The organism is Lysinibacillus sp. GbtcB16 (assembly GCF_019091145.1).
GTDB lineage: Bacteria > Bacillota > Bacilli > Bacillales_A > Planococcaceae > Lysinibacillus > Lysinibacillus fusiformis.
The window spans coordinates 57,672-111,770 of record NZ_JAGXJV010000009.1 but is presented as its reverse complement, the minus strand read 5'-3'; the positions used below and the strand labels follow the sequence as shown (position 1 = coordinate 111,770).

The 54,099-nt window shown below is 37.8% G+C and carries 43 protein-coding genes, 1 tRNA gene and 1 rRNA gene (1 of these 45 cut by a window edge); 26 read left to right on the top strand and 19 right to left on the bottom strand.

Features of this window, described 5'->3' with window-relative positions; translation table 11 throughout:
- Positions 1–75, top strand: a 5S ribosomal RNA gene (rrf, locus tag KVT27_RS27565); the annotation flags it as partial.
- Between the two features lie 44 nt (positions 76–119).
- On the opposite strand, the gene KVT27_RS20505 is transcribed toward rrf, so the two are convergent.
- The 5 genes from KVT27_RS20505 to KVT27_RS20485 all read right to left on the bottom strand — a co-directional run bounded on the left by KVT27_RS20505 (position 120) and on the right by KVT27_RS20485 (position 5,511).
- Positions 120–1,571 carry an alanine/glycine:cation symporter family protein gene (locus tag KVT27_RS20505; RefSeq protein ID WP_036121001.1) on the bottom strand — a complete coding sequence of 484 codons (1,452 nt, stop codon included), beginning with the start codon at positions 1,569–1,571 and terminating at the stop codon, positions 120–122.
- Between the two features lie 275 nt (positions 1,572–1,846).
- Positions 1,847–3,067: an NAD(P)/FAD-dependent oxidoreductase gene (locus KVT27_RS20500; protein ID WP_217581845.1), complete on the bottom strand. Its 1,221-nt coding sequence runs from the start codon at positions 3,065–3,067 to the stop codon at positions 1,847–1,849.
- The gene (locus KVT27_RS20495) at positions 3,057–3,398 is read right to left on the bottom strand and encodes a (2Fe-2S)-binding protein (protein ID WP_036120995.1); all 342 of its coding nucleotides are present in this window, start codon (positions 3,396–3,398) and stop codon (positions 3,057–3,059) included. Before KVT27_RS20495 ends, KVT27_RS20500 begins: the two co-directional genes overlap by 11 nt.
- Positions 3,398–3,664 (bottom strand): (2Fe-2S)-binding protein, encoded by a 267-nt coding sequence (locus KVT27_RS20490; protein ID WP_036120992.1) that lies wholly within the window; start codon positions 3,662–3,664, stop codon positions 3,398–3,400. The genes KVT27_RS20495 and KVT27_RS20490 overlap by 1 nt, the downstream gene beginning before the upstream one ends.
- A 140-nt stretch (positions 3,665–3,804) precedes the next feature.
- Entirely contained in the window at positions 3,805–5,511 is a 1,707-nt protein-coding gene (locus KVT27_RS20485) for a sigma-54 interaction domain-containing protein (RefSeq protein WP_254636213.1), read from the bottom strand.
- 152 nt (positions 5,512–5,663) lie between these two features.
- On the opposite strand from KVT27_RS20485, the gene KVT27_RS20480 reads away from it, so the two are divergent.
- From KVT27_RS20480 to KVT27_RS20460, 5 genes are read left to right on the top strand one after another with little or no spacing between them, the layout of a single operon-like run.
- Positions 5,664–6,845, top strand: coding sequence for an NAD(P)/FAD-dependent oxidoreductase (locus KVT27_RS20480; RefSeq protein WP_217581844.1), 1,182 nt, complete (start codon positions 5,664–5,666; stop codon positions 6,843–6,845).
- Positions 6,842–7,861: a proline racemase family protein gene (locus KVT27_RS20475; protein ID WP_036145826.1), complete on the top strand. Its 1,020-nt coding sequence runs from the start codon at positions 6,842–6,844 to the stop codon at positions 7,859–7,861. The genes KVT27_RS20480 and KVT27_RS20475 overlap by 4 nt, the downstream gene beginning before the upstream one ends.
- A gap of 12 nt (positions 7,862–7,873) precedes the next feature.
- A complete protein-coding gene (locus tag KVT27_RS20470; protein ID WP_217581843.1) occupies positions 7,874–8,746 on the top strand; it encodes a proline racemase family protein in 873 nt (290 codons plus the stop codon).
- Between the two features lie 26 nt (positions 8,747–8,772).
- Positions 8,773–9,675 carry a 4-hydroxy-tetrahydrodipicolinate synthase gene (gene dapA, locus KVT27_RS20465; protein ID WP_217581842.1) on the top strand — a complete coding sequence of 301 codons (903 nt, stop codon included), beginning with the start codon at positions 8,773–8,775 and terminating at the stop codon, positions 9,673–9,675.
- Between the two features lie 18 nt (positions 9,676–9,693).
- Positions 9,694–11,175, top strand: coding sequence for an aldehyde dehydrogenase family protein (locus KVT27_RS20460; protein ID WP_150906825.1), 1,482 nt, complete (start codon positions 9,694–9,696; stop codon positions 11,173–11,175).
- Between the two features lie 61 nt (positions 11,176–11,236).
- On the opposite strand, the gene rpoN is transcribed toward KVT27_RS20460, so the two are convergent.
- Both rpoN and KVT27_RS20450 read right to left on the bottom strand, forming a co-directional pair.
- The gene (gene rpoN, locus KVT27_RS20455; RefSeq protein WP_217581841.1) at positions 11,237–12,523 is read right to left on the bottom strand and encodes an RNA polymerase factor sigma-54; all 1,287 of its coding nucleotides are present in this window, start codon (positions 12,521–12,523) and stop codon (positions 11,237–11,239) included.
- 180 nt (positions 12,524–12,703) lie between these two features.
- Positions 12,704–13,768, bottom strand: a complete 1,065-nt coding sequence (locus tag KVT27_RS20450) for a M24 family metallopeptidase (RefSeq protein ID WP_036145814.1) — start codon at positions 13,766–13,768, stop codon at positions 12,704–12,706.
- A 135-nt stretch (positions 13,769–13,903) separates the two neighbouring features.
- Here KVT27_RS20450 and KVT27_RS20445 point away from each other — a divergent pair, with 135 nt between their 5' ends.
- The gene (locus KVT27_RS20445; RefSeq protein WP_217581840.1) at positions 13,904–15,586 is read left to right on the top strand and encodes a peptide ABC transporter substrate-binding protein; all 1,683 of its coding nucleotides are present in this window, start codon (positions 13,904–13,906) and stop codon (positions 15,584–15,586) included.
- Positions 15,587–15,627: 41 nt separating this feature from the next.
- On the opposite strand, the gene KVT27_RS20440 is transcribed toward KVT27_RS20445, so the two are convergent.
- The 4 genes from KVT27_RS20440 to opp3b are packed head-to-tail and all read right to left on the bottom strand — an operon-like array spanning position 15,628 to position 19,951.
- Entirely contained in the window at positions 15,628–15,993 is a 366-nt protein-coding gene (locus tag KVT27_RS20440; protein WP_254636212.1) for a DUF3899 domain-containing protein, read from the bottom strand.
- Positions 15,990–17,981: an ABC transporter ATP-binding protein gene (locus KVT27_RS27195; RefSeq protein WP_217581839.1), complete on the bottom strand. Its 1,992-nt coding sequence runs from the start codon at positions 17,979–17,981 to the stop codon at positions 15,990–15,992. The genes KVT27_RS20440 and KVT27_RS27195 overlap by 4 nt, the downstream gene beginning before the upstream one ends.
- A gap of 12 nt (positions 17,982–17,993) precedes the next feature.
- Positions 17,994–19,025, bottom strand: coding sequence for an oligopeptide ABC transporter permease (gene opp3C / locus KVT27_RS20430; protein WP_217581838.1), 1,032 nt, complete (start codon positions 19,023–19,025; stop codon positions 17,994–17,996).
- Positions 19,022–19,951 (bottom strand): oligopeptide ABC transporter permease, encoded by a 930-nt coding sequence (gene opp3b / locus KVT27_RS20425; protein ID WP_036145808.1) that lies wholly within the window; start codon positions 19,949–19,951, stop codon positions 19,022–19,024. Before opp3b ends, opp3C begins: the two co-directional genes overlap by 4 nt.
- A gap of 150 nt (positions 19,952–20,101) precedes the next feature.
- On the opposite strand from opp3b, the gene KVT27_RS20420 reads away from it, so the two are divergent.
- From KVT27_RS20420 to tsaD, 6 genes are all read left to right on the top strand, one after another.
- A tRNA-Asp gene (locus KVT27_RS20420) sits at positions 20,102–20,177 on the top strand.
- 470 nt (positions 20,178–20,647) lie between these two features.
- Entirely contained in the window at positions 20,648–20,986 is a 339-nt protein-coding gene (locus tag KVT27_RS20415; protein WP_036120956.1) for a hypothetical protein, read from the top strand.
- A 331-nt stretch (positions 20,987–21,317) separates the two neighbouring features.
- Positions 21,318–21,767: a tRNA (adenosine(37)-N6)-threonylcarbamoyltransferase complex ATPase subunit type 1 TsaE gene (tsaE, locus tag KVT27_RS20410; RefSeq protein ID WP_036127398.1), complete on the top strand. Its 450-nt coding sequence runs from the start codon at positions 21,318–21,320 to the stop codon at positions 21,765–21,767.
- The gene (gene tsaB / locus KVT27_RS20405) at positions 21,764–22,471 is read left to right on the top strand and encodes a tRNA (adenosine(37)-N6)-threonylcarbamoyltransferase complex dimerization subunit type 1 TsaB (RefSeq protein ID WP_208705076.1); all 708 of its coding nucleotides are present in this window, start codon (positions 21,764–21,766) and stop codon (positions 22,469–22,471) included. Before tsaE ends, tsaB begins: the two co-directional genes overlap by 4 nt.
- The gene (gene rimI / locus KVT27_RS20400) at positions 22,464–22,916 is read left to right on the top strand and encodes a ribosomal protein S18-alanine N-acetyltransferase (RefSeq protein WP_036120951.1); all 453 of its coding nucleotides are present in this window, start codon (positions 22,464–22,466) and stop codon (positions 22,914–22,916) included. The genes tsaB and rimI overlap by 8 nt, the downstream gene beginning before the upstream one ends.
- Positions 22,916–23,932 (top strand): tRNA (adenosine(37)-N6)-threonylcarbamoyltransferase complex transferase subunit TsaD, encoded by a 1,017-nt coding sequence (gene tsaD / locus KVT27_RS20395; RefSeq protein WP_217581837.1) that lies wholly within the window; start codon positions 22,916–22,918, stop codon positions 23,930–23,932. Before rimI ends, tsaD begins: the two co-directional genes overlap by 1 nt.
- Before the next feature lie 437 nt (positions 23,933–24,369).
- On the opposite strand, the gene KVT27_RS20390 is transcribed toward tsaD, so the two are convergent.
- Complete coding sequence (locus KVT27_RS20390; protein WP_208705078.1) at positions 24,370–26,313, bottom strand: ABC-F family ATP-binding cassette domain-containing protein; 1,944 nt, start codon at positions 26,311–26,313, stop codon at positions 24,370–24,372.
- 244 nt (positions 26,314–26,557) lie between these two features.
- On the opposite strand from KVT27_RS20390, the gene KVT27_RS20385 reads away from it, so the two are divergent.
- The 3 genes from KVT27_RS20385 to tatC all read left to right on the top strand — a co-directional run bounded on the left by KVT27_RS20385 (position 26,558) and on the right by tatC (position 28,382).
- Positions 26,558–27,193, top strand: coding sequence for a redox-sensing transcriptional repressor Rex (locus KVT27_RS20385; RefSeq protein WP_012291935.1), 636 nt, complete (start codon positions 26,558–26,560; stop codon positions 27,191–27,193).
- Positions 27,194–27,358: 165 nt separating this feature from the next.
- Entirely contained in the window at positions 27,359–27,544 is a 186-nt protein-coding gene (locus KVT27_RS20380; protein ID WP_008176991.1) for a twin-arginine translocase TatA/TatE family subunit, read from the top strand.
- Positions 27,545–27,560: 16 nt separating this feature from the next.
- On the top strand, positions 27,561–28,382 hold the full coding sequence (gene tatC / locus KVT27_RS20375; protein ID WP_217581836.1) for a twin-arginine translocase subunit TatC: 822 nt from the start codon (positions 27,561–27,563) through the stop codon (positions 28,380–28,382).
- Positions 28,383–28,460: 78 nt separating this feature from the next.
- Here the strand turns inward: tatC and KVT27_RS20370 are convergent, their stop codons facing one another.
- Positions 28,461–29,225 carry a CPBP family intramembrane glutamic endopeptidase gene (locus KVT27_RS20370; protein WP_036120942.1) on the bottom strand — a complete coding sequence of 255 codons (765 nt, stop codon included), beginning with the start codon at positions 29,223–29,225 and terminating at the stop codon, positions 28,461–28,463.
- A gap of 168 nt (positions 29,226–29,393) precedes the next feature.
- Between KVT27_RS20370 and groES the strand changes: the two genes are divergently transcribed.
- The 6 genes from groES (at position 29,394) to KVT27_RS20340 (ending at position 35,376) form a co-directional block, all read left to right on the top strand.
- Complete coding sequence (gene groES, locus KVT27_RS20365; protein WP_008176986.1) at positions 29,394–29,678, top strand: co-chaperone GroES; 285 nt, start codon at positions 29,394–29,396, stop codon at positions 29,676–29,678.
- Between the two features lie 128 nt (positions 29,679–29,806).
- The gene (gene groL, locus KVT27_RS20360) at positions 29,807–31,441 is read left to right on the top strand and encodes a chaperonin GroEL (RefSeq protein ID WP_008176984.1); all 1,635 of its coding nucleotides are present in this window, start codon (positions 29,807–29,809) and stop codon (positions 31,439–31,441) included.
- Positions 31,442–31,755: 314 nt separating this feature from the next.
- Positions 31,756–32,292, top strand: coding sequence for a DUF6241 domain-containing protein (locus tag KVT27_RS20355; RefSeq protein ID WP_036120938.1), 537 nt, complete (start codon positions 31,756–31,758; stop codon positions 32,290–32,292).
- Positions 32,293–32,506: 214 nt separating this feature from the next.
- Positions 32,507–33,586 carry a FecCD family ABC transporter permease gene (locus KVT27_RS20350; protein ID WP_036120937.1) on the top strand — a complete coding sequence of 360 codons (1,080 nt, stop codon included), beginning with the start codon at positions 32,507–32,509 and terminating at the stop codon, positions 33,584–33,586.
- Between the two features lie 4 nt (positions 33,587–33,590).
- Entirely contained in the window at positions 33,591–34,352 is a 762-nt protein-coding gene (locus KVT27_RS20345) for an ABC transporter ATP-binding protein (protein WP_008176974.1), read from the top strand.
- A gap of 13 nt (positions 34,353–34,365) precedes the next feature.
- Positions 34,366–35,376: an ABC transporter substrate-binding protein gene (locus KVT27_RS20340; protein WP_036120933.1), complete on the top strand. Its 1,011-nt coding sequence runs from the start codon at positions 34,366–34,368 to the stop codon at positions 35,374–35,376.
- Between the two features lie 99 nt (positions 35,377–35,475).
- Here the strand turns inward: KVT27_RS20340 and KVT27_RS20335 are convergent, their stop codons facing one another.
- From KVT27_RS20335 to KVT27_RS20320, 4 genes are all read right to left on the bottom strand, one after another.
- Positions 35,476–36,132, bottom strand: coding sequence for a 4'-phosphopantetheinyl transferase family protein (locus tag KVT27_RS20335; protein ID WP_217581835.1), 657 nt, complete (start codon positions 36,130–36,132; stop codon positions 35,476–35,478).
- Entirely contained in the window at positions 36,129–39,296 is a 3,168-nt protein-coding gene (locus KVT27_RS20330) for a non-ribosomal peptide synthetase family protein (RefSeq protein WP_217581834.1), read from the bottom strand. The genes KVT27_RS20335 and KVT27_RS20330 overlap by 4 nt, the downstream gene beginning before the upstream one ends.
- Positions 39,297–39,427: 131 nt before the next feature.
- Positions 39,428–41,176, bottom strand: coding sequence for a methyl-accepting chemotaxis protein (locus KVT27_RS20325; RefSeq protein WP_036120923.1), 1,749 nt, complete (start codon positions 41,174–41,176; stop codon positions 39,428–39,430).
- 560 nt (positions 41,177–41,736) lie between these two features.
- Positions 41,737–42,279, bottom strand: coding sequence for a hypothetical protein (locus KVT27_RS20320; protein ID WP_244294778.1), 543 nt, complete (start codon positions 42,277–42,279; stop codon positions 41,737–41,739).
- Between the two features lie 119 nt (positions 42,280–42,398).
- Here KVT27_RS20320 and KVT27_RS20315 point away from each other — a divergent pair, with 119 nt between their 5' ends.
- Entirely contained in the window at positions 42,399–43,736 is a 1,338-nt protein-coding gene (locus KVT27_RS20315) for an AAA family ATPase (RefSeq protein WP_036120919.1), read from the top strand.
- Positions 43,729–44,460, top strand: a complete 732-nt coding sequence (locus KVT27_RS20310; protein ID WP_036120916.1) for a hypothetical protein — start codon at positions 43,729–43,731, stop codon at positions 44,458–44,460. Before KVT27_RS20315 ends, KVT27_RS20310 begins: the two co-directional genes overlap by 8 nt.
- Before the next feature lie 47 nt (positions 44,461–44,507).
- Here KVT27_RS20310 and KVT27_RS20305 read toward each other — a convergent pair whose 3' ends face one another.
- Both KVT27_RS20305 and KVT27_RS20300 read right to left on the bottom strand, forming a co-directional pair.
- Positions 44,508–49,592 (bottom strand): DUF4132 domain-containing protein, encoded by a 5,085-nt coding sequence (locus tag KVT27_RS20305; protein WP_217581833.1) that lies wholly within the window; start codon positions 49,590–49,592, stop codon positions 44,508–44,510.
- Between the two features lie 13 nt (positions 49,593–49,605).
- Positions 49,606–50,025 (bottom strand): hypothetical protein, encoded by a 420-nt coding sequence (locus KVT27_RS20300; RefSeq protein WP_150906790.1) that lies wholly within the window; start codon positions 50,023–50,025, stop codon positions 49,606–49,608.
- A gap of 653 nt (positions 50,026–50,678) precedes the next feature.
- Here KVT27_RS20300 and KVT27_RS20295 point away from each other — a divergent pair.
- Positions 50,679–51,851: a glycosyl hydrolase family 18 protein gene (locus tag KVT27_RS20295; RefSeq protein ID WP_411814943.1), complete on the top strand. Its 1,173-nt coding sequence runs from the start codon at positions 50,679–50,681 to the stop codon at positions 51,849–51,851.
- Positions 51,852–51,977: 126 nt separating this feature from the next.
- A protein-coding gene (locus KVT27_RS20290; protein ID WP_217581832.1) for a YcdB/YcdC domain-containing protein crosses the window boundary here: on the top strand, positions 51,978–54,099 show its 5' portion. 92 nt of this gene lie beyond the right edge of the window; only the first 2,122 of its 2,214 coding nucleotides appear in the window; its start codon is at positions 51,978–51,980; its stop codon lies beyond the right edge, outside the window.

Below are 54,099 nucleotides of genomic sequence, written 5' to 3'. Positions count from 1 at the left end.
GAACACGGAAGTTAAGCTCTTTAGCGCCGATGGTAGTTGGGGGCTTCCCCCTGTGAGAGTAGGACGTCGCTAGGCAATAAAAACAGTCAGCTGTGTGCTGACTGTTTTTTTATTTCTATTCATTTCTTTTTATGCTTATTGCTATATTCTATCCAGAACTCAGCATTTTTAATACCAGCTTCTCTTGGATCAAAAATAGGATCGAGGCCAGCCTTTTTTTGTCGATCATAATCTTGTAAAACTCGAATCGCTGGTTTCGTTAATAATACAATAGCAATAAAGTTCAAATAACTCATACTCCCAAATCCAATGTCTCCAAGACCCCACATAAGACTGACAGATTGAACACTTCCAACATAAACAACTAGTAAGAAGATTACTTTTAATACTAATTTTAAAAACGGGAAGCGAAGCTTTTTATCTAAATATACAATAGTTGTCTCTGCAATATAATAATATGCCATTAAAGTAGTGAATGCGAAGAGGAAAATTGCTATAGCTACGAATCCACTTCCAAAATCATTAAATACTGTAGATACTGCTGCTTGTGTATAAGCAGTACCTGCTACAACGCCTGGTATATTTTCAACTAACGGTGTCGTTGTTCCAGGAGGAGTAACATTATACATACCTGTTATGAGAATCATTAAAGCTGTAGCCGTACAGACAATAATTGTATCAATATAGATGGAAAACCCTTGGACTAAACCTTGTTTAGCTGGATGAGATACTTCAGCAGCAGCAGAACTAAATGTTGCTTCTCCTGCTCCAGCTACGTTTGAAAATACCGAGCGTCTTACACCCCAGGCGATGGCAGTCCCCACTATACCTCCAAAAATTGCATTTGTACCAAAGGCACTTGTCAGTATAAGTTTAACCATATCTGGAATTTCACTTACATTCGCTCCTAATATAATGAGTGTTAAAATTACATAGGCAAGTGCCATAATTGGCACAACTTTATCTGCAACACGTGCTATGCGTTTTACACCGCCGAATATGATTAATCCCAAAAGAATAACGATTAGGGCACCTGTGATAAAGGGTGGAATATGAAAAGCCGTATTAAATGAAGTGGCAATTGTGTTCGCCTGGATTCCCGGTACTAGAACACCATATGAAAGACAGATAACAAACGCAACAAATATAGCAAAACCCTTTAGTCTTAAACCCTTTTCGATATAGTATGGAGAACCACCACGATACTGATCATCAGCCTTTTCTTTATATAATTGGGCAAGTGTTGATTCAATAAATGCACTTGCACCCCCTAGAAATGCCATAACACCCATCCAAAATACTGCGCCTGGTCCACCAGCAGCAATTGCCGTAGCCACTCCTGCGATATTGCCAACACCAACTCGCCCAGACAATGCCATACAAAACGCTTGGAATGATGAGATTCCTTCTTTTGACTCTTTACGTTCACGTAATAATCGAATCATCTCAGGGATATAACGAAATTGAACAGCTTTTGTTAGGACGGTAAAGTAAAGACCTACCCCTAATGCTAAGTATACAAGTGCATTTCCCCAAATATAATCGACCAATGTATTAACGATTGTCTCCATAGATGTTTCCCCCTTTTTTCTTAAATCAAAATCCTAATTATCACTCTAAAATTTGTGTACTATACATCACCAGCAATCATCTCCTCACGCGAATTATGCCTGCCATATGAATGAGTTGTGTATAAGGCTTTTGTTTAGACATATGTTTAAATGGCGGAAGCCTCCCTTCATGATTTTAAAGCTCACCCTATGTATTGCATGTTTTATGCCATAAAGCAAAAAAGCCTTTTACTCATGAAGATGAGAAAAAGACTTTTACACTTTCATATAGTTTTTTAATGAATAGTAAGAGACCCAACAGTTTCATTCCAAATTTGTTTCATCTGCTGACGACCAGCTAAAATTTCTGGATGAAATTGAATATGTGCAGTGGCTCTTGTTTTTTCAACAGCTTGGATGGCAAGCTTAATATCATGATTGGATGCTCCTCCATTGAGGCGTTGAGCAATTGTAAGTGCTGCAACTTCCCCCTGCGCTAATGCTACCTTGGCTCCTTCAATTCCTGTAATATTTCCAGCTACATACAATCCCTCTAAATTAGTTTCCATTTGTTCATTATGCAAAGGAATGAACCCACCTAATTGTTCGATATAATGAAATGGACAACCTGCTACAGAAGCAAGCTCTGCTAGAGGGTAAAGGCCACCGGCGATACAAATAAAATCAGCTTTGATACGTTGTTCGCTACCTTTCACAATAGAGCCGTCTGTATTCACAGTTGCTAAAACGACCCCTTCGACCTGATCTTTACCTACGATTTCAATAACCGCTTTACGCAACATAATAGGTATACCCCACATTTTTACACCATTTTTAGGATAAAAGGTAATACCGAGTTTTTTCATAAAGTCATTTTTTATGAATTTGCTACCCATCTTAACAAAAGGGGAGGGAGCCATATGAGCTACATGCAATAATGAGTTCATAACTTCTAAGGGATTGCTATTCCCTTCTGTTAACAAGTTAGCAGGGGGTAATGTAATAGCGGCTACCTGAACCCCTGCTAATTGTAATTCCATGGCAATAGCTGAAGAAAGCACATTAACTCCGACAATGACGCCACGTTTACCTGGCTTCACACGATGCACATTTGTCATAACTTGTGCTGCTCCAACAGACATTACCCCTGGTAGCGTCCAACCTGGAATTGGGAAAGGCGATTCGGCAGCTCCAGTAGCTAGTAGCAGATGTTGGGTGCGAAATACACCTTTGGTTGTATGGATGATCCACATTTCATCTATTTTTTCTAAGTCGGATACACTGGTTTGTAATAAAAACTCAACATGGACTGCTTTAGCACGTGCTACTAAACGTTCAGATTCTACAATGCCATTCCACCATGTTCCTGGCTTTTCTTCATATAATTGTCCCAGTAATCGACCTCCTGCATATAAATATTCATCGATAACAAGGACTGCAATATTTTTTTCCGCTAATGTAATGGCCGCCGCAAGCCCAGCAGGACCAGCCCCAATAATAACTACTTTATTGTTCATGATTCTTCCTCCAGTCTCTTACTGTCGTAGGAAGTGTCTGTCCACTTTTTACAACCATCCCATCTGAGAGAGGGGTTAAGCATGCTCGTTCGCCCTCTAAGCCATTTACAGTGACACGGCATTCAAAACAATGTCCAATATTACAATAAATACCTCGAGGCTGCCCAGTTTCTTCGTGCAAACGTAAAGTCCGTATTCCTTGTGCTAGCAAGGCAGCCGCTAGAGACTCACCTTGGTAACCTTCAAACTCATGATCGTCAAAAGTAAAGGTCACTTTTTCTCTTTGTATTATGTTCCCTAAAATGGGGTGATTTAATATACGTTCTGTCATCAGTTAACCTCCCCTAAGTCGGAGAATCGTACTGGTCGAATAGGGGCTTGATGTTTTAATGAAACTTCATCATTTTTACGAGGATGATGAAGATTGGCAATTGTATCTACCATAGTACGGCATGTACGACCGCCACAATAGCCCATACCTGCACGCGTTCGTAATTTCAGTTCTCGTGCAGAGCACTTATATTTTGATGCGCTTTCAACTAATTCATCGTAACTAATTTCTTCACAACGGCATACAATTATAGATTTATTTTGCATAGTTCCACCTCTACTATAAAAAATACTTAACATAGTACATAATGCAAAAATTATGCCAAAGAAAAGAAAATAGCTACGAAAAGTAAATCTAGGTGGATGCGATAGATGTGTATAGAAATATTGACATCTATTCAAAGAAATTAGACATCTATGTTTAATTTGTTTAATCGGTTGTATAAAGTGGCACGAGTAATACCTAAAATTTTAGCGCATGTTTTTTTATTACCATTTACTTTAGCAAGCTGGTCTAATATTATTTCTCGTTCATAATGCTCAAGCTGATGGTGGAGCCCTGTCCCTAGAGGAAACTCCCTCTTAACGTCCAATGTTTCATCTTTTGGCATCACCGCTAAAATATCAGTAGGGAGATCTTCCATATGAATGGCACCCTCATCAGAAAAAACAACGAGTCGCTCGATAACATTCGATAACTCACGTACATTGCCTGGCCAGTGGTATTTTAAAAGAACATTTGCTATTTCAGTTGGGATACCTTGAATAGGTCGATTATATTTAATCGACTTTTCATATAAGAAGTAATTGCTTATTTCTAATATATCTGATGCCCGTTCTCTAAGAGGGGGGACTGTGAAATTCACTACATTCAGTCGATAATATAAATCTTCTCTAAATTTGCCTTCTGCCACTAATTGCTTCAAATCTCTATTAGTAGCTGCTACTAAATTAAATTCGACGTCCATTTCCTTTGTACCGCCAACTGTATAAAAAGTTTTTTCCTGAAGCAGTCGTAAAATCTTGACTTGCATGTCTAGCGGCATCTCACCAATTTCATCTAAAAATAAAGTACCCCCACGTGCAAGCTCCACTTTACCTTTTTTTCCCTTTTGATGGGCGCCAGAAAAAGCTCCTTTTTCATAGCCAAAAATCTCACTTTCAAACAGACCGCTTGGAATGGCCCCGCAATTGATAGCAACAAAGGGTGCCTCAGACTTTTCTCGAATAGCGTGAACTGCACGTGCAAACAGTTCTTTACCAACGCCACTCTCTCCGTAAATTAAAATATTTGCCTCGGTTTCTGCGACCTTTTTTACTTTTTCTAATACTTCTTTAAGCTTTGGACTATTACCACGAATAAGGGTGAATGGGTCAAAGGCTAGGCCATTCGTATTCATCTGTTTCTCTAAATTTAACAATTTCTCAGAGGTAATATGAAGCTCTTCGTTTAATTTTTTGACATGGGTAATATCTGTTTCAGCAACCACCGCTCCAATTGTCTTATCCTGCAGCATAACAGGATTAGAGTTAATCATGACGACGAGATCCTCCCGCGGAAAATGCTGCTGTTGATAGACAGATTTTCTATGCTGTAAAGTATGTAAAATTTCTAGTTGATCTTCTTTGAAAAAGTGAGTGATTGGCTTACCGATAATATTTTCTCCGGATACTGAAAAAATGCTTTCAGCTCCTTTCGTCCAATAAATAACATTTTGTTCAGCATCTATGACCGTACATGATTCATTAATAGTATTTAATATGGCTTGTAAATAAGCATTTCCGCATTCTAATTCATAGGCAAGGTCGTATGCTAAGGACTCTCTCCATAAATATCCTAAATATTGCTTTTCATCATTACAAACTAGTAAAAATTCGTAGTCCTTCATATATTCAATGGCGATTTTAAGCGGGCAATTCGACTGGATGGTAAGACAGGCAACATAGTGAACATCATTTTTCCTTTTACCGCGAATTGCTCCATAGGGTTTATTATTTTCTATCACAAAATATTGTTTGCTGACATCGTTTATTTTGGACACAATGTCGTCAGTAGTTGTAATAGCAAAGTTACGTTTTACTATTTTATTCATTATTAAATGATATGGATGCAAGATAAGCCCCCCTCATTGTTCATTTGTCCAATTATTTTGAATAATATAAATAATTTTGACATATAGTGCCTAGTTTATCAAACAAATTCGAGTTTGATAGATTGGCATGTTTTTTGCATCATACAGTCATGAATAGAAAGGAGGAGGGAGATATGAAGAAATCCCATCATGATATCGTAATTATTGGCGGTGGCATTATTGGTGGAGCAATAGCTTATTATTGCGCAAAGGCTGACTTAGATATCACAATACTTGAAAAAAACGAACTTGCGAGTGGGACTTCTTCTCGTTGTGATGGCAATATTTTAGCTATTGATAAAGATCCTGGCTTCGACAGTCAAATGTCTTTAGTCAGTCAAAGATTGGTTCATGAACTAAATAGAGAATTAGATATGAGCTTTGAATACCGAAATCCGGGCAGCATCCTTGTTTGTGAAAGTGAGCTAGAGATGGAGGCTGCACAACAATGGGTTAATCGCCAACAAGAGGCGGGGTTAGATTTTACGATGTTAGATCGTGAGGATTTGCGGAACGAATCAAAATACTTCGCAGATGACTTATACGGTGGATTGGAATGTAAAACTGATTCAACAGTGAACCCATACATGCTGACATTTTCTATGTTTCATTCAGCTGAACAGTTAGGGGCAAAGATAAAAAAACAAACAGAGGTCAAGCGTATTAAAAAACAGCCAGATCATACATTTTTACTTGAAACGAATGACGGATGGATAATCGCCAATAAAGTCATTAATGCATGCGGAATTTGGGCACCATTTATTGGACAAATGCTTGGTATTGATATTCCCATTAAACCTCGCAAAGGTCATATACTGGTCGCATCACGTCAGCAACCAGTTGGGCTAAGAAAAGTTATGGAATTTGGTTATTTAATTTCAAAGTTTGGTGGAGAGCGTAAGGTGGATGCGGATATTGAAAAATATGGAGTAGCCTTAGTGTTTGAACCGACAGAGGCACAGAATTTTTTAATAGGGAGTAGTCGTGAATTTGTAGGCTTTGACACGAGGGTGAATCATGATGTGGCAAAAATGATTGCTAGACGTGCAGTGCGTTTCTATCCAAAAATTGCTGATATGTCGATTATTCGTACATATGCAGGATTAAGACCATGGACAGAAGATCACTTACCTATTATTTGTGAAGTAGAAGAAATACCTGGCTTCTATATTGCAGCGGGTCATGAAGGAGATGGCATTAGCTTAGCTGCAGTTACCGGAAAGCTTATCCAAGAATTACTCCAGCACAAAGATACATGTATTCCTACTGAACCGGTTCATCTTAGTCGTTTTCAGAAAGGAGTCCTTCATAAATGAATTTTCAAAAGCTATTTACGACGATTGATACTCATACGGGTGGAAATCCAACACGTTCATTAATAAGTGGTATGCCCAAGCTTGAAGGCAAAACTATGTCAGAAAAAATGTTATTTATGCAAGAAAACTATGACTGGATTCGAAAATTTCTTATGAATGAGCCACGAGGACATAGCGTAATGTCAGGCGTTATCATTACAGATCCTTGCCACCCCGAAGCCGATATTGGCGTGATTTATATAGAAACAGGTGGTTATTTACCAATGTGTGGACATGACACAATAGGGGTTTGTACAGCACTAATTGAAGCAAATTTAATAGAGGTCATTACACCCTATACAAACATAAAATTGGACACACCTGCAGGTTTAATTGATGTACAAATTAAAGTGGATGATGGAGTAGCGAAGGAAGTGACCTTTAAAAACGTACCATCCTTTTTATTAAAAACGATTGAAATCAATGATGCTGAGCTAGGTGTAGTGGAATGTGAAATAGCGTATGGAGGGAACTTTTACGGCATTATTGATGCTAGAAAAATCAATCTAGACTTAGCTGTAGACAACTCGACGAAGATTATTAACACGGCTATTCGCCTCCGCAATACTGTAAATGCTAAGGAGGATATTGTCCATCCTGAATTCTCATTTATCCGTGGGCTTACACATATTGAGTTTTATACAGATCCAGTTAACCCATCTGCAGATTTAAAAAATACAGTTGTTGTTCCGCCAGGAGGAATTGACCGTTCTCCTTGTGGCACTGGTACATCTGCCAAAATTGCTACACTCTACTCAAAAAATAAGCTCGATCTCCATGAGTCCTTCGTTTATGAAAGTATTGTGGGGACAATGTTTAAAGCACGTGTATTAGAAGAAGTAACAATTAGTGGTTTAACAGCTGTTATTCCGGAGGTAACAGGATCAGCATGGGTAATGGGGATGCATCGTTTCTTTTACAATGATCAGGACCCACTAAAAGAGGGCTATTTGATGATTCCGCCAATGGATCACTAAGGGAGGATAAACATGAATTTTCATAAGTCTTTTCAAACGATAGATACACAAGTAGTGGGAGAAGCCTTTCGCATCATAGTGCAATCCCCAATCATGCTTATGCATGAAGATATTTTGGAAGCGGATCATCAGTTAAATACACAATTTGAAGATACAAAACAACAGCTTTTGAATGAGCCACGAGGACACCGTGGAATGAATGGCTGCCTTGTTTTACCATCCGCTATTGCTTCTTATCGCTTATTATTTTTCCAGCATGCAGCTTCTACAAATTTTAAGTATGAGGCACTTGTAGCCACGATGACAGCATTGATTGAGCAAGGAACAATAGAACTCTCAAAAAATAATACTTACTCTATTGAAACAGTCAAAGGCGTCTATGAAGCCCACGTCAAACTTTCTGAAAAGAGAGATGCCGTATTATCCGTTCATTTAATAGTGAAGCCAGCACATTTAGAAGGTGAGCAAATCATTATTGATAATGAACGACGCTACATGGTGGTCGAAAAGCCACGGCAAATTAAAGCCATTGTTTTAGAAGAATTAGCAGAAATCAGTACGTGGGGATTACTAGAAAGGGAGAAATATAGTAAGGCAGATGGGGTCATTATGTATGAACAGTTACATGGCTCTGTCAGGTCTGTTACCTTTGAACGAGATGGCTATATATTACGTTCACCCGGTGTAGACAGTACACTGGCGTTAATAGCAGTTTTAGGGGAAGAAGCTGTCAAAAAAAATGACAGTATTTTTGGTAGCAGCATTGGAATTATACAAAAGCATGAAGCTGGCTACGAAATTGCATTAACAGGTTATATCACAGGAATCCATCAATTTGTAGTGGATCGTGAAGATCCTTTGCAGCGTGGATTTATCATTGTGTAATAAAAGAAGATAGAGGAGGAATAAAGATGAAAAAACTAGAAGGTGTATTTCCTGTATTAGTAACGCCGATGAAAAATCAAACGGATATTGATTGGGATGGTTTCCGTCAAAATATTGAACATTTTATTGAAGCAGGGGTAACAGGTATTGCTATTAACGGTAGTACAGGTGAATTTGTAAGTTTAACGAAAGAAGAACGGTTTAAAGCAGTAGAAGTAGCTGTAGATCAAATTAAAGGGCGAATTACATTGATTGTTGGTACAGCAGCTGAAACAACTGCAGAGGCAATTATCTATACACAGCAAGCAGAACAGGCGGGAGCAGATGCAGCATTATTAATTAATTCCTATTACGCACATCCAAAAGAAGATGAAATATATGTTCATTTTAAATCAGTAGCCGAATCTGTAAGCTTCCCTATTATGATCTATAATAATCCGTTTACTTCGGGGGTAGATATTGGCTTAGAAACGATTTTAAAAGTAGGTAGAGATGTTCCCAATATTACACATATTAAAGAATCAAGCGGCAATATTGGAAAAGCGCGTGATATCGTACGTCAAGGCCGAGATGATATAAAAGTATTTTGTGGCTCGGAGGATTTAGCTATCGAATCATTTTTTGTTGGGGCTGTTGGGTGGATTTCTGTTTCTGGAAATATTGTGCCAGAGCTTGTGACAAAATTATATAGTCAAGTAAAAGAAGGGAACTTAGAGGCAGCTTGGGCAATTTATGATCGCTTATTACCTTTATGTGCATTTTTAGAGGGATCGGGTAAATATGTTCAAATTACTAAACGTGCAATGGAACTAAAAGGATGGGCAGGAGGGCCTTGTCGTCTACCAAGACTCCCACTAACAGAGGAAGAAGATGCCCAGCTTAAAGCAATTATGACTAATTTAGACGTACTGGCAATTGAACATTATTAATGCAAAGGAGGATGAATGATGGAGGCAGTGTTGACATTAAAACCACAAGTAAAGGAATTTCTACAGTCCACGATCGGCTTGTATATCAATGGTGAATATGTGCGAGCTCAATCAGGTAAAGCATTGAATGTTTTAAATCCTGCTAATGAAGAGGTCATTGCGGTAGTAAGCGAAGCACAAGCAGAAGATATTGATCTTGCAGTAGAAGCTGCTCGAAAAGCATTTGATGGTGAATGGTCAACGATGGAGGCAGCTGAACGCTCACGAATTATTTATAAATTGGCAGATTTACTAGAAGAACATCGTGAAGAGCTAGCACAGCTTGAATCATTAGACAATGGAAAACCATATAAAACTGCTCTTGCAGATGATGTGGATGGCACAGTTCAACATTTTCGTTATTATGCGGGCTGGGCAACAAAAATTACAGGCCAGACTGTACAAGTGTCGAAAGATTATTTGAATTACATTGTACATGAGCCCGTTGGAGTTGTAGGTCAAATTATTCCTTGGAATTTTCCTCTTGCAATGGCGGCATGGAAGCTTGGTTCAGCGTTAGCTGTAGGATGTACGGTTGTCATCAAACCAGCGGCTGAAACGCCATTGTCATTATTATATGTGGGGCAATTAATGAAACAAGCTGGTTTTCCAGACGGTGTAGTAAATATTGTACCAGGTACTGGAGAAGCGGGCGAAGCGATTGTTACTCATAAAGGTGTAGCAAAAGTAGCCTTCACAGGATCAACAAAGACAGGAATACACGTGATGAAAAAGGCTGCTGATGATGTGAAAAGTATCACATTAGAGCTTGGGGGGAAATCTCCTGCTATTGTGTTACCAGATGCAGATGTCGAGGAAGCAATAGAAGGAACATTTGCTGGGACGATGTACAATCATGGCCAAAACTGTAGCGCATGTACACGGGTATTTGTGCATAGTAGTCTATACAATCAATTTATTGAACGACTCGCAGAAAAGGCTAAAGCATTGAAGGTAGGGCCAGGCTTAGACCCAGAAACAGATATGGGTCCATTAGTGTCACAAAAGCAATTAAACACTGTTCTTCATTTTATCGAAAAGGGAAAAGAGGAGGGTGCTCGCTTAGTAGCTGGTGGAGATCGAGCACTGCCAAAGGGATATTTTGTCCAACCAACTATCTTTGCTGATGTTCAGGACACGATGACAATTGCCCAAGAAGAGATTTTCGGACCTGTTATGTCCATTCTATCGTTTGATACAGTAGATGAAGTAATTGCACGCGCTAATAATAGTAAGTATGGACTTGCTGCAAGCATTTGGACTGAAAATGTGAAAAAGGCACATTATATTGCTAGTAAACTACAAGCAGGGACAGTATGGATTAATGATTTTGGGTTAGAATGGGAAACGATGCCATTTGGAGGTTACAAACAGTCAGGGATTGGTCGTGAAATGGGCGGTGAATATGGATTGTCCAATTACACTGAGGTGAAAAGTGTATTTGTTAATATGAAGCAATAATAAGCGAGTTTGCATGAAAGAAGGAAAAGGAGCTATCTTCAATAGGTAGCTCCTTTTCTCGTTATTGAAAGGGTATTATTTTACGCCGTGCAGAGGACGGGATACTCATGTCCTCGCGGTATTTGGCAATGGTACGTCGAGATATTTCAATGCCTAAAGCAGCGTTAAAATATTCAGCTATTTTTTGATCGGAGGAGGGCTTAGCCTTATTTTCTGACTTGATATAGTCTGACAGCAAAGACTTCACCTTTATTTGTGATACACTCTGACCATTGGCTGTCGACAATTTAGAGCTGAATAATTCCTTTAATTCAAAGGTGCCAAAAGCAGTTTGTACATATTTATTTGTTGTAATACGACTTACCGTCGATTCATGAACTTCTATTTGGTCAGCAATTTCACGCAACGTAAGTGGTTGCATGGCGTCGAAGCCATTCAGAAAGAAATTTTTTTGCTTTTCAATAAGGGCCTTCATAATATTGATCATTGTATTTCGACGTTGTTCAATGCTGTTCACTAGCCAGTGGTAGTCAGCTAAGTGTTTTTTAAAATAACTCTTTTCTGAGGAATGAGCTTTTATATAAGGAAAGTAGTCAGCGTGAATACTAATCTTTGGTAAATAATAGTCGTTCAATGAAAAGGTGATCCCACCGTCAACAATATCAACAATAATATCTGGTATCGTCGTATGTACCAATTCCTGATAAAATAATGAGCTTAGTTTTGGCTGTAATGATTGTATAAAAAGATAGATCATTTGTAAGTCATTTAGTGTTATATCCAGCTCTTTTAATATTTTCTTCCAATTATTATGAGCAAGCTCTTCTAGATAATTAGAAATAATAGTATCGGCATGAGCAGGGCTGTTAGGACAATAAATAGTTTGTAATAGTAAACATTCCTTTAAATTACGTGCACCCATTCCTAAAGGACCAATCGTTTGTAATAAATGAACGCCCTTTTCTATTTCTAGGTCATTATAAGAAGTTTGTATAGGTTGCTCATAATAACCATTGTCATCTAAATGATAAATAATATGTTTTAAGAGCTGAATGTCTTTTTCATTATCAAATGTTAGCCTGACCTGCTGGAACAGCTCATCACGAATATTTTTTTCACATTTTGTAGAAAGATGCCAATTGTTATAGTGTCCGCTACTCATTTTTGGAATCTGTAGATGCTCTTTAAGTGCTGGTTCACTTAGCTCGATTAACGGATTAACGAGCTCTTGTTCACGTATATATTGTTCTAATTCCTGAGTTGAGTATTGGAGTAGCTCGATTGCCTGACGAAGTTGGGTAGACATAACGATTTGTAATTCTTGTGTTTGTTTAATAGAAAGTTGCATACTTAAACCTCGATTCTCTATCAATCTATCTAACTAACTTAGAAAAATATAGTGACAAGAAACTTTGACATGTGCAACGAAATGAATCATTAGCTTTCAATAATAAGCTTAAAATGTTGAAATAAATGGTTTTAAAAAGTGTAAAAAAAAGTAAACATCTATAGGGTAAGTGTAAAGAAATTATAAAATAATGAGTTCTTTTGGCGAGTGTGTGATTATTTCAACACCGTCTTTTGTAATGATGACATCATCCTCTATACGAACACCACCAACTTGTGGAACATAAATGCCTGGCTCAACTGTAAGCACCATATTCTCCTCTAAAACGTCTTCACAAACTGTCGACATGAAAATATTTTCGTGAATATCTAGACCGATGCCATGACCTGCTCCATGTCCGTAATTTTCTCCATAGCCTTTAGTTGTAATATAGTCACGTGTATAGCTATCTGCCTGTCGACCAGTAATACCAGCCTTCATATTAGAAAGGGCGTGTTGCAAGGAGTCATAAACAATTTGATATATTTCTTTTAATTGTTCAGGGGGCTCGCCGACAGCAATAGTTCTTGTCATGTCAGAACGATAGCCTTCATAATAAGCGCCAAAATCAAGTGTAAGCATATCACCTTGCTCAATAATTTTCGAAGATGCCACGCCATGTGGTAGAGCAGAGCGATGACCAGAAGCGACAATCATATCAAATGCAGCGCCAGTAGCACCATTTTTACGCATATGGGATTCTAGCTCATTGGCAATTTCGATTTCTGTAACACCAGGTTTAATGAATGTCAAAATATGCTTAAAGGCTTCATCTGAAATCCAAGCTGCTTTCTTCATAATTTCAATTTCCTCTGGTGTCTTAATCATACGTAAATCCTCCACAATAGTAGATAAAGGCTTTAATGTTGCTGTTAATTTATTAGCCATTAATTGATACGTGTAGTAAGTGACGTGATGTTGTTCAAAGCCAACAGTTTGAATGGATTCCTGTTCTAAAATTTCTTGAATCGTTTCATATAAACGGCTGCGATCAATTTCATGAACCTCAAATGTTTTACTTTGCTCTGTTGCTTGCTGTGTATAGCGGAAGTCCACCAATAAAAGTGCTCGTGTGTTAGTTACTACAACCGTTCCTGCACTTCCTGTAAATCCTGTTAAATAACGTCGGTTTTGAGCATTTGTAATAATAATTGCGCTTGTACCTTGTGCTTGTAAAGCATTTCGTAATTGTTCTAGTTTTGACATGTTGTCATTCCCCCTTTAATGAAAGTATAATGCAAAATCTGTGCCAATTTTAAAAAAATTAGAATCGGCATGGAAATTGCATAGATTTTTATAGTGCGATTTCTTTCGTGCAATAAAATTAAAGGGGTTTTGAGGATGGCTAAAAAAACAAAATGGCTCTTCGTATTGTTAGCATTAATGCTCGTTGTATTGGTCGGTTGTTACGGCAAAGATAACACCACTTCTGGAAATACTACAAATAATAATGAAACAGACCATGCATCTTCTGATGGGGACGACACTATTGCCTCACAGGAACTTCATTTAGTGGCAACAGGAGATTTAACGACGATGAGTTCTTTAGGGAGTGTAGATGCACTTGCTGTGACGGCAATGAACTCAGTATTTGAGGGATTATATCGTATAGGTCCTGAAAATACACCCATCCCAGGTATGGCAGAGTCACATGAAGTTTCTGAGGATGGTACAGTATATACATTTAAAATACGTAAAGATGCTGTGTGGAGTAATGGGACTCCAGTGACAGCACATGATTTTGAGTATGCATGGAAAAGAGCTATAAATCCCGAAACTCAAGCAATCTATTCATACTTAATGCTAGATATAAAAAATGCTGCCAATGTGCAAACAGAAGAAGATCCCCTTTATGGGAAGGTGGAGGAAATCGGTATTAAAGCAATAAATGATGAAACGTTAGAAGTGCAGCTAAATGCGCCGATCCCATACTTTATTAGCTTAACAACGTATGCACCGTTCTTCCCATTAAATAAAGAATTTACAGAGTCCCAAGGCGATCAATATGCACTAGAAGCGGAAAATATGATCTATAATGGACCATTCATGATGGAGTCTTGGCAACATGGTCAAGGATGGACGTTCGTCAAAAATGAAAGTTATTGGGATAAAGACACGGTAAAGCTCACTAAAATCACGCAGAAAATAGTGAAAGATACGGCAACGGCTGTCAACCTCTATGAAGCTGGTGAAATAGACACTGCCGAGTTATCTAGTGAATATGTTGCTCAATATAAAGACAGTCCAGAGTATTCAACGTTTTTAAAGCCAAATACGTATTTTATTCGTATGAATCATGAAAATAAATATTTATCTAATCTAAACATTCGTAAGGCCATTGATATGGCATGGGACAAACAAGGATTCGCTGATGTGATATTACAGGATGGTTCCATTCCTGCTTACTATTTAGTACCTCAGGGATTATCAACAGATGACAAGGGGAATGATTTCCGTGATGGCAACGGCGATATGAATAAAACAAATATCGAGCTAGCGAAGGAAGCGTGGGCTACTGGCTTAAAGGAGCTTGGTGTAGACCAAGTAAAGCTGGAGTTTTTAACATATGACCGTGCAGAATCTAAAAAAGCCGCTGAATTTATTAAAAACCAATTGGAGACGAATTTAGAAGGCTTAGAACTAACAATTAATATGCAGCCAAATAAGCAAAAGCTTGCATTAGAAGGGGCTGTTGATTTTGATTTAGACTATGGTGGCTGGGGCCCTGACTATCAAGACCCTATGACTTATATTGAATTATTTGAGTCAACGGCTTATTATAATCAATCTAACTATAAAAATGAAAAAGTTGATACACTTATTAAACAAGCAAAAACTACCTCTAATGTTACCGAGCGTTGGGAACTTATGCAGCAAGCCGAAAAATTAATGATGGAAGATGTAGCATTTGCCCCAACATTCCAAAAAGGGTTAAGTCGTTTGACAAAACCATATGTGAAAAACTTATATGAGCATCCATTCTCAGCTGACATAAGCTATAAATGGGTAGAAATTGTAAAATAAAAAGTGCTGTCCTCTTTTCTCGAGAGGACAGCATTTTTCATTTATAGATAGAAAACTATAGATAAAATGGCTGTTACTGAGCAGCCAAGTATACCTGCTAGTAGTAGCGGATAAGTGAAGGTATAGGTCGGAGCATGAACATATTCTAAATCTCCATCTAATTCCAAGGCATAGACACCATTTTTAGTAACACGTGCAAAAAAACGTTTGAAACTATAGGCGATGCCATTAAAAAGCCCACCTTGTACAACAACCAATGAAGCACCTACAATTGTAGAAGTAAGTGAAGTGAGGAAAACATTGTCAATTATCGTTAAAAAAGTGATTGGTTGGTGGAGGAGCCAGGTATAGCTGAGGGAAACTATGATTATACCGCTAGCAAGTAAGAGGAAGGTCTTTAATTTCAAAGTAATATACCTCCTTCTTGTGCTGAACGGTATTGGACAAGCTCCTCCTCTGTCAGCATAACAAAGTGACCAGGCCGTATCTCAACAAAGCTTTCACCTTCAATATTTCGGTTAGCTTGATAGGTAGCTTCATTAAAAATAATGCGTTTGCGGTCTCGCTCTAGCTTAGGATCTGGTAATGGGATGGCCGATAATAATGATTTTGTATAAGGGTGTACGGGGTGATCATAGAGTTCTTGACTGTCCGCTAGCTCAACGATTTTCCCTCGATACATCACACCAATACGATCACTAATATACTTCACCATTGACAAATCATGTGCAATAAAAAGATAGGTCAACCCACGTTCTTGCTGTAACTTTTTTAGCAGATTCACTATTTGTGCCTGAATGGAAACGTCCAATGCAGAGATAGGCTCGTCTGCAATGATGAGTTCAGGCTCTACAGCTAGAGCACGTGCAATACCAATACGCTGACGCTGGCCACCACTAAGTTCGTGTGGATAACGGTTTGCATACTCCTTTGTTAATCCGACTATGTTTAATAGCTCATATATTTTTGACTTCCATTCACTTTTAGGTACTTCATGGATAGCCAATCCTTCTGCAATAATATCCATTATCTTCATACGTGGATTGAGAGAAGAATAGGGATCTTGAAAAATCATTTGCACCTTGCTATTGAAGGCAAGCTTGTCTTTTTTTGTTTGATGGTCATTGATATTACGGCCATCAACGTGAATGTCACCACTGGTAATCGCATGGAGTCCAATAATGGAACGTCCCGTTGTCGATTTACCACATCCGGATTCTCCTACAAGACCAAAAATTTCTCCTTTATAAATATCGAAAGTAATGCCATCTACCGCTTTATTAACCATGTTTTTACTTAAAGAAAAGTGCTGCTTAACCTCTTTTAATGATAAATAGGGATGTTCTTTATCAAAGATAGCTGGTGCCTGACGCTTCTCTTGCTGTACTTGAGCAAGCTGTTGGTGAACCGGTACTATTTTCGGTGCGTGTTCATGCAATAACCAAGTGGCAGCGAAATGAGTGTCGCTGACCTGAAACATAGGTGGTTCCTCTATAAAGTCAATTTTCAAGGCATGTTTATTACGAGCTGCAAAGGCGTCACCAGTAGGGGGGTGGAGCAGGTTTGGTGGCGATCCAGGAATGGCATATAATGAGTTTGTATGAATATCTGGATTAGGCATGGCTGCGAGTAGCCCTTGTGTATAAGGGTGCTGACATTGATAAAATATTTCATCAACTAAGCCAATTTCAATGATTTTTCCAGCATACATCACGGCAACACGATCTGCCATTTTAGCGACAACACCTAAATCGTGGGTAATAAAGATAATGGATAAATTCATTTTTTGTTGTAGATTTTTTAATAATTCTAAAATCTGTGCTTGGATCGAAACATCTAGTGCTGTGGTAGGCTCATCAGCAATGATGATACGTGGCTCACAAGCAAGAGCCATGGCAATGACTATTCGCTGGCGCATACCTCCAGAAAATTGATGTGGGTATTGTTTATATCGTTTATCAGCTTCTTTAATACCGACAAGTTGCAATAGTTCTATAACACGGTTAGTTATGTGTCGGCCACGTAAAGTCGTATGTTTTTTTATACTTTCTGCAATTTGGTGACCAATCGTCATCGTAGGGTTTAAGGCAGTCATGGGATCCTGGAAAATCATAGCGATTTCAGCTCCGCGTATTGCTCGAATTTCTTGTTCACTGGAAGATAGAATATCATGTCCATCATAAAAAATATGTCCGCTTTTTATCATGGTGGACTCGGTTGGATTGAGGCGAAGAAGGCTTTTCGACGTAACTGATTTTCCAGAGCCAGACTCGCCTACAATGGCTAAGGTTTCACCTTCAAATAAATCAAATGATATATTACGTACGGCTTGTACCTCACCATTATACGTGTTGAAGGAAACACTTAAATTTTTTACCTCTATTATTTTTTTCATTTAGAGCACCTCCTATTTACGAGTTTTTGGATCGAATGCATCACGCAGTCCATCACCGAGTAAATTAAAGCTAATCATAATTAAACTAATGACAATAGATGAGACAATCATGCCATGTGGATAAATTCTTAATAGTTTATATGAATCATTAACAATTGTCCCCAAAGAAGCGGTTGGAGGTTGTAGCCCTAGTCCAATAAAGCTTAATAAAGCCTCTGTGAAAATAGCACCTGGGATAGTAAATGTGGTCGCAACGATAATTGGTCCAAGCGTATTGGGAATTAAATGCTTCCATATGAGACGCTGGTTACTAGCACCGAGTGTTCGTGAAGCAAGTACATATTCATACGTTTTTAACTTCAGAATTTGTGCGCGAACAATTCGAGCCATACTAATCCATCCTACGATCACCATTGCAATCGTAATTGAAATAATGCCAGGCTTTAAAATAAGGATCAGAAGAATGTTCACAATTAGTCCGGGGATACCCACTAACACTTCAATAATGCGTTGCATGATAGTATCTGTTCGACCACCATAAAATGCTGAAACAGCCCCATAAGCAACGCCTATAATGAGATCGATGGTTGCTGCTAAAAAAGCTATATAAAGAGAAATTCTTGTTCCTTCCCATACACGTGTCCAAAGATCTCGCCCTAATTCATCTGTACCGAACCAAAAATATTCTTCAATACCTTTCGCTTCATATTGGTCTATGCCGCGGCTATCGACACCATTCAAGCCTAAGAAAGAAATATTCTCAAGGACAGGAATTTTTGGCGGTAAATTGGTACGCGTAATATTTTGTTCGTCATAGCCGTGGCTATTCATAAAAGGTCCGAAAATGGCAAGTAATAGAACAATGATAATAGTACATAGCCCAACGATAGCTGCTTTATTTTTTCGCAAACCACGCCAAGCATCCTGCCAAAATGATTGCTCAGGACGATAGGTGAAATCATCTGTAATATCAGTTTGCGTTGCATATTCAAATAACTCCTTTGGATGACTCTTCGTTGTACCATCTGTCAGTTTTATGGTCATGCCTTATCGCCTCCCGTCACACGAATGCGGGGATCAATCAAACCGTATAAAATATCGATGATTAAAATGACGGTTACAAATAATACCGCATAAAAAATAGTTGTCCCCATAATGAGCTGATAATCATTCGTAATAATTGAATTAACAAATTGCTCACCTAAACCTGGAATACTGAATATCTTTTCAATAACAAGTGAACCAGTAATAGTGTTCACGGTTAACGGACCAATAATAGTCACGATTGGGATCATGGCATTTCGAATCCCATGCTTTGTAATAATAATAGGCTTTGATAATCCTTTTGCTTTTGAGGTTAAAATGTATTCTTGACTAAGGACTTCTAGCATTTCAATGCGCGTGAAACGAGCAATTGTAGCAATTACTCCTACTGCTAAAGCAATTGTTGGTAAAATGGAGTACTCAAAGCCATTCCAAAAGGCAATGGGTAACCAGCCCAATTTAACGCCAACCCAATACTGTAAAAAACCTGCAAAAACAAATGATGGAATGGATATGCCTAGTACGGCTAGTATTGTAGCGCCATAGTCAATAATCGTGTTGTGTCTTAGAGCAGCTATAATGCCTAAAAAAAGACCAATAATTGTACCTACTAGAATGGCTTGAAAGCCCAAAATAGCTGATGCACCAATACGTTCCTGAATAATCTTAGTCACTGGTCGATTATCAAAGACAAAAGAAACACCTAAATCTCCTTGTACAAGATTCGTTAAATAAATACCAAATTGCACAGGGACCGGCTTGTCTAATCCATATTTTTTGTAAAGCAGCTCTTTTTGCGTCTCTGGAAGGCGTTCATCATTAAATGGTGAACCAGGCAAAGCCTTCATTAATAAAAATGACAGCAGGATAATAATAAAAAGTGTAATGATCATATAGCCAATTCGTGTAAATATGTACCGAACCATGGCACCAGCCTCCTACTAAATAGTGTGTTGAAACTATTAATTTATTTGCAAGATTGATGCCAATTGTTAGAAAAATAAGAGAAGAAAAAATATGAAAATATATATTGCATACCTTTTTCTTATATGATATATTTATAAATGTCTTAAAGAGGTCCCGTGGTGTAGCGGTTAACATGCCTGCCTGTCACGCAGGAGATCGCCGGTTCGATCCCGGTCGGGACCGCCATTTAAAATTGATATGTTCGCTCTTATGTACTGTTACAGTCATAAGAGCTTTTTTGTATTGAATGAGAATTTTCTTGCCGACTAGCTGTCAACCATAAAATTTATTCAAGCATTTATTTCAATTGTGAAAGTGTCACTTTATGAAGACCTAGTTCACAGGGTATAAACATAGAGGTGAAAAGCTTTACATTTGGTGAAGGGTTTATGACCTACCTCCTATTGATTTTAATAAAATAACATCTATTGCCCTAAATGGCCCCACTACTGTCACTCAAAATACGCCCTATCCCAATGAAATCACTTGTATTATTGAAATGAAACTAATGAATTGTATATATTTAACATTATCTAAAGATAGTAAAAATTACCGATAAATGATGACGGTTTTATAAGGTAAAATGAGATATGTTTCTAAAATTAAAACGATGGGTAAAAATTAGAAGTAATTGGATTGGCTACGGAGGTGTTTATATGGGCAAAGACCATTTCTTAAACCATTTTTATGTACCTTTGCTTATTGGTTCCATGATTATGATGGTAGGCTGTGGAGATCCTATTATAGAGATTGAAGAAGCAAATACGTATCACTGGCAAAAAAATATGAACGAAGTAGAATTTGAGAAATTAAAAAATGATATGTCATATATTGAGGTAGTAGAGACAGCAGGTGGCGCAGGTAAAAAGGTGAAAAATAATGAATACCGTTGGAATGATGAAACTTTGTTGACTCAGGCTTATATAGTGAAATTTAAGGATGATAAATTAATTGCTAAAGAGATCATAGCTGTAAAAGGCCATTCCAATCGATAATTGTAAAATGTCTTTGTAAAAGAAGGCATCTCAACATGTAGACAAAAGCCATCGGGAAAATTCACTCTCGATGGTTTTTGTTCTCTTATCACATTCACTGGAAAGCATTCGCGTAGTGGAAATCAGCAGCTTTACTTTTTTCATTGTACAGTCTGACACGTCTTCATCAGAGAAGTCGTGTTTTTGTTTTCATCGTGTCACCTCACTGCTGTTATTAAAAGAGCTTTTTAACGAGCGCAATCAAAGCAAGTATAATGGTATTGGATGCTTTGAACATTTTGGCTAGTTTAGGTAAACTAGAGGTAATGTAGTGATGAGAGGAAAAAAGAATATGTATGAATTAATCATGAATTCAATTGATGATACAGAACGTTTTGCCTGCAAACTTGCGAATAAACTAGAAGCTCAAGATACGATTACATTAGAAGGTGATCTAGGCGCGGGCAAGACGACATTTACGAAAGCCTTGGCGAAGGGGCTGGGGGTCAAACGAACAGTCAACAGTCCTACATTTACGATTATTAAGCAGTATGAGGGAAGAGTACCGTTTAATCATTTAGATGTATATAGGTTAGCAGAAAGTGATGAAGACCTTGGTTGGGATGAGCTGTTTTATGGAGATGCGGTATCAGTGGTCGAATGGGCGCATTTAATTGAACAGGATTTGCCACAGGATCGTCTAGCGATCGAGATTTACCGAATCGGAGAAAATGAACGACGCTTTGTGTTAATACCTCGTGGAGAACGCTATGAGGCACTATGTGAGGAGCTAATGAAATGATTTGGTTAGGAATAGAAACAGCAAATACACCACTTTCCATTGCAGTTGTAAAGGACGGCAAAGTAGTGGCCGAGATGGTACAAAATGTAAAATTAACGCATTCTGCAGGTGCGATGCCAGCGATTGAAGAAATCTTGGCACGAATAGATGTAAGGCCGAATGACTTGGATGCGATCGCAGTATCTGAAGGACCAGGTTCTTATACGGGTGTCCGTATAGGTGTGACATTAGCAAAGACATTAGCATGGACATTACAGAAACCCTTAGTCGGCGTATCTAGTTTAAAAACATTAGCTGCCAACGCTGCCCTTTATAATGGATTAATTTGTCCAATTTTTGATGCTAGAAGAGGCAATGTCTATACGGCAGTTTATCAAGGTGAGACATTAGAAGCACTTGTGGAGGATCATCATGCACATATTGATGATTTATTAGTGCGTTTAAAGGCATTAGAGCAACCTATTCTATTTGTAGGAACAGATGTTGATATATTTTGGGAGAATATTGTGCAAATACTTGGTGAACATGCAGTACGTGCACCATTTAGTATTGACTTGCCACGCGCAACGGAAGTCATTCATCTAGCGACGAAAATGGAGTTGCCAAGTGTCGAAGCTACCCATCACTTCGTTCCACAATATAAACGGATTGCCGAGGCTGAGGCGAACTGGCTGAAAGAACAGAAGGAGAAGAAACATGAGTAGGAATGTAACTTATCGAAAAATGGTTTCTGACGATGTGCCAGCAGTTTATGAAATAGAATTGGCTTCATTTCCAGTACCATGGACGTTAGATTCCTTTTACTACGAAGTGCATGAAAATCAGTATGCGCATTATGTGCTGGCTATAGATGAAGAGGGTAGTATTATTGGTTTTTGTGGAATGTGGATGGTCATAGATGCAGCTCAAATAACAAATGTAGCTGTGATTGAGCAGGCTCGTGGCAGAGGGATAGGCGAAGGATTAATGCGTGAGGCGATGCATATAGCGCGTTTACATGGAATGGAAGTCATGACGCTTGAGGTACGTGTAACAAATGTAGTTGCACAAAATCTCTATCGCAAGCTTCTTTACCAAGATGGTGGTATACGGAAAGGCTATTATACTGATAACGGGGAGGATGCCCTTGTCATGTGGGTGAATTTATAATGAATAATGGATTGATATTAGCAATAGAATCGAGCTGTGATGAGACAGCTGCCGCAATTATTCGAAATGGTCATGAAATTGTTTCGAATGTTGTTGCTTCACAAATAGAAAGCCATAAGCGATTTGGTGGCGTAGTTCCTGAAATCGCTTCACGTCATCATGTTGAACAAATTACAGTGGTTATTGAGGAAGCATTAGCACAAGCGAATATAAAGCCAGCCGATTTAGATGCTGTTGCCGTTACGGAGGGTCCAGGTTTAGTCGGTGCGTTGCTAATTGGCATAAACGCGGCTAAGGCGTTTGCATTTGCCAACAATTTACCGATTATCGGTGTGCATCATATTGCAGGTCATATTTATGCCAATGCTCTAGTCCAGCCAATGGAATTTCCATTATTGGCACTTGTTGTATCAGGTGGGCATACGGAGCTTGTTTATATGAAGGAACATGGCTCCTTTGAGGTTATCGGTGAAACAAGAGATGATGCAGCCGGTGAGGCATATGATAAAGTGGCACGAGTTTTAAATTTATCCTATCCAGGTGGCCCACGCATTGATCAGCTTGCTCATGAGGGCGAAGAGGCTGTTCCATTTCCAAGAGTGTGGTTAGAGGAAGGATCTTATGATTTTAGTTTTAGTGGCTTAAAATCAGCGGTCATTAATTATAAACATAATATGGATCAACGCGGCGAAGCAATTTCTCCAGCCGCTGTAGCAAAGGGCTTTCAGGAAAGTGTTGTCGAAGTACTAACAGCGAAAACATTGCGTGCCGCTCGCGAATATCAGGTGAAGCAGGTCATTGCAGCTGGTGGTGTAGCAGCCAATAAAGGCTTACGTGCTTCATTAGAGACAGTGTTCGCTGAGGAAGGGATTGCGTTTTTTGTACCACCACTCAAATTGTGTACAGATAATGCTGCAATGATTGGAGCAGTAGCGATGCCAATGTATGAAGCAGGAATCCGAGGAAACTTAATGATGAACGGTCGTCCAGGAATGGAGTTAAAATCCTGGGTGTAGTAGTAAATGAAGGAGGTATCTTATTGAAGATATCTCTTTTTTTATTGTCGAAAATTTGTTGATAAAAAATGAATGTAGCGAAGAGAAACATCCACTGAAACACTTTAATTGACAAATTTTTCAGAAAATTATCCACAGGTAGTAGAGCGAACTGAATACCGAACACGCGTACTTATGCACAAATTGTTGATAACTTGTGCATAACTTGTGATTATTCAATATATAGTAGCATGTTTTACATGGGATGGTGTGGATAAAATAAATTTTAATTGTGGACAGTGTGGAAAACTCTGTTGATATGTTGGTATTACTAGATTTATGGTGTGAATAAAACTGTGGGCATTTTTTGTCGAAAAATAGCACTTGACCAATATATATGAAAAATGAAGGAGAGTAAAGAAAAAAGCCATGCGACAATGCACACGGCTTAAATCAAATTACATATTTATATTTTCTAATTCTTCATTTAACGCTAGCCACTCTAATTCTAAAAGCTCATGCTGTTCCTTTTCAGTAGCCAATTCGTCTTGCAGTTGGGTAATTTTTTCATGATCTGTAAAAATTGCAGGGTCACAGAGAGCTTCCTCTAATCTATCAATGGAGGCTGTCGTTTCTTGCATCTTGCCTTCTAATTCTTCGATAGTACGTCTTATTTGTCGTTCACGCTTTTTTGCCTCTTTATCAATTCTAGAGGTAGAGGACTTATCAGGTAGGTCCTGCTGTAGTTGCGGTTGGGAAGTACTTTTCATTTGTGCTAGCTCCAACAGCTCCTGTTTTTTCTCTACATAATAATCATAGTCCCCTAAATATTCAAACGACCCAGTTCCAGACAACTCCACTACCTTCGTAGCGATACGATTAATGAAGTAGCGGTCATGGGAGACGAATAGAAGCGTTCCAGGGTAATCGATCAACGCATTTTCCAGTACCTCTTTACTATCTAAATCTAGATGGTTTGTAGGCTCATCGAGAATTAAAAAATTGGCCTTTTGCATCATTAATTTTGAAAGTGCCAGTCGTGCTTTCTCACCGCCTGATAAAGAAGAGACGGTTTTATCCACATCCTCTCCACTAAATAGGAAACGTCCTAATACGGTGCGAATATCTTTTTCATTCATCAGCGGCCATTCATCCCATAGCTCTTTTAAGACACTTTTATTGCTTGAAAGCTTTGCTTGCTCTTGATCATAATAGCCAATTTGTACATTCGTACCATAACGGATATCACCTGCTAGAGGTGTTAAATCTTTCACAATCGTTTTTAATAATGTCGATTTACCAACTCCGTTTGGTCCAACAAGAGCAATCCGATCCTCGCGAAAAGTACGTAGCTTAATCCCACTAGATATGCGCTGATCGTTATAGCCGATTGTTAAATCATCAACGGATAACACATCATTTCCACTTTGACGTTCAATCGTAAAACCAAAACTAGCGGATTTCTCATCACCATCCGGCGATTCCATCCACTCTGTTCGTTCAAGCATCTTCCGTCGACTTTGTGCCATTTTTGTTGTAGAGGCACGTGCAATATTCTTTTGGATAAAATCCTCTAGCTTGGCCTTTTCGTCTTGCTGACGCTCAAAAAGTTTGACATCACGTTCATAGTTTTTAGCTTTTTCATCTAAATAAGCACTGTAGTTGCCTGTAAATTTTGTGACACGATGACGTGAAACTTCGTAGACAATGGAAACAACTTGGTCTAAGAAGTAGCGGTCATGTGAAACAATTAAAATAGCGCCCTCATAGCTCTTTAAATAAGATTCTAACCAAGATAATGTTTCAATATCTAAATGGTTCGTAGGCTCATCGAGAATCAGTAGGTCTGGTTTACTCAATAAAAGCTTAGCTAGTGCTAAGCGTGTGCGTTGTCCACCAGATAGTGAGCTAATAGGTTTATCATAGTCTTCCGGATAGAATTGCATACCGTGAAGCACTGCGCGTATGTCCGATTCATATTGATAGCCGCCAGCATCCTTAAATGTATGCTGTAGTTGATCGTATTCCGACATAACTTTGGCATACAGAGTAGGATTTTCATAAACAGTAGGATCTGCCATTTGCTGTTCGAGCGAGCGGAGTGTTTGTTCTTGAGCTAAAAGGGGTTCGAAAATGGTCATCATTTCATCCCAAATAGTTAACGTAGAATTTAATCCGGCATGTTGCTCTAAATAGCCAACCTGGATGCCCTTTGGAATAATGATATCCCCCGAGTCATAGGACATTTGACCAGCAATTATTTTTAATAAAGTAGATTTACCTGCACCGTTGCGCCCTACTAAGGCAACGCGATCACGGTGTTGAACTTCTAATTTCACACCACTTAAAATTTCATCTGCAAGAAAGGATTTAGTTAGTTGATTGACCTGTAAAACAATCATTCTTGACACCTCAATTCTACCTTAGTGTAATGGATGAACGATTTGCATGCAATGTCGGTGCTTTACTTATTCCAAGCAGTCATGTAAGATTGAAACGATTTCTTTTTAGTTAGCTGCGTACAAAGCGCCATTAACTAAAGAGAAATACGCTAGTGGATTGAAAAATGTTGTATATAGTTAAGGATATATGTATTAAAATTAGTACAGTAAAATAGATTGAGTTTCATTATAAGGAGGAGAAAGTTTGAAACAAGAATTAAAAATTCCACAAGCCACTACAAAAAGACTTCCTCTTTACTATCGATTTATTCAAAACTTTGCACAAGAAGGTATGGAACGTATTTCGTCGAAGGAACTGAGTGAAGCGATGAAAATAGATTCTGCAACCATTCGCCGTGACTTTTCTTATTTTGGTGCTCTTGGAAAGAAAGGCTATGGCTACGATGTACAGCATCTATTACAATTTTTTAGCCAGACGCTTGATCAACATGAAACAACAAAAGTAGCGTTAATTGGCGTGGGGAATTTAGGCAGTGCATTATTAAAATATAATTTTCAAAAAAACCACAACACTCATATTGTTGTAGCATTTGATTCGAAAGCGCCGAAGGATGGCAAAATGATTAGTAACATTCCTGTTTTTCATCCTGATTTGCTGGAAGAAAAGTATGCAGAATATGGGGCTGAGCTAGCTATTTTGACAGTATCACCGCGCTCTGCACAAAAAATGGCAGATCGGTTAGCGGCTATGAATGCAAAGGGAATTTTAAACTTTACGCCCGAGCGCTTAACGGTGCCAGATAGTATGCAGCTCTTAACCATTGATTTATCGGTAGAATTGCAAGCGCTTATTTATTTAATTCGGAATCAGGAAGTGTGAAATTTTTACATATTTTATAGTGGAGTTCACTGTTTCTGTCAAATAGTAATTTTAAATAAAACAAGGTAAAATCAGTGAGAGTGACGAAAAACTTTCACATATAATTAGTTAGCAAAATGGCGAAATATGCGTTAAAATGATGGATATAAAGAGGAGGTGGCTGTAATGGGCGGTATTGGTCCTATGAGCCTCATTATTATCGGAGTTGTCGCGTTACTAATTTTTGGTCCTAAAAAGTTACCAGAGCTTGGTAAAGCATTTGGTTCAACACTACGTGAATTCAAAAATGCTACTAAAGGTTTAGCCGACGAAGATGATGATGACAAGAAAAAGAAAGAACTAGATAAGTAAGTTAGGATGTTGAGGAATGAATCCAAAAGATCTAACTGTCATTGAGCATATAGAAGAATTAAGAAAACGGCTGTTCATTGTTGCCGTTTTCTTTGTTCTCGCTATGGCTGGCGCCTTTTTTGTCGCAAAGCCACTTGTTAAATACCTTCAAACCACAGGAGCAAAATATAATATTGAGCTCCATGCATTTGACGTAGTAACACCACTAGCAATTTATATTCAAGTTGTTTTTTTAATTGCATTTATTCTTTCATCGCCAGTATTAATGTATCAATTGTGGTCGTTTATTAGTCCAGGATTAAGGGAAGTAGAGCGAAGAGCAACCTTAAGCTATATACCATATTCATTTTTATTGTTTATCGCAGGGTTATCTTTTTCATACTTTTTATTATTCCCGTATGTCATCAAATTCATGATGAATTTATCAAATGATTTAGATATTAAGCAAACAATTGGAATACATGAGTATTTTACATTTTTATTTAAACTCACAATACCATTCGGTTTTCTATTCCAATTACCTATTGTAGTATTGTTCTTTTCACGGATAGGAATATTGAGTCCAGATCTACTAATTCGTATTCGTAAATATTCATACTTTGGTTTATTTGTATGTGCTGCTCTCATTGCACCGCCTGAATTGGCGTCTCACTTAATGGTATCAGTGCCGCTATTTATCCTGTATGAAATTAGTATTATGATATCTCGAGTAGGTTATAGGAAATATTTAAAATCAGAGGAAATTCGATTAAAAGAAGAGCAAGAAGCGGAGCAAAAGCGCCAGATTGAAGAGGCACTTGAGCAGCAACGACGACAAATAGAAGAATTGAATAAATAGTAATAGATAAAGCTCGGTACCTACATAAAGGCACCGAGCTTTTGTATTTTTGACAACTTTATAGAGCTTTACAAAAATTTATTGCATTTTTTCTAGTTCTTGAAGAAACTTTTGCAATGGCTCTGCATAGAATTGTACAAGTGTCACAAATCCATTCAGCATGACGTGTGCAATAATGGAAGTCCAAATACGTTTTGTTTTGTGATATAAAAAGGCGAAGATCAAACCACAAATTGTATAAAGTAAAATATGAGAGAAGTCGAAGTGGATAATCGCAAAGAATATAGCACTTACTATTGCCGCCACCCAGAAGTTTGTTGTTTGGACAAGTGATCCAAAAATAACTCTACGGAAGACGAACTCTTCTAAAATGGGACCAAATACAACGATCGCTAATATGGCGATAGGTGCTCCTTTAGCTATAGCGACAATATCAGCGGTATTTTGGGAACCTCCTTCAATACCAAAAACAGCCATTTCAATAGCTGCTCCAATCATTTGACCAAAAAATACAAGGAAGAAACCAAGAATACCCCAAACAATTGTGAGTGGTATTGTCTCTTTTTTTCCTTGATAGACGTTCCAAAAGGCTTTATCACGGGATGTTAAGATTAAACTTAAAATGAGCGCCACGGCAAAGCTAAGCGCAATATACCATCCTTGAGTTATCGGTGCTGCTTGCTCAGAAGCTAGGCCAGTCATCTTCATAACGAGCTTGTGAAACGGTAAGAGCAACCATCTGCTTGAGATGTGCATGAGGATATAAATCAGTAAAACATATAGAGCTGTTTTTTTATGTTTTGTTACTTTTGGAGAATTAGTCACAGTCAAAATCCTTTCCATTCATAGGCTTCCTTTCTATTGTAGATGAATATGGAAAGAAAACAAAATTTTTCGAAGTTCTGACTTGCAAAAAAAAGTGTGATTGATTATCATAATAATTGTGTTAGCACTCGATGTTATAGAGTGCTAATAAATTCAACAATTATTATTATTAGGAGGTTGTTTCACTTGTTAAGACCACTAGGAGATCGTATTGTAATTGAACTAATCGAGGTAGAAGAAAAATCTGCATTCGGCATTGTACTACCTGACTCTGCAAAAGAAAAACCACAAGAAGGTAAAGTTGTAGCAGTTGGGACAGGTCGTGTTTTAGAGAACGGACAACGTGTAGAGCTTGACGTTAAAGTTGACGACCACATTATTTTCTCTAAATACGCTGGCACAGAAGTTAAATTTGAAGGTAATGAATACCTAATTTTACGCGAAAGCGATATTCTTGCAATTATTGAATAATATTTGATACACCTTAAATTAAGGTGAAAGCTTATTGTTTCTTGATCGAAAAGTGACAATAAGATGAAATTGATATAAATATATTGAAGAAGCTTAACGAATATTCCATTTCAGGAGGGTAAATTCTCATGGCAAAAGATATTAAATTCTCAGAAGACGCTCGTTCATTAATGTTACAAGGTGTAGATAAATTAGCAAATGCGGTAAAAATAACATTAGGTCCAAAAGGGCGTAATGTAGTATTAGAAAAAAAATTCGGTTCACCACTGATTACAAATGATGGTGTGACAATCGCAAAAGAAATCGAGCTGGAAAATCCATACGAAAACATGGGAGCAAAATTAGTAGCTGAGGTTGCTTCTAAGACAAACGAAATCGCTGGTGATGGTACAACTACTGCAACCGTTCTAGCACAAGCAATTATTCGTGAAGGCTTGAAAAACGTGACAGCTGGCGCAAACCCAGTAGGTATCCGTAAAGGTATTGATAAAGCTGTTGCTGCGGCATTAACGGAATTACACTCAATTTCTCGACCTGTAAGCAATAAAGATGAAATCGCACAAGTTGCTGCTATTTCGGCTGCTGATGATGAAGTTGGACAACTTATTGCTGAAGCGATGGAGCGTGTAGGTAATGATGGTGTTATTACAATTGAAGAATCTAAAGGCTTCACAACAGAGCTTGATGTAGTAGAAGGTATGCAATTTGACCGTGGCTATGCGTCACACTATATGGTAACAGATACAGATAAAATGGAAGCAGTTCTAGATAACCCATATATCTTAATTACAGATAAAAAAATTACAAATATCCAAGAAGTATTACCGTTATTAGAACAAGTGGTACAACAAGGTCGTCCACTTTTAATGATTGCTGAAGACGTTGAAGGAGAAGCACTTGCAACACTTGTAGTGAATAAGCTTCGTGGTACATTCAATGCTGTAGCAGTAAAAGCACCAGGTTTTGGTGATCGTCGTAAAGCAATGCTAGAAGATATCGCTATCTTAACTGGTGGACAAGTGATTACAGAGGAATTAGGCTTAGACTTAAAATCAGCTGATATTTCTTCACTTGGTCGTGCTGCAAAAGTAGTTGTGACAAAAGACAATACTACAATTGTTGAAGGTGTAGGCGGTGCAGATGCAATCGAAGCACGTATTGGCCAAATCCGAGCACAACTTGCTGAAACAACTTCAGAATTCGATAAAGAAAAACTTCAAGAACGTCTTGCGAAATTAGCAGGTGGTGTAGCAGTTATTAAAGTAGGGGCTGCAACAGAAACAGAGCTTAAAGAGCGTAAACTTCGTATTGAAGATGCTTTAAACTCAACACGTGCAGCTGTTGAAGAAGGTATCGTATCAGGTGGTGGTACTGCACTTCTTAACGTATATGCAGCAGTTGAAAAAGTGGCTGAATCTGAAGCAGGCGATGTAGCAACAGGAGTGAAGATTGTTCTTCGTGCTTTAGAAGAGCCAGTTCGCCAAATTGCTAACAACGCTGGTCTTGAAGGCTCTATCATCGTGGATCGCCTAAAACGTGAAGAAATTGGCATTGGTTTCAATGCAGCAACAGGCGAATGGGTAAACATGATGGAAGCAGGTGTAGTAGACCCAGCGAAAGTAACTCGTTCAGCTCTACAAAACGCTGCCTCTGTAGCTGCACTGTTCTTAACAACAGAAGCAGTAGTTGCAGACATTCCAGAACCAGCTGGTGCAGGTATGCCAGATATGAGCGGAATGGGCGGCATGCCAGGAATGATGTAAGGGATTATTCACTTCCATCTTGTGAAATAATTACTGGTCATGTAAATAATTAATTTCAATCACAATAACCACTTCTCGGTAAACACGAGGAGTGGTTTTTTTGTTGCTTAACTTTGCCTAACCAAACTTTTTAGATGATAGGTTGCACCGAAAACCAAGTAATAATTGTTGAGGATATTACTTATAATCATAGGTGCTCTCTGTTTTAGAGAGGTTGAACCCTATTATAAATTTCTGTTATTATTATCCTAACCTACATAATATAAACTAATAAATAATTACATAATGATAAAAAATTACTGAGGGGTCATAACATGAAGAGAACAACAAAATCGGTGATCAGTATCATTGTCATTTTCATCATTTTCGGTGGAGCATTTGGTTATCTTAAATTCAATGAACATATGGGGAAGCCTGTCCCAGAAAAGGAAAAAGCAATTGTTGAAAATGATGGACTAATTCTTGAAAATAAACCTGTTACAAAAGAAGAATTGCTTTATCCTGACAATTTAATAGAACACAAAGTAAACGAAGCCATTCACAACATGTCCCACCAAAAAGTTGAAGCTAGTGTAAAATGGGGTCACACCGAAATCACACAAGAAAAAGTGGATCGATTGTTGGCGGTATGCAAAATGAACGATTATAAATATAAAGAACTTTACATTTCAATATTGGAAAGATGGTCGAAGGGTGATTTTTCTCATGCTGTAGAAGATCATAACGCAATTTGGGAGATGCAAGGTGGCGAAGAATCAAGAAATGCGGGAAGAGCGACTCGTCTATTGAGACCCGAAGAGGAGCAAGCTTATATAGAACACAATTTAAAAGCGGATTTATATGATAAATAACATTCAGCAATGAGTGTTATTTTTTTATTTGTCGGCCATTTACCAGTCTGCAGTTAAAAAAAGGAGAGCTGGTTTTTTGTGTTGTTAAATAAAAAAATCTAATAAAAAAAATTTTCCTGTTGTTTTTCCTTAGATTATCCCTTACAATACGAAATGTAAAATGATAATGATAATCGTTATCATTTGAGATAAATTGGATAATAGAGGTGACATTTTGGATAATCAGGAAGCTAACAGAATAGGGATGGGCAATATATATTATGTCATAATCTTACTATTAATCGGCTCCATTATAATATCTGCCGTTTTTTCTGTATCAATTGGTCAGGTCAGTATACCCTTCAAGCAATCAATGGATATCTTGTTGCATGCTGTATCTAATGGAAAGTTTGGCACACTCGATAGTGTGGATAGTGAGTCCTATTTGAATATTATTTTACAGGTCAGAATGCCGCGTGTTATTTTTGCACTGCTTATCGGTATTGGACTTGCTTTATGTGGGGCTGTGATGCAAGCAGTTGTACAAAATCCTCTTGCTGATCCATACATACTTGGTATTTCTTCAGGGGCATCATTGGGGGCAACCTTTGCCATTTTAGTTGGCTTCGGCAGCAGTGCATTGCTGGCACAATTTGGGGTTGCCTTTGGTGCATTTGCAGGAGCCATGCTTACTTCTATGGCCGTGCTAATTTTATCTAGTATTGGTGGTAAAGCAACATCGGTAAAGCTCGTTTTATCTGGTGTTGTGATAGGTGCATTATGTAGCTCATTTTCAAGTCTTATTATCTTTTTTGCCAATAATGCTGAGGGTATAAAAACCGTTACTTTTTGGTCTATGGGAAGTTTAGCCTCTGCAAGCTGGGATAAAACGCCGATTTTAGCAATCGTCATCGTATTAGGAGCTGCATTATTTCTTTTTCAACATCGAGTGCTGAATACGATGCTACTTGGAGATGAATCTGCTATCACATTAGGTATCAATTTAAGTGTTTACCGTAAATTGTATATGATTCTCACATCGCTAATAACAGGAACGATGGTTGCTTATGCAGGTATGATTGGTTTTGTCGGCTTAATTATTCCACATATTACGAGAGGGATTTTTGGAGCGGATCATAAACGATTAATGCTAGGAACGTTACTCTTAGGAGGACTTTTCATGATATGGGCAGATATTTTGTCTCGAACATTAATCGAGAATGTTGAACTACCGATTGGCATCATTACTTCTGTCATTGGATCACCATTATTTATCTATATGATTGTAAAAAAAGGTTACAACTTCGGAGGGTAGAACAATGGAATTAGTAGCGAAGGAAATAGAAGTAAAGATAGGAAAGAAGGAAATTGTAAAAAATATCTCCATTCATGTAAACAAGCAGCAATTTGTGGGCTTAATCGGACCAAATGGATGCGGAAAGTCAACTTTACTGAAAAGTATTTATAAAAGCTTAGTGCCACAAAAAGGGATGGTTTTTTTAGATGATTTAGACGTTTTGAAAAGCCCAGAAAAGAAAATCTCACAGCATTTAGGGGTGGTAGGGCAATTCAATGAAATGCATTTTGATTTAACCGTTCAGCAAATGGTGATGTTAGGCAGAACACCTCATAAAAAAATGTTAGAATCTGATAACCAAAAGGATTTTGATATTGTCGAAGAGGCATTAGCACGCACGAATTTACAAGCTTACAAGGGACGTAGTTTCCTTTCATTATCTGGTGGCGAAAAGCAACGGGTTATATTAGCGAGAACAATCGCCCAGCAGCCTAAATTTATGATCTTAGATGAACCAACGAACCATTTAGATATTCGTTATCAAATTGAAATACTATCCTGTGTAAGAAGCTTAAATATTGGCGTGTTAGCAGCACTTCATGATTTAGAGATGGCTGCACATTACTGTGATTATCTTTATGCAGTAAAAGATGGTGAGGTTTATGCGCATGGTACGCCCGAGGAAGTTTTAACGCCCGAAATAATAGAAGCTTTATATCATATCAAGTGTCAAACGTTTACTAATCCAGTGACGAATGGATTAGGATTTGCATATGGACTATAGGAGGAGCAACAACATGAAGAAAAAATTATTACTAGGAATTGGTTTGGCCGCTTTATTAACGTTAACAGCTTGCGGTAATACTAGCAAAAATACTTCAGAAGAAGCACAAACAAAAGAGCACTATCCATTAACTATCGAAAACTTTACAAAGGCTGAAGGTGGCTCGACTTGGGAAGAGAAAGATCAAGTATTCGATAAGGCTCCTGAAAAAATTATGGCAAATACACGCCCAGCAGCGGAATTATTATTGCATTTAGGACTAGGCGATAAAATCGTTGGTGTTGGTGCAAACTTTGGTGCTGTCGATAAATCTGTAGAAGAGGAATACTCAAAATTAAATATATTAAGTGATGAATATGTAGGGAAAGAGGTTACATTAGGAACTAATCCAGATTTAGTATTTGGCCGTGGTGGCTTATTTGATAATGCTGAATGGGGAGTAGGCACAGTAGATTCACTAAACGAAATGGGTATTAAAACATTTGTTTTAGAATCATCAATCACAGGTGGCACGTATGATTCTATTTATAAAGACATCGAAAATATCGGTGAAATTTTCAATGTTCAAGACAAGGCAACTAGCTTCATTAAAGAATTAAAAGATCGACAACAAGACATTACTTCAAAATTAGAAAGTATTAAAGAAGAAAAAACATTTGCTTATTTGCATACAAATGATCCAAAGGAACTTTTTGTATACCCAGCGCATGATGAAACATTCTTTAATGACGCATTTAAAATGGTTAAGCTAGATAATATTTTCAAAGATGAAACAGGAGATGTTAGTGTGGAAACATTAATTGCATCTGATCCAGATGTGTTAATTCTTCCAAACTGGGATGGTTCTGATCTGACAAAAGTTCGTGAAGAAATCTATGCTAACCCTAAGCTTTCGAGCATGAAGGCTATTAAAAACAAACAAATCTATATTGTGGATTATAATTATATGTTTGGTTATGGCTATAATACAATAGATGGTATGGAAGCCTTAGCGAAAGAAATGTATCCAGATTTATTTAAATAAACTGTATTGGAGCTGCCCATTGGTCTATAAAACAGACATAATAGGCAGCTTTTCAGTTCATAAACAAGGAGGAGAAATGATAGTTTTCTCCTCCTTGTTTTATTCTTGTAGAAGCTGTTGTCTATTTAATGTTGTTATTTTTACATTGGTAGAGCTATTATTCCAGCATATGGTGACAGGATGACGTTGATCAAGATAAAGTAATTGCGTTGAAAGATCTGCTCTTGTCGTTTTAATATCAATAGTATCAAGCAAGTGAGGCGATAGGTTAGGAAATAAGCCTGTTTTAAAAAGAGCCTCTTTTAATGTCCAAAGTTCATAAAAAGCATGTAGAGGCTGATGAAGGGCCATATGGAACTCTTGTTTAGATAATGCATAGTGCATAATATCTTTATTCACTGGCTTTATTTCTTCAATATCAATGCCTACTCGCCCGTTTGTTGTTAGGGCCAGAACAATCCAATCACCAGAGTGAGAGAGATTAAAATCGCCTTCCCAGTGTTTGTGATTCGCTACAGTCGGACGACCATAAATGTCTTGAGTAATATGGCATACAGCCTTATTCATGAATGGGAGAAGTGCCCACCTGATAAGGGTGTTACCTAGCAAGGCTCTTTGACGATCCTGCCACTGCTTGTACTGCATGATATTTTTTTGGACATGAGAAGGGAGCATTATAGTAAATGCATTCCATTCTTCGGAAGATAACTGTTCCCCTAATGGGAGTGCAAAAAGCTGTATATCATTTGTGTTCATCGTATATTGACTTGTTTGGGCTTAGGAAAGTAACCTGTTTCGATCCCATATTCAATCATTTGATGAATAAATGCTGTATTTGGTACAGCACATTCAATACTTGCGTTTGCTAGAAATTCAATCGTTTTTTTGCAGTTAAAGATAAATGGTGAGTCACTAGCTCCATCACCTTCTAGCTGTGCAATAGCTAAAGTTAAATATTCTTGTACTTCTATAGAATGGTCATCATGTAATAGCCAATTTGTATACTCTTGCTTTGTCATGACTTGTAAATCATAGCCAAATTCCTTTATCATGTCGATTAATTCTAAATAAGTAAGTGACACAGGATTACATAGATGGAATACATGTCCATTTGCAGCTGGCTGATTAGCTAGGCATACTAATGCTTGGCTAGCATAATTAATCGGTGTGAAGTCTACATGCCATTGTACGGAAGGTGTTTTACCTAAATAAAGCATTGATTTAATCATACGGTAAAAGGCGTTATCATTGATATTTCGTTGGAATTTTCCTGTTTCAGAATGACAACTTAAATTACCTACACGATAGATAGAAATAGGAATCGAGTCATGTACAGCATTTCTTACGAGATTTTCTGCTTCCAGCTTACTTTGTGTATAGACGCTATGAAGCTGCATATCGTAGTTGAAGTCGCCTTTAGCCTCATCTGGGCCCCAACGAATGGCAGCAAGCTCCTCTGGAATGCCGATTGTTGATACATAATGAAAATGAATACCAGGTTTACCCTTTGCCAATTCCAGTAAATAACGTGTCCCATTGACATTAACATTATTAAAATGATCCGTCGCTCCGAAGTGACGTACATCGGCTCCACAATGGATGATGGCATCGATTTCTTCTATTAGAACCTGTTCATCTTTGCTAGTTAAATGAAGGTTCTTCTTTCCTAAATCGCCTTGAATGACGGTTATTCGATTCTCCATATGTTTAGTGATGGTATGTCCAAAGTAAAATTGCATACTGTCCTTTAGCTTATCCTCTAAAGTGGCCTTTTCACTTGGTCGAATAAGACAATAGATATGCGCTTTTGTTGTCACTAGCAGCTCGTATAATACATGGCTTCCTAAATAACCTGTCGCACCTGTTAATAAAACCGAAGTCATCGGTAACGGCTTCACCGTTTCTGAAACTGGAAGCTTACTAGGCTCCATCAAATCCTTATAGACAATGTTTTTAGGTGGTGTTTCCACGTCCAAATCTTCAGGCTGAAAGTTGCTAATATATTGATCTAATTCAGCAATCGTTGGATATTGGAAAAAATCCTGAATCTTCAGGAACGGTATATGCTTCTTCACTTGGACAAGAATTTCAAGTACTTTTAATGAATGTCCGCCAATGTGAAAGAAGTTATCGTGAATGCCTATTGGACTGTTGCCAAGTACATACTCCCATGCATTCGCTAGTAAATGCTGCGTATCATTTTCAGGGGCAACGTATAGATGACTACGTGATAATGATACATCCAATGTGGCCAGCTGCTTGCGATCGATTTTGCCAGTAGGGGATAATGGCATTTCTAGTAATTCGATGAATCGTTCAGGTACCATATAATCTGGTAAAAAATTGTTTAAGTAGTCTCTTAAAACTTGTTCCTCTAGCTGTATACCATTTGCCGCTGTGTAGTAAGCAAATAAATGGTTTAGGCCGTCAGACATTTTCTTAGCTATGACCACAGATTCCTGAATGATAGGATGATTGCTTAAAACAGTCTCAATTTCTCCAAGCTCAATACGGAAGCCTCTTACTTTAATTTGTGAATCTTTCCGTCCTACAAATTCAATGACACCATTAGGTAATAGACGGACTAAATCACCTGTTCGATACATTTTTTGATCTGGTTTAAACAGATGAGGGACAAAGACCTCTGCTGTTTTTTCAGGTTGATGTAAATAACCTGCTGCTAGGCCAGCTCCTGCAATACATAATTCGCCTGTTACATGAACCGGACAAAGCTGTTCATCCGTATTCACCACATACATCTCATAATTGGCAATTGGTCTGCCAATAGGAATACTTGATTGCATGTCTGTTAACCGACTTTTTATCTTGAAGTAGGAGGTTAAAACTGTACATTCAGTTGGTCCATAGACATTAATAATTTCTGTAGAATATCCGAATTTTTCTTGCCATTTTTGGACAATAGCAGGCAATAGGGCTTCACCGCCAACCGATAGATATTGTAACGTCATCAACTTGTCCCGATAATCTATAGGTAAATGTGTGGCTAGCTGTGTAAAGAAAGCGTTCGGAACAGTTGCAGTTGTTACTTGCTCTCGTGCAATCATTTCGGCAAATGCTTCGATTGAAAGACGCTCAATACTTGCGAGCATATGGAGTCTTGCACCAGAAAAGAAAGCGGTAAAAGTCTCTGTTACAGAGGGGTCAAAACTGTAAGAAATAAACTGAGAAAATACATCTTCTTCAGTCGAATGGTAAATTCTTTGATTATCTGTTATTAGGTTAATAACGGCTGAATGTTTAAGCAAAACACCCTTAGGTTTACCAGTAGAACCAGATGTATAAATAATATAGGCTAAATCGGATGGAAGTAGGTTACATGGTAAATCCTCTTGTGAATGGCCACTCTCCATTTGATTGATTGTTAGCACTGTGGGTGATTGGAATTCATTATGTATTAGGTCATTCAGTAAATCATTATATTCATTTTTCGTTATGATAAATGGTGCACCAGTATCATGTAAGAGATATTGGCAACGTTCTTTTGGATAACTCGGATCAATAGGAACATAAACACCACCAGCTTTTAGCACACCTAACAAACTGATGATAGTTTCCTTACTACGATCCATAATAATGGCAACATAGTCACCTTTTTGTAGACCATTGGCTATTAGCATATGTGCAACTTGATTAGACTTTTGATTTAACTGACGATAGGTCATCTTGCCATCTTCATAGGATAGAGCGATACGGTCTGCAAACTGCTGTGCTACTTGATAAAATACTTGCGGTATCGTGATATTTTTATCATAGTCAGCCATTGTCCGATTTAATGTTTGATAGGCTAAAGTATCCTCTTCATTTAATAGCTTTGTATGATTGGATAGTAGCGTATTTTTTTTAGAAAAATGCTTTTTAAACTGTGATGTAGGACAATCAAATTCTCGTTTATTATTCAATCATTACAACTCCTATTTTAGAAAAGGGCAGTCACTTATGTAGGAAATTTTAAGTCCTATAGCTCCAGCAGAAAGTATTCTGTAGAAGCTAAGGGACCAAAAACACCGTATAAGGGCAGCCCTTTCTCTTTTTATTTCACTACAAAGGTATTGACAACATTCAATAATTCTTCAGATAACTCGGATAGTACTTGAGCTTCCTCAGACACTCGCTGTACTGTATTTAGCTGAGAGGCAGAAGTTGCTGCTACTGCTCTTGTACTATCTTTAGAATTGATGGAGAAGTCCTCCATATCTTTTACTGCGGAAGTCACTTGTTCCATGCCAGCCGCCATTTCTTCAATAGTTGCGGACAGTTCTTGTATTTGTCCAGTTACATGATGAATAGATGTTAATATTTGACTAAATGATTGTTCGGAATCGTTTATCATGACAATACCATGATCGACTTCCTCTACCGCGCGAACCATGACATTCACAGATTCATTTGTATCGTGCTGAATATGAGAAATAAGCGTGGAAATTTCTCGGGCTGAGGCCTCAGACTGTTCAGCTAACTTACGTACTTCATCAGCTACAACGGCAAAGCCACTGCCAGCTTCTCCTGCACGGGCAGCTTCAATAGCTGCATTTAAGGCTAGGAGATTTGTTTGAGAGGCAATTCCGGTAATAATGCCGACAATTTCTTCAATTTTATTAGAATGATCGCCAAGCAATTTAACCGATGCTGCTGATTGATTGACGGCCTGACTAATCGCATTCATTTGAGCGACAGACTTATTAGTTGATTCATTCCCTCTTTCAGCTTCCTCAGATGCTAAGATAGAAGATTCCGAAATTTGATTGGATGTCATAGCAATACGTTGAATTCCAATACTCATTTCTTCTATTGTAATGGTACTTTCATTGGCTCTTTGAACTTGAAGGTCAGCTGCACTCGCAATTTCTTGCATGGAAGATGCTACATTATTATAGGAATCAGAAGTTTCCTGCATGTTCGTAGACAAAATATTGGCTGTGTTTGAAACACGTGCAGATACATTTGTTGTACTCTTAATAACAGTTTTTAAATTTTCAATCATCGAATTAAAGTTTTGCGTAAGCGTTCCTACTTCATCCGTTGAAGTAACTGGTAGAGGATCAAGCTCTAAATTACCTTCAGCTACTTTTTTAGACTGTAGGGAGAGCTGTTGAATCGGTGTTAATTTTTTTCTTAAAAGAGTATACACAGCAATGGATGAACCAATTAAGAAAATAACGGTTACTACCAATGTCCAAAGTGCCTCTGACATAGCCTTGCCAGTTACCATCGAAACGTCATAATCAATAGCATATGCAGCTAGCATAGTTCCATCATCATCTAAAATTGGTGTAAGACCAGTTTTATAGCTACCAAACTCATCGCTATAGATATCTGTAGCTGTAGCTTCTTTTGTCTCAAAAACTTCTTTAATTCTCGCTAGGAAATCAGGTGATAAACCCATAGCAATCATGTCTTGATTATACTCAGCACCTAGTTCAAGTATACTAGAAGATAGGACAGGTGCATTAATATTTTCACCATCAACTGTAATTAAAAACAGATTGGTAATGCTATCTGAATAATCATTAATAGCATCCATTTCCTTCGTCAGTCGAATTGCATCAGAGTTACTATCTGAAGGATTATCTAAGATTGATTTCAATGTGTTCACATCAATTGTTTTGGCTAAGATCATACCCTTGTCATCAAGCGATTGATTCATATCTGTTAAATTACTATTTCTTACTATATAATAAGAAAGACCTAAAGTAACTAACCCAAACAGTAATAAAATACTTACCATTATAGCGGTTATTTTTTTACTAATGGACATATGCTGCTTCTTACGTTTTTTCATGCTTTTCCTCCTAATTATATTATACCGATTAATTCATGTTAAGGATGAGAAATGGGTATTGTTATCAATGAAATTAAAGCTAATTCAATGTAAAGTCTAGATGTCATTCATAGAATTCCAGATGCATTCTCAATAAATATGTACCAGTGAAAAATAATCTAATTATCCCCTAACAATAAACTACTATACTGCCAAAAAAAATGATTCACAACCCAGAAAACTTACTATTTGCAGTGTAGATTTAAATAGGTAAACGAAGATATTTAGTGTTATAGTCTATGTTTTTTGTAGCTTAGACAATATTTTTATGAAAATTCGAAGGGTAAATAATATAAAAAACAAGTATGCTCAAAACTGAGTCAATTTTAGTTTAATTAAAATTTGGCTAAAATCTTATTTTTTTATTTCTCTTTAAGTCTTTTTGCCTATTAAGGAATGTCATTTCTTCTAGAAAATGCTATTGCCTTTCTTCGTTTTTATTATGGAAATAAAATATAAATATGTAAAAAAAGGCTTTTCTTTATTCTTCGTAAAAGAACAAAGAGAAAGCCTTTTATTTTTTATGGCTGTCTGGGGTTGCCGATAATACCTGGCAAGATGTTTGGGAGTCCCGGCAATAATGGAGGTGGGAACCCCGGGAATTGTCCCCCTGGAAACGGCGGATATGGCCTTGGTGGTTGTGGTGGATAAGGCTGCGGCGGATAGGGTCTTGGTGGTTGTGGCGGATAAGGCTGCGGTGGGTAAGGTCTTGGTGGTTGTGGTGGGTATGGCTGTGGCGGATAAGGTCTTGGTGGGTACGGTTGTGGCGGATAAGGTGGCGGATAAGGTGGCGGATAGGGCGGTGGATAGGAGTTACCAGGAGGTGCTCCTGTACCAGCAGCCGTTATTTGGCTAACATCAACAGTCACCAATTGACCGTTATCTAATTGGATTTCGGCTGTTCTTCCTCCTGTTCCAAATGTTCGAATCAATGTGCCTGAATAAGTCCCTGTAGGAAGTGTCACCCATATTTTCATACCTGGACGGAATTGACTGTTAAAATCTTCAGGAGCCAATCTAGGATAAACCAATGAAACACACCTTTCTTCATTTTTCTTTAACATATGCCTACCTACTGTGAGTGTTATAGGCTATAGGCTAATTGATAATTAAGTGTAAGATTGTTATAAAATATAACAATTTTCATTATAATAGGGGAAAAGAGCTAAAGGATGTTTAGCAGATGGCAATCATAAAAATAAAAAAGATCAAACTAAAAAATTTACGGAATGTACGACATGGTGAGGTAACTTTAGCAGTTAGCTTCGAGAGCTTTTTACAAGCAAATGTTGTTGGACTTTACGGACAAAATGGCTCTGGGAAGACAACCATTGTCGATGCATTTGGTTTATTGAAGACCCTTATTTCAGGTTGGCTTGCTGAAGTGAAGCTACCCCCGCAAGAAAAGCGGTTAATTTTAGCGGGTGAGGATACAGCCAGTCTCGATTTTGAATTTTTAGTTGAGAATCAATTTGGCACATTCTTTGTCCATTATTATGTGGAGCTGCAGGAGGATCAGCATCGGCTCTATACAACACTGGAACGACTGACGTATAGAGAAAATGACAAAGGAAAACGGTCAAAGGTGTTAATGGCTATGACAGAGAAAGGTATCCAAATACGTAACTTAAATTTGCCTGATCTGAGTGAACAAGCACGTATTCAATTGCTTGTTATTCAGCAATTAGCAAGAAAGGAATATAGATCTTTTCTTTTCCATAAGGATTTGAAGCCATTATTACAGGAACGGTTGACCGAACAAGAGATTCAGCTAATCAAAAACATAGCTGTTGATTTTAATCGAGATTTACATGTAGTGAATAACCAAAATATTGCCCCGTTATTTGAAGAACGGATCATGCCATTTAGTATCCATTTAGAGAAAACAAGAGGGCAAATTCCATATGACTTAAAGGGTCCTGCCTTATTGCCAGAGGATGAATTCTATGCTTTATGTGAAGTGATTGAACAGAGTAACCGAGTACTAGCTGCCATTATTCCAGGTTTGACTATTAAGATCAATATTATTACAAAGCAGACAATGGATGATGGGGGACAAGGCATCCGTTTTGAATTTTTATCGCAGCGTGGAGAGCAAGAATTACCCTTGCGAACAGAGTCAGAAGGGATATTGAAGATCATTTCGATTCTTAGTGTATTGATTGCCGTATATAACAATCCAAATGCTTGTGTCGTTATTGATGAATTAGATTCAGGCGTTTTTGAATATTTGCTAGGTGAGTTGTTAACAGTGATAGATGAGGAAGGAAAAGGACAGCTTGTTTTCACATCCCATAATCTACGAGTGTTAGAGGTGCTAGCTATTAAAAATTTATGGTTCACGACAACGAATGAAAATCACCGTTATATGCAGCTAAAGGGTATTAAAGAAATAAATAATGCCAGAGATGTCTACTTGAGAGCTATTCAGCTTGGTGGACAGGATGAAGAGGTTTATAAAGAGACCAAAACATTTAAAATTAAACGTGCTTTTCGTAAAGCAGGTGTGCAGCATGACTAAAAAGGTACTTTTAATTATTGTTGAGGGGCAGACAGAGCAAATTATTTTAGAGGATTATTTAGATACTTACTTCGCGGATACAACGATACGTTTTGATGTCCAGCGTGAGGATGTATTGACAAAATGGGATGCCCATAAACGCATCCCCAATATTAAAAACAGTGTTATCCGAGTAATCCAGAGTTATTTAGATAAATATAAATTTTTAGCGAAGGATTTAACTGCTGTAATTCATATAACAGATGCAGACGGTTGTTTTATTGCACCAGAATGCGTCAGGGTCGATGAGAATATCGAGCAAAAATTGTTTTATACAGAGGATGCCATTTTAGTGAAGTCCGATAAGCGTAAAGAGCAAATTGAACAGCGCAATGAGATGAAGGCGAGGAATGCCAGAATTTTAATTGCGAATGACCACTTTAGTATTAATCGCTTGAAAGTACCTTATCAATTATTTTATTTCTCTACAAACTTAGAACATGTACTATGGGATGAACGTAATGAAATCCCAACGGAGAAAATCCACAAGGCAGATGAGTTTATAGAAAATTTGTCTGGTACGATCGAAGAATATTTAAAGGCTTATATGCCAGTCGATGCTGAACTACCCTATAGGGATAAAATGAAAAAAAGCTGGTCGTTTTTAATGGAAGGAAGCCATTCATTACAGCGAGGAACGAATGTACCTCTTTTATTTGAAATGATAAAAACAAATGTACAATAAAACAGGTGACGTATGTTGTTTCGTCACCTGTTTTTGTTTTGTACCTTTTAATGCGTTTGTTCATAGCTACGAATATGAGCTAAAATGGCTGGGTCCTTCATTTTAGTATCTTCACTTAGCATTAAAAGCTTTGACATAATTTCAGCTGTTCGTGGATCATCATCCACCATAGGTAAGAATATGCGTCCACGATGCTGAGATGGGACTGCGACAATTGGTATCATCGAACCACCGACTTGATGGACCACGCCGCTGCCTAAATGCACGGAATAGCTTGCTAATTTACCTTCAATAAGGACATGTTGTTTCTTCACTTCTACGTTGGAAAGCTTTAATAATTTTGCCAATTCCTCAACGATAATAGTCCTCATTTCAACAGTAGAATGACTGGCCTCAGGGTCGACACCACCAACATGGGCAACGCTGACCACGAGGTCCATATCCCGCATAACCTCAGAGAAGATTGCAGTTGGAATATCATCTAAGACGATATCTTTTCCTGTTAAACGATCGTAGAAATAAATACCTTCAACTGCAGGTGCTTCGATTTCTGCTGGAGTAAACCAGTCTGCCTGCGCATACAAGGATGCCACTATATTTTCTTTGTAATACACCTTACGAGGTCCAGTTTCATAACTAATTTGCCAGCCTCGTGTTTTTAGCAAGGCTACTGTTTGAGATGGATTGACTTGATGTCCCGCATAACGCAATGATTGTTTTAAACCTTTTTCGTCTGCATTTATAAGATATAGCTCACGGAACACTTGTTTAAATGGCTGTTGTATTTTGTGTTGGAACATATAGGCCTGCCATTGTCTCCATTGACCACTTTCAAGAAGATGGTAAGGGTGAGCAATCATTAAGGGTGTTGTCGGAGCAAGCTTCACGACATTACCTGATAGTACCTGTAAACCCTCTGGTGTAATCATCCCAACATGCTCGCCGCTAATAAAGACAAGCTTTTGTAAAAGCGGAGCAAGAATCGGGTGAGCTAACAAATTAATTAGCTCTTCCGCTGAAAACTTGGTTTCTAATGTCATTGCTTGCTCTAGTGCTGGACGTGCACGTTTATATTGTTCTTGTAAATCTTTACGAGCTTCTTGAAGAGTAACAACGTCAGCATGCTTTTTTAAAGCAGCAGGTATGTTTTTTAGACGTTTACCATCTTTTTCAACGATTATTGTAACAGCGGCATCTTCTTCAATTTGTAAGTGCGCTGTTATTTGTTCGATAGGCTGTGCTTTAAATAAATGCTGAATATCGTTAAAGGCTGATAATTCCATTCGCCATATGAAGCGAGTAGCTTCTCCGTCCCCAGCGTTGCGGGCTAAATTTTCTAGTGCAATACTAGCTGCTCGTGATTCACTTGCCCTACGTTGAGCTCCAAATTGTTTACTTTCCTTTAAAAACTGTTGAATAAATTGGTAACGATGTAGAGCATCTTTGTCATCTGTTGTTTTTAACGGAATAAGTCCAAGTGCACGCAGTTTATCTTTATTGCGCTTTTCCTGAATTTCTTTCATTAATGGCTTTGGACTAAGTGTGCCAATGGCTGTATCTGCATAAAGCTGAGCACGACGGTGGTTAGCTCCTTCTGAAGCGTATTTCGCCGCATCATATACAAGTTTAAACTTCTTTGAGCCCAGTGTTTGATAAGCACTTTGGAACCATGCTAAATCAAAGGCGCCATCACGAAAATCTTCTGCCGTTATGCTGGAGAAGAGGGCAATTTGATCTTTGGCAAAGTCTGATAAAGAATCTGTAGTATGGGCAATAAAATACCAAGCAGATTCCTTTAGTCCTTCCCAGCCAATCACCTCGCTGACAAGGTCAATCCAATGCTGGTTATACATCATAGCTTCAATTAAACGCTCTTTAGAAATATCTGTTTTTTGCCATGCTTCTTTTAACTGCTGTGCGGTTTCTTCTTTTTGAGGATAGCAGCTAGTTAAAAGGCGAGAGAAGACATCTTTTTTCGTCTCTGCCTGCCATATATATCCTCGTGAAAGCTTTTCACCATCAAGTGCCTGTAAAATTTGCAGGAAATAATCGATTCCTTCAAAGTAAGAAATACTACTAGCAAGCTTGGTAACAGTTGTAGGAGTATCGCCACGCTTTAGCTCGATAGCTAAGATGCGGTCGATCGCTTGATTACGAATGGCAAGGAAATCAGCTAAGTCTTCAAATGATTGATAGCGATCCAACAGTTTACTTGGTTCAGTAAATATTTCTGAGGCAAGAGTGTTCGTAAAAATAGCTTCATATAAATGGTCTTGCGTCAATAAGCCAACTTTAAATGCATCTAAATATTGGAATAACGATAGATCGTAGAGACTTGGGCTATAATTTTCTTTTTGCATACGCTTTGTTAGTTCTTCATTGATGGCAAGCATTTTAGCATAGCCTTCATAAGTTGCATAATTAGATAGTCGATCGACAAATGCATCAATAATATCTAAGTCGACAATTGTAGAGGTAGATTGATAGTAGTAATAGCCTTTATCTCTTACTTCTACTCGCCACTGATCCGCAGGGATTTGATGTAATAGCTGAAGCACAATACCGGTTGCCTGTTCAAAGCTATTAAATGCTGGTGCATGCTGTTCTAGTAATGAAACTGCTTCTTTATGCAATAGTGTCTCTCCTGAGATATTTTTGATATCTTGCGACAAAACGGAAAAGATTTGCTGAAGCGTATAGTGATATTTCAACGAGTTAAATTGGGCAACATATTTTTTTATTCCTTCATATTGAAAGAAAGGTTTTATAAGAATATGGGCTGCTTCAGAAAGGTCATGAGCAGCAGGATATTCTGATAAATGATTATAAAAGTTGAAATAAGCTAAGTCTTCACCGCTAAAGGATGATGATTTAATCCACTGAACAATGGCTTCTGGTATAGGATAAACATCTAGACTGGCATTTCGCTGACTGTCTGTTTTAGAGGCCAAGATACTGTATTTTTGCCCTAAAGTAGTCGTCATTTTAGCGTCATTCCATTGATAAGTTTCATATTCAAAATTAGCATATTCATCAAGTATTTGAATAAGTTGTTCTAGCTTGGAGAGAAGCTTATCTAAATCATATTGAAAGAATTTTTCAATAGGTGTAGGTTTTTGTATATATAAAGATACAAGCTGTTGCCAAGGTTCTTCACCATTCATTTTGATCGCGCTATTGGCAATGCGATCGTATGGAATAGGAGCATGTGGTGTATATAAACCATAGCCATTGCTTTCGTTATATTCGGGTACATCTCTTGCTACTAATTGTTCTAATAGTACTTGTTCATTTTTTGTTATCTTTGGTAATAGGGAGCATAATGTCGTAATTTGCTCGCTCGATAAATTGTAGTCCTTAGATGCTTCTAACAATAATTCAAGACCACCAAGCCTCTTTAGCTGCTTACTGTCTTTTATTAATCGTTCAGCACTTTCCAATACATGATCCTGTGGTTGAATTTTCAAGAGTGAAATAGCTTCTTTCCGCAGAGCCCCAGATTTATTGGCTAAAAGATCCTCGATTTTTGCTATTTCTTCTTTGGTTGGTGTCAATGCATGTATTTTCTTTAATGCAAGGGAACGATTGATAGAGCTTCGATCTCGTAATGAATTGAATAGAAATTCACGCTGTCCTTGTGTGATTGGATCCAGACAATAAATGTTCAATAAGCCGATCCTACTTGATGGTGGATAAGCATCTGCCTGCGCGATGATTCGTTGGAATAACTCTTCATCTTGTAGATGATACGCAAGTACAATTTGTGTTGAAATTAAGTCTTCGAATGACAAGTGAACAAAGACAAAGGATAGAGGCTTGCCTGTAATGGATAACCCATCTTTGGTCATTTCATTTTTTGCCCATTCAAGCTGTTCAAATAATGCATATTCTATGCCCTGTAGCTGTGTATTGTCTTTCATGAAGCTTTGAAGTGTTTTATCCCATTCATTATCTCTTGCATATTCACTATTGATATAGTGGTTGGCATGAAGGAAATTATCCCATGCAAATGCAAAAATTTCGATATCCTTCGTTGTTACAATTAATTCCTTTACGAAAGGCGCTGTAAAGGATATTTTTGATAGGTTTTTCAAAAAAGCTAGCGTTGTAAGCTGAATATGCTTGTCTCGCTGTAAGAGATCGGCCAACAGCACATCTAGCTTCGTATAATCTTTTGTCGAAGTCGCCCATAATGCGACGTAAATATCAATGGTCCGTTCACTTTTTAGCAACTGTTCAGTGAAATGGTCATCTTCCATCGCTTGGATGGCTAAGGACAAAACTTCCTCCGTTATTTTTTGATTTTCGAAGCTACTATAGCCAAGCCCCATCCATGTATCGACCGCTCGTATAACAGAGGAGAACCTTGTTAGTTGGTGCTCCTGAATAAGTTTCATCATGTAAAGCTGTGCATCTAGATTCCCGTGGTCAATATTTTCTACAATTGCTTGTCGAAGCCCTTCTTGACGTGCAGCCGCTACTAATAATTTTCCAAGCGCTTCGTGCATCCGACTATTGCTTGATTTAAAAATGCCACGAATGAGTGGATGACCGAAAAAGCTACTGCGGTGCTCATCAAATAAAATACTCTCTACTTTATCTTCAATGAGTGGATTTTCTATGGATAATTCTTCAGCAAGCAATTGCTCAAATACATGAAAGCCCATTACTTTTTCATTTTCGTTTTTCAATACATAGGAGCTATAGTTCGGGTAGGTACCATGCTCATATTGGCTATGGTGAGCTAGTAAATCCTCCAGACTAATTTCTTCAAATGTCAGCATTTCTTCTATTAATTGTAGACATTGAAAAAGATGATCTTGTACGGGTTGTGCTGAACGAAATGATCGACGTAACATATCAGTTTGGAATATCGTAGCATCAAAACGTAAAGCTAGTTTCTTAATGTGGAGCGCGCGTTCCTGTGAAGAAAATAATATAAGCACTTCTAATAATGGTCCGCTAAATAGCTCCTCTAGTGATTGAACATGCTGTTCTGTAATAAGCTTTTCAATATCGTAATCACGATTGTCCATATACTTTAATAATGCGGCTGCTAATGGCTGTATTGTTGACGGTGCGGTGTCAACTATACTTTGAAAATGTATTTTTTGTTCATGTGATAGTGTCATGAGACATTCCTCCTTACCAAATTCGTCCTGCAAGCATGGTTAATCTAATAAATGTAAAAACATCGTCTTCCTGTACAGTTAGTGGCGAGTTAAGCGAATCTAGAGACTCCTCATTGTGAAGTACTAAGAAAAGCTCATCTTGAAAAGCCTGAAGCATTGTAGAGACAGCTTGGTCTACTGGCTGGAATGAATCACTTTTTTTCTCTCCAAAATGGACTTTGCCATGCTGAGCCGCATCATCTAATTGCTGATCGGTTAAATAGAGATGGAGTGGCGTATCAACCATTTTCTCGTTATATTGTTGTACCTGTTGTGAGACAAGTTTAATAAGTAAATCTTGTAAATTTATGACAGGTTCTTCGATGAAAAATGGAATCTGTTGAAGCTTACGTGATTTCTTACCGATTACTTTTTGTTGGTAAAATAAACGCAATCTAACACCTCCTTACAATAATTTCATTATACAAGAGTGATAACTATGAAAAGAATAAGGCATCCGACGCTAGTTGCATAATTATTTTTGGGAAATGTGTAACAAAAAATAGCATGTTACGGATTATTAGTAAGGTAGAAAGAGGGGGTAGGCTTGCTTAAAGATCTGTTGAAAATAGAACGTTTGTACGATTATTTTTATAGGGGTATGTATCAATTTGCGCTCTATAATATAAATACTATGGAAAGCAGAGGATATTACACAAGAAAATTTTTCAGGCTACTTCTACTATATAGAGAGTAATAGAAAGTGAACGCTTGTGTGGAAAATATAACGAAATGATGATGCTAAAACTATTATAAAGGATCTTTTATTCGCCAAATCTATAAAGCTGGAAGATTAGAAAATAAACCACGGTAACATCCTTTGCTACTTTGATGAATGGATTTTTATGTGGTTTCTAGAAAGACATTATTTCTTTTCTTATCTCATAAACTTTATAGGTATGATTTATCAAGCTAGAAGGAGGCAAGATCATTCAAATACATGTTGTACGGGCTGGCGAGTCTTTATGGGGTATTGCGCAGGCGTATGGGACTACGGTTCAAAGTATTGTAGATGCCAATCAAATTCCAGACCCAAATCGTTTAGTTGTGGGGCAAGCTCTTGTGATACCTATTGTTGGTAGCTTTTATTATGTACAGCCAGGAGATAGTTTATGGTCAATTGGACAACGCTTCGGTATTAACTATGTAACACTTGCGCAAGTCAACGGTATTAACCCAAATCAACCATTAGCTGTTGGGATGAGATTATATATTCCGCAACCACCAAGAACAAGAGCAGAAACATTAGCATACTTAGAGCCAAGAGGTACTTCGGTTAGTGAGGTACTTTTAAATCAAGCTAAGGAAGCGGGTCCCTATTTAACATATTTAGCTTTATTTAGTTATGAAGCCAGACGGGATGGCACCTTACGGATACCGCCTAGTCAAGGTGTAACTCAAATTGCGGATGATACTGGGGCTTCCTTGGCAATGGTCGTTACGAATCTGGAGAATTTCAGTTTTAGTGGAGATCTGGCGAGAGATATTTTTCAAAGTACAGCTGTTCAGGATTTACTCTTTGATAATATTCTTGCGGAGGCTAGAAAGCTAGAGGACGTTAAGGATATCCATTTTGATTTTGAAAATTTACCAGGTGATCAACGAGAAGCCTATAACAATTTTTTAAGAAAAGCGGTGGAGAAATTCCATGCTCAAGGATACACGGTATCTACTGCTTTAGCTCCAAAAACAAGTGCAAGTGATCGAGGTCCATGGACTGCGGGGCATGATTATAGGGCACATGGTGAGATAGTGGACTTCGTTTTATTAATGACCTATGAATGGGGTTATTCTGCGGGACCCCCAATGGCCGTTTCCCCACTTCCTGAAGTGGAGGCCGTTGTCAAGTATGCGGTGAGTGAAATACCTGCCAGCAAAATTATGCTAGGACAAAATTTATATGGTTATGATTGGACATTACCATTTGTACAAGGGGGTCCATTTGCTGAAGCATTGAGTCCTCAACGAGCTATTGAGATTGCCAAACGTTATAATGCGGCAATTCAATATGATTGGAGAGCACAAGCTCCTTTTTTTGAATACTATGATGAACAGGGTAGAGCGCATATTGTATGGTTTGAAGATGCAAGATCCATTCAAGCTAAATTTAATCTAGTCAAACAATATAATCTTCGTGGTATTGGCTATTGGAAATTAGGATTACCTTTCCCTCAAAATTGGGTATTAATTGGTGCTAATTTTGATGTGGTGAAGAAATGACACGAGGCAGAAGAATAGGGTGTACCCATTGTATTTTCTTCTAATTTGGAAATTATCTGTAAAAATGTTTCTAAATATCGGAAACTATATTATAATTATGGCAAATAGTATTTTAGGAGGGATATTTTGGGTAAATTTAAAAAGTTAGGAATAATTCTAACGTCAACAGCATTTTCTGTTGGTATTTTAGCACCAATATCGCAAGCATCAGCAAATGTAAAGGAATCATCGGAGCGTATTGAAATTCAGGTAGCTTCAACTGAAACAAAAATTACAAAAAATATGCTAATAAAAAAGCTACGATCACTATTCCCGGAAGAGTTCAAATTTGTAGCGGATCAAGACTTTAATTCTGGACCTGGACACTTCTATAGAGATGATACAACGGTTCGATATGAACTAAATTTCTATAAAACAATTAAAGGTAAAGACGTACATGGTAGCTTTGTATTTAAGGGCGATGATTTAGAATTAGAAAGCTTTTATTATCAGCCTGCAAATATAGCAGAGGCAATCTATCCAGCAAAGTATTCAGAGAATGAGGCACAAAAAATTGCACAAAAATTCCTGGGTAAATTTGCAAATGCGAATAATTACAAACTTCGTGAGGATTCTAACGAATATGGTTTTAATATGACGAGACCGTTATCAGAACCGATTACTTACTCCTATGTCTATTCACCAATTTATAATGGGGTTCTTATTGGAGATCAAAGTATTACTATTAATGTTCTGGCAAATGGTGAAGTTACGGGGATGTCTAGTAATGCAGAGTCTATTAGTAAAGCTTCCTTTGATAGTTTAGATCAAAAAAAGAAAGAGGAGGATATGCTGGCACAAGTTCGTGATAATTTAGCTGTCGAACTTCGTTATTATATTGATTATGACTACAGATCTGATCAACGTAATGTGAAGCTTGTTTATGCACCTGCCACAGGGTTCAATGGTGTACATGCTCTAAATGGGCAATGGCAGACAGCAAATGGTTTCACTGAACAATTGCCGAAGACAAAGAGCATTGAAAAAATTTCAGCACAACCTTTACCACCAAGAAAGAACGGTATGACGGCAACTGAGGCTGAAGAATTCGCGAAAAATTTCTTAAAAGTTGATGAGAGTAAAGCAAAGCTTACGATCGATTTAGTAGATGAAAGAGAAAATGACAATGGTGAGACGATCTACTCTGTTAACTATACGTATATGTATGGCAATGGTGGATCTGGTAGCTCTTTAGAAATTAATAAGGCGACAGGTGAACTAGTTCAGTATCATGACCTATCGAGAGATTTTTTAATAAATAACAAAGGAAACGCAATTTCTAAGGACGCTGCATTGAAGAAGGCAACTGATTATTTGAAGGAATGGGCACCTTCATATTTACATGAATATTCAATGCCAATCGAGGATGCCGTATTCGATCAATATAGTAAGGAATATTACTTCACCTTCCCACGCATTATGAATGGTATTGCAGTTGTAGGGGATGGCTTACATGTAGGGATTGGCTCTGATGGATCTTTACGCTCACTAAGTGTATATAAGCAAAAGATAGATAACTGGCAGCCTATTAATAATGTAATATCCGCTGACAAAGCAAAAGAAGCTTATAGCAAAGCACTTACATTGCAACTGCAATATGTAAAACAAGATTCAGAGAGTAAACTCCATTACGATTTAGTGTATGCACCTACTTACAATGGAAGTTTATTTAATCAAATTGATGCTATTTCTGGTGACTGGTTAACGAATGTAGATGACTCGAAAGAGAAGCCCGTTATTTCTCATCCAACAGCTGCCAAAGAGTTAAACTATTTATTTAACCAAAATGTGTTAGATGTAAAAGATATAGCAAACTTTAATGCGGACGCTGCTGTAACAAAAGGAGAAGCATTGAAAATTTTATTGCACTCCTTAACTTACGGGTACTATGGCATTGGGGATGGGGAAAAGCAATCCTTCAACAATATTGATAAAAAACATCCTCTCTATGGGGTAGTGGAGCAAGCTGTTAAAATGGGCATCATTCAGCCTGCTAATCAATTTGCATTAGATGCTACTCTAACTCGCCAAGAGTTCGCAGAGTGGTCAATCAAACTATTACAATTAGACAATGTTGCTAAATATAAAGATATTTATAAATTAAACTTTGCTGATGCATCTTCAATTGATCCAGCGTATACAGGCTATATTGCTTTAGCAAATGGTATGGGTCTAATTGATGCACAGCAAAATAACTTTAATGCTACGA

Excerpts from the sequence above, each read along its gene's own strand:
- KVT27_RS20505 (WP_036121001.1), bottom strand. The coding sequence starts at position 1,571 with ATGGAGACAATCGTTAATACATTGGTCGATTATATTTGGGGAAATGCA.
- KVT27_RS20500 (WP_217581845.1), bottom strand. The coding sequence starts at position 3,067 with ATGAACAATAAAGTAGTTATTATTGGGGCTGGTCCTGCTGGGCTTGCG.
- KVT27_RS20495 (WP_036120995.1), bottom strand. The coding sequence starts at position 3,398 with ATGACAGAACGTATATTAAATCACCCCATTTTAGGGAACATAATACAA.
- KVT27_RS20490 (WP_036120992.1), bottom strand. The coding sequence starts at position 3,664 with ATGCAAAATAAATCTATAATTGTATGCCGTTGTGAAGAAATTAGTTAC.
- KVT27_RS20480 (WP_217581844.1), top strand. The coding sequence starts at position 5,664 with ATGAAGAAATCCCATCATGATATCGTAATTATTGGCGGTGGCATTATT.
- KVT27_RS20475 (WP_036145826.1), top strand. The coding sequence starts at position 6,842 with ATGAATTTTCAAAAGCTATTTACGACGATTGATACTCATACGGGTGGA.
- KVT27_RS20470 (WP_217581843.1), top strand. The coding sequence starts at position 7,874 with ATGAATTTTCATAAGTCTTTTCAAACGATAGATACACAAGTAGTGGGA.
- dapA (WP_217581842.1), top strand. The coding sequence starts at position 8,773 with ATGAAAAAACTAGAAGGTGTATTTCCTGTATTAGTAACGCCGATGAAA.
- KVT27_RS20460 (WP_150906825.1), top strand. The coding sequence starts at position 9,694 with ATGGAGGCAGTGTTGACATTAAAACCACAAGTAAAGGAATTTCTACAG.
- rpoN (WP_217581841.1), bottom strand. The coding sequence starts at position 12,523 with ATGCAACTTTCTATTAAACAAACACAAGAATTACAAATCGTTATGTCT.
- KVT27_RS20450 (WP_036145814.1), bottom strand. The coding sequence starts at position 13,768 with ATGTCAAAACTAGAACAATTACGAAATGCTTTACAAGCACAAGGTACA.
- KVT27_RS20445 (WP_217581840.1), top strand. The coding sequence starts at position 13,904 with ATGGCTAAAAAAACAAAATGGCTCTTCGTATTGTTAGCATTAATGCTC.
- KVT27_RS27195 (WP_217581839.1), bottom strand. The coding sequence starts at position 17,981 with ATGAAAAAAATAATAGAGGTAAAAAATTTAAGTGTTTCCTTCAACACG.
- opp3C (WP_217581838.1), bottom strand. The coding sequence starts at position 19,025 with ATGACCATAAAACTGACAGATGGTACAACGAAGAGTCATCCAAAGGAG.
- opp3b (WP_036145808.1), bottom strand. The coding sequence starts at position 19,951 with ATGGTTCGGTACATATTTACACGAATTGGCTATATGATCATTACACTT.
- KVT27_RS20415 (WP_036120956.1), top strand. The coding sequence starts at position 20,648 with ATGGGCAAAGACCATTTCTTAAACCATTTTTATGTACCTTTGCTTATT.
- tsaE (WP_036127398.1), top strand. The coding sequence starts at position 21,318 with ATGTATGAATTAATCATGAATTCAATTGATGATACAGAACGTTTTGCC.
- tsaB (WP_208705076.1), top strand. The coding sequence starts at position 21,764 with ATGATTTGGTTAGGAATAGAAACAGCAAATACACCACTTTCCATTGCA.
- rimI (WP_036120951.1), top strand. The coding sequence starts at position 22,464 with ATGAGTAGGAATGTAACTTATCGAAAAATGGTTTCTGACGATGTGCCA.
- tsaD (WP_217581837.1), top strand. The coding sequence starts at position 22,916 with ATGAATAATGGATTGATATTAGCAATAGAATCGAGCTGTGATGAGACA.
- KVT27_RS20390 (WP_208705078.1), bottom strand. The coding sequence starts at position 26,313 with ATGATTGTTTTACAGGTCAATCAACTAACTAAATCCTTTCTTGCAGAT.
- KVT27_RS20380 (WP_008176991.1), top strand. The coding sequence starts at position 27,359 with ATGGGCGGTATTGGTCCTATGAGCCTCATTATTATCGGAGTTGTCGCG.
- tatC (WP_217581836.1), top strand. The coding sequence starts at position 27,561 with ATGAATCCAAAAGATCTAACTGTCATTGAGCATATAGAAGAATTAAGA.
- KVT27_RS20370 (WP_036120942.1), bottom strand. The coding sequence starts at position 29,225 with ATGGAAAGGATTTTGACTGTGACTAATTCTCCAAAAGTAACAAAACAT.
- groL (WP_008176984.1), top strand. The coding sequence starts at position 29,807 with ATGGCAAAAGATATTAAATTCTCAGAAGACGCTCGTTCATTAATGTTA.
- KVT27_RS20355 (WP_036120938.1), top strand. The coding sequence starts at position 31,756 with ATGAAGAGAACAACAAAATCGGTGATCAGTATCATTGTCATTTTCATC.
- KVT27_RS20345 (WP_008176974.1), top strand. The coding sequence starts at position 33,591 with ATGGAATTAGTAGCGAAGGAAATAGAAGTAAAGATAGGAAAGAAGGAA.
- KVT27_RS20340 (WP_036120933.1), top strand. The coding sequence starts at position 34,366 with ATGAAGAAAAAATTATTACTAGGAATTGGTTTGGCCGCTTTATTAACG.
- KVT27_RS20335 (WP_217581835.1), bottom strand. The coding sequence starts at position 36,132 with ATGAACACAAATGATATACAGCTTTTTGCACTCCCATTAGGGGAACAG.
- KVT27_RS20325 (WP_036120923.1), bottom strand. The coding sequence starts at position 41,176 with ATGAAAAAACGTAAGAAGCAGCATATGTCCATTAGTAAAAAAATAACC.
- KVT27_RS20320 (WP_244294778.1), bottom strand. The coding sequence starts at position 42,279 with ATGTTAAAGAAAAATGAAGAAAGGTGTGTTTCATTGGTTTATCCTAGA.
- KVT27_RS20315 (WP_036120919.1), top strand. The coding sequence starts at position 42,399 with ATGGCAATCATAAAAATAAAAAAGATCAAACTAAAAAATTTACGGAAT.
- KVT27_RS20310 (WP_036120916.1), top strand. The coding sequence starts at position 43,729 with ATGACTAAAAAGGTACTTTTAATTATTGTTGAGGGGCAGACAGAGCAA.
- KVT27_RS20305 (WP_217581833.1), bottom strand. The coding sequence starts at position 49,592 with ATGACACTATCACATGAACAAAAAATACATTTTCAAAGTATAGTTGAC.